Genomic DNA, 57,671 nt, shown 5'->3' with positions numbered 1-57,671 from the left:
GCCTCACTGCCCAGCAACACCAGCGACGCGCCGTCGGTCAGCGGCGTCGAATTGCCGGCCGTCAGTGTGCCCTTGTCGCTTTTTTCAAATGCCGGCTTCAACGCGGCGAGTTTTTCCAACGTCAGGTCCGGGCGCAGGTTGTTGTCGCGGGTCAGGCCCAGGAAGGGCGTCATCAGGTCGTTCTGCCAGCCTTCGGCGTAGGACGCGGCCAGGTTCTGATGGCTTTGCAGCGCCAGTTGATCCTGCTCGGCGCGGGGAATGTTCCAGGTCTGCGCCATCAACTCGCAATGCTGGCCCATGGATAAACCGGTGCGCGGTTCGCCGTTGCGCGGCAACTCGGGGATCAGGTGTCCGGGACGCAATTGCAGGAAGGCCTTGAGTTTGTCGCCGGTGGTCTTCGCGCGATTGGCTTGCAGCAGAATCTGCCGCAGCCCTTCGCTGACGCTGATCGGCGCGTCCGACGTGGTGTCGACGCCCCCCGCGATGCCGCACTCGATCTGCCCCAGCGCAATCTTGTTCGCCACCAGCAACGCCGCTTCCAGCCCCGTGCCGCAAGCCTGCTGAATGTCGTAGGCCGGGGTGGTTGGCGACAGCCGCGAGCCGAGCACGCATTCGCGGGTCAGGTTTAGGTCCCGCGAGAGCTTGAGCACCGCCCCCGCCGCCACTTCGCCGATGCGCAGGCCGTGCAGGTTGTAGCGTTCGATCAACCCTTCAAGCGCCGCCGTCAGCATGGCCTGATTGCTCGCGGTGGCATACGGCCCGTTGGAACGGGCGAAAGGAATGCGGTTACCGCCAATGATCGCGACGCGGCGCAGCTGAGTCATGAAAAGCTCCTTCTAAAATTCAAATGTGCAAACACTGTCCTGTGGGAGCGAGCCTGCTCGCGATTGCGGTGTATCAGCCGGCAAAAACTTTGAATGTACCGGCCTCATCGCGAGCAGGCTCGCTCCCACAAGTACTGCATTCCCCTTCAAGTTCTCCACTCCATAACAGTCCTGCCAACCAACAAAAACCACGGAGTCAAACTAATCTGCTGTGATCAAGCGTAGGCCGTATCTCGTGAGTCGAACGACTGATGACAATTCGTGGTCCACACGTGAACCCCAGCCAAGGTTGCGTGAGAACGTAGCGAGCGAAGGGAAGACAAGGCAAAAACAGGCGAGGAACGGCTGGGGTCGCACCCGATTTTACGGGCTGTAAATGAGCATTATCCGCTGCGCGCCCCCTTCGGGCCGTCCTTCGGACGTTCTTACTTCGCTCGTCAGAGCCTGTTTTTAACGCAGGATTACCAAGTGCAGTCGTTCTCACACAACCTTGCCGGAGCGCGTTCCATGTCAGATCGTTATATCGACTTCGCCAATTCGTCCCTCGGCCACCGTTTGGTCGGTGCCCTTGGCTTGCCATCGCCGGTTCGTCTGGAGCGCTGGCAGGCCGGTCGGCTGCGGCCCGTCGACGGCGCGCTGCTGATCGGCGGTGGGCCGCTGAAGCAGCACGTCAGTGCGTTCGCCCACAAACTCACCGAGCAAATTTACAGCTACGGCGCCGAACCGCTGGTGGCCCAGGCGTGGATTCCCGGCCACGGTCCGACACTCAAGGCCGTGGTGTTCGATGCCAGCGACCTGATGCAGACCGAGCAGCTCAAACAGTTGCGCGAGTTCTTCCAGCCGTTGCTGAGAAACCTCGATCACAGCGCCCATGTGGTGATTCTCGCACGGGCACCTGAAACGCTGAGCGACCCGTTTGCCGCCAGTGCCCAACGCGCCCTGGAGGGCTTCAGTCGTTCGCTGGCCAAGGAGCTGCGCAGCGGCGGCACCTTGCAGTTGCTGTATGTCGGTGCGGGTGCTGAAGAACAGCTTGAAGGCGCACTGAGGTTTTTCCTCTCGCCCAAAAGTGCCTACGTCTCGGGCCAGGTGGTGCGCCTGAACGCCTGCGCCACACAGGTCCAGGACTGGACACGCCCGCTGGCCGGACGCAAAGCACTGGTCACCGGCGCGGCGCGCGGTATCGGCGCATCGATTGCCGAAACCCTGGCCCGCGATGGCGCCGAGGTGATTCTGCTGGATGTGCCACCGGCCAAGACCGACCTCGATGCCCTCGCCGCGCGCCTGGGTGGGCACAGCATCACCCTGGACATCTGCGCCGAAGACGCCGCCACGCAGTTGATCGAACAACTGCCCGATGGCCTCGACATCCTGGTCCACAACGCGGGCATCACCCGTGACAAAACCCTGGCCAACATGACGCCGGAATTCTGGGACGCCGTGCTCGCGGTGAACCTCAACGCGCCACAAGTGCTGACCAAGGCACTGCTCGACGCTGGCACCTTGCACGACAACGGCCGGGTGATTCTGCTGGCGTCCATCAGCGGCATTGCCGGCAATCGCGGGCAAACCAATTACGCCGCCAGCAAGGCCGGGCTGATCGGCCTGGCCCAAGCCTGGGCGCCGCTGCTGGGCGAACGCGGGATCAGCATCAACGCCGTGGCACCGGGTTTTATCGAAACCCAAATGACCGCACACATTCCGTTTGCCCTGCGCGAGGCCGGGCGGCGCATGAGTTCATTGGGCCAAGGCGGACTGCCGCAGGACGTCGCCGAAGCGGTGGCCTGGCTCGCCCAACCCGGCAGCGGCGCGGTCAGCGGGCAAGCACTGCGGGTGTGTGGGCAAAGCGTATTGGGGGCCTGAACATGACGACGCACTGGCATTCACTAAGCACGGCACCGTCCCTGCCTGCGTTGTACTGGCGGGCGGCGACACGTCGCACCCTCACCGGCACGTCCCTGCCCGACGACGGCTTGCGCTGCTGGGTCGATGTCGAGGCCAAGCGCCTGGCGGCGTATCGCAAGGTCTGCGGTTTCACCGAAAACGGCTTGCTGCCACCGACCTATCCCCATGTGCTGGCGTTCGCCTTGCAGATGCAACTGCTTACCGCCAAGGCGTTTCCCTTTCCGCTGCTGGGGCTGGTTCACCTGGCCAATCGCATCCGCATTCTGCGGCCCTTGGGCGGCGTCGGCCGGGTGCAAGCAAGTGTAAGGGTGCAGAACCTGCAACCCCACGCCAAGGGCGTGGTGTTTGAGTTGGTTACCTGCATTGAGGATGCGCTGGGGCCGCTCTGGGAAGCCGAAAGCCAGATGCTCTGCAAAGGCGTGAAGCTTGCCGGGGAGCCGGTTGAGCCGTCGTCCGGTTCGGTGCCGAACATGAGCGACGTCACCCGCTGGTGGGCGCCCAGCGAGATTGGGCGGCGCTATGCCAGGGTTTCCGGCGACTACAACCCGATCCACCTGAGTGCCCTCAGCGCCAGGCTCTTCGGGTTTCCCCAGGCCATCGCCCATGGCTTGTGGATCAAGGCCCGGACCCTTGCCGCGTTGAGCGGGCATCTGCCGACAGCCAATATCGAGATTGCCGTGGAGTTCAAGAAACCGGTGCGCTTGCCCAGCGAGGTGAGGTTGCTGGCCAGTGCCGCAGGTTCAAGCGGCGACCTGCAACTGGTGGGTGCCAGGGACCTGGAACACATGGTCGGCCATTGGCGACCGCTCGCCTGAACCCTGTCAGCCGCGACGGATCAGAAATACACCGCCCAGAATCAGCACCAGCCCGGCAATCTTGCCGGCGCTGATCGGCGCCTCGCGAAAACCTGCCCAGCCAAAATGGTCCAGCGCCAGGGCCATGCCCAGTTGCCCGGCCAGAACCAGCGCCATGAACAACATCGCACCGATGCGTGGACCGGCAAACGCGGCGGTGGTGATGAAGAACGCGCCGAGCAGGCCACCGCTCCAATGCCACCAGGTCAGGCTTTTCAGCGCCGCCAATGAAGGGCTTTCACGCTGGATCATCACCAGCAGCAACAGCGCCATCGTCCCGACAAAAAACGAAATCAAGGCTGCGGCCAGAACGCTGGACACCTGCTTGGCCAATTGGCCATTGATACCGGCTTGCAGCGGTAAAAACGCGCCCGCAACAAAGGGCAGGCAAAGCAACCACCAGACGGGGGCAGGCATGCTGTTCTCCAACGAGTAAAAAGGGGCGCGCAGTATACGCCAGCGCCGCTGAAACCTGCGGTAATAAAATAAGTAGTGCGCGTATCAACCGGTCGCCCGGCCGCGTTAATACGGGTTAATTGTGTATATATAACTTAAGTTTTTTCGTTGTGCCTCATACGCCCATCTATTCAACAGCCATTGATTAATAAGGATTAAATCAGGCCACCCCACCCAACCTTACATCTTTTGCATTAGTCGTCAGGCATAAAAACCCGCAACTTATATAAGGGGTTAATACCAAGTTGAGAATGGCGTGAAACAACCTCTGAGATTGAGATGCAAGCAACGGACGAGGCATTGCCAACAACAGAACTGGCAAGCCATCGAAGACAACGATCGTTGTAGTAACGGTGCAAGGAGTCTCACTCATGAAAACTCAACACGCAGTGTTCAAGGCAAGTACCGCAATGGCTCTGATCCTGAGTCTCAGCCTGGCCGGTTGCAGCAGCGGCGGTGGCGGTCATCACAGCAGTTCCGGTAGTTCATCGCCCGACAGCACCACCGGTACCGGTTCCAGCGGTTCGGGCAGTGGCAGTTCGGGAAGCGGCGGCAGTGGATCTGGCAGTACCACAGGCACTGATGGCGGTACGGCCGGCACGGGGGGAAGCGGGGGCACTGGCGGCACGGGCACCACCAATCCAACCAATCCAACCAATCCAACCAATCCAACAGACCCGACTGATCCCACCAACCCGACCGTCACCCCGCTGGTCACCGGCAACGTGGTGTCGGACCTGGGCAACACCGTGAGCGGCGTCGGTGACGGCGTCAGCAATGTCGGCGGCTCGCTGTCCACCGTTCCAGTGGTGGGCGGGGTCGTACAAAGCGCCGTGAACACCACTGGCAATGTGGTGGACACCGTCGGCGATGGCCTGACCAATGGCCTGGGCAAACTCGGCTCGGACCCGCAAGCCGTGAGCAAAACCACAGCGATTGTCGGCAACGTGGTCTCGGACGTTGGCGATGGCGTTTCCGATGTCAGCGGCAAACTGGCAAGTGCCACGCAAAGCATTCCCCTGGTCGGCGGCATCGTCACCAGGGTAGCGCCTGTGCTCGATGGCGTCGGCAACAAAGTCACCATGCTCGGTGACACCCTGAGCATCACTACCAGCAGCGGTCCGTTGGGTTCGCTGAGCAATGGCGTGGGTAACAACGTATTGGTTCCAGTGGTCACGCTGGCCGAAGGCCTGAGCGCAAAAGTCGGCAGCGCCACTGGCCTGGGCAATCCGCTTGCCGGTGCTGTCAACGGCGTTGGCAGTGTTGTGGGAGGCCTGGGCAGCAAAGTGGCGGCGGCTGGCAATGGCAACGCCGTCACCAATACCCTAGGTGGCGCGTTGGTCAACGTGGGCACCACCGCTGGCACCAGTGGCGGCCTCGCGACCTCGGGGTCGGGAGCGGGAGCGGGCGGCGGACTGGGTGGCCTGGGCGGTACCGGCCTGCTGCAAACCGTGGGCGGGGCGGTGGTCAATGTCGCCAGCGGCCTGAATACCGGCAGCACCAGTGGCGTGATCGGCTCCGGCGCAGTAACGGGTGGTTCGGGGGGCAACCTGATTGCAACGGTCGGCGGGGCTCTCGGCGGTTCGAGCGCTCCCAACCTCGGGCCAACCGCCGCGTTGGCCGGTGTATCGAACACCGTCGGTGCCGCACTCAACCCTGTCACCAGCGGTGTCGCGAGCCTGACCCAACAAGTCAGTGGTGCTACCGGCCTGAGTGGTCCGGTCGGTGGCCTGGTGGGGCAAGTCGGTGCGGCCGTCAGCGGTGTCGGCGCCAATGTTTCGGCGGCCGCCCCCAACCCGGTGGTCGCGGCGCTCGGCAACACCGTTACCACGACGGGCGCCACGGTGGCAGCGGTGGGCAGTCTGGTCACGGGCAACTCCGGTGGCGCAACCGCAGGCCTTGGCGGTTTGACCGGAGCCCTCGGCGGCCTCACCGGTGGACTCAGCGGCAACAAATAATCCCTTTGCACCGGGCCGATTCGACGGCCTTATCTACAGCGCCTACGCTTGGTTGGAGACGGAAAGCTCCTTGGGTCTTCCGTCTTTTTGTTTGATGGAGCATGACGTCAGTTGCCCCCGAATCACGTCCTCAGAACCTGACGGGAACACCTGATCGACGATTCTTTCGCGATGCTACGGTCTGACCATGGAGTGTCCTATGCGCGCTTTGGCTTCCTTGCTGTTCCTCACCCTGTGTTCGCTCGCCCACGCTGACTCCCTTCCCAGTTTCCTCAACAGCAACGAAACCATCCGCAACCTTCCCGCCCCCAACCTGCCCGCCGATGCCTATCGCCCCAGTGCCCCGCAACTGCAAGTGCCGGAACCGGGCGCCGCCCAGGCGCAACCGTTGATGATGAGTACCAAAGTGACTGTCAGGCAGGTGCAGATCGAAGGCGGGACGATCTATCCGCTCAACGAATTGGCACAGAGTTATCAACCCTTGCTCGGTCATGAATCCAGCCTTGCCGAGCTGATCGAAGCCACCCGCGGCATCACCCGTCGTTATCAACAGGACGGCTACCTGCTGTCTTATGCGTTTGTGCCCCTGCAAACGTTCGATAAAGGCCTGGTGCGCGTGGTGCTGGTGGAGGGCTACATCAAGGACTATCAACTGCAGGGCGATGTCGGCCGGGTCAAGGGGCTGCTCGATAAACTGGTGGCCAAACTCCAGGCCGAACGACCGCTGACGCGCAAGACCTTCGAACGCTACACCACACTGATGAGCCGCATCCCCGGCGTGACCCTGCAAGCCCAGGTGCCGCCGCCCGGCACCACTGACGGCGCGGCATACCTGGTCGCCCAGGCCAGCCGCAAACCCTTCACCAGTAGCCTGAGCACCACCGCCGATAACCGCAAAGGGACACAGGCGCTACTCGGCGTCAGCAGCAACTCGCAAACCGCCATGGGCGAACAATTAACACTCAGCGGACTGTTTCCACCGGGCGATGACCACGAGCATTACTACCGCCTGGACTACAACCAGTTCCTCAATGCCGAGGGTACGCAACTGATGCTGTCCGGCTCACGCTACCGCGCCGACCCCGGCACCAACGTGCAATTGGACAACAACCTTGAACTCAAACCGCACCGTGAAAACGACCGTTATTCGATCGGTTTCAACCACCCGTTGATTGCCACGCCCAACGAACTGCTCACGGCCGGTGCGCGGCTGTACGCCGTCAATGACAAGACCCGCTACCAAGTGATCGGCTACCCGCTGAGTATCGAAGAAAAAACCGACATCCGCGCCCTCGCCTTCGAAAGCGACTGGCGCAAAGCGAACGAGCGACAACTGCGCATTCTCAGCGCCGGGGTGTATCAGGGCATCGACGGCATGGGCGCGAACACCAACAATTCCAGGTACGACCTGGACTTTCTGCGCCTGCGGCTGTCGGGCGTACAGAGCGACAAGTTCTTCGATAACTGGCAAGGCGTGCTGTCTGCCGCGCTCTACTGGAGCGACGACACCTTGCCCGACAGTGAGCGTGCGGTGTTCGGCGGACAGAACTTCGGCCGAGGCTACCCCGACGATCAGGCATCCGGCGACAAGGGTTGGGGCGTGGCGTATGAGGTCAACTACAGCTACAACCGCGACGGTAACCGGGTAAAGATCCTGCAACCCTACGTCGTGCTGGACCGCTCAAAAACCTGGTTCAACGCGCTGCCGGTCAAGGGCAGCAACCTGTCGTCCGCCGCCGTCGGCCTGCGCTTTGGTGACGCCAGGTACTACAACGTCGCCCTGGAAGTGGCCAAGGCCATGTCCGATGAAGCGCTCGACACCTACAACCGCCGCCCCCGCTACAGCCTGAGCTTCAGTTATCAGCTTTGAGCACCTGAAGACGTATCCTCAAACTGCCGACGACAGGAATATGGCTTATGAACACGCTCGAAGAGTTCCTGGCCGATCAGAAACCGAAACACCATTGGATGGATGACCTGTAGAAAGGGACCCTGTAGAAAGGGACAATGCGTCGGGTGGATCGAAAGGTCTACCCAAGCTGGTTTTTCTATTTAATTGATCACAGCGGTCTACCGCTGACATGGACGTACACGCAATGCACCCACCTGCCACCAACCCGATTAACGCGGACACCTCCCAACTGGCAGTCTGCTCGGTCCTCGTCGTCATCTTCGGCGTGCTGATCATGGCGCTGCGGCTCGCACAGGGGGAATACCTGATGGCCATTGGCGCGGTCTGGGCCGCTAACGGCCTGACCCTGATTTTCCATGCGCTGTACTGGAGCCGCCATGGTTTGTCCCCAGGGTACAAGGCTGCCGTTGTGGCCCAAGCCGTGCTGACGATCCTCCCGCTGTGTTTCGGAAAGTTCGGGCTGGCCCTGATTTTCCTGATGCTGGGGGGAGAGCTGCGTTTTTGGTAGCACGTCCATACCATGATCAACTCACACGTTTCCCGGCTCGCAAACGGCAAGTATCAACAGCAATGCAATGGGGGCTACCTGCGATAATCAGCCCAGGCTCAATCGAAACGTCTTTGCCGAAAGGGTGCTGGCATGGAACCAACAGCTCCCCTTCGGCCTCCGGTCAGGGTCGTCAGAAGTCGTAACGCACCTTGGCGGTGAAGGTGTCCGAGTTGAAGTCAGTTTTGGTCAGGTAGTTGTAGGAACCACCGACACTCCACGCGCCCACCCGATACGTTGCGCCCAGCCCCAGTTCATAGCTGTCGCGGGCCGGGGTTGCGCCACTGGTGGTGAACGGCGAGCCGCCGAGAACAAAGGTTGACGTGGTGTTGGCCTTGTCGGCGATGAAGTCGTGCCAGGCCATGACCGATGCACTCGGTTCAAGGCTGCCCTGCCCCACCTCGAATGCTGCGGCCAGCCGTGCGCCAATGCCCATTTCGCCCACTTCATAGCGCTGGCTGCCGACGTTCAGCGACACCGAGCTGCCCTTCTCGCGGTAGCCGTCGATCGAGACATTGGCGTAACGCGCACCGATCTGCGGTTCAACCAGCCACTGCCGGTCAAGTGACAGGCGATAGCCCGCCAGGGCATTCACGCCGAACACTTCACTGTCGTAATCGCCCTTGGCGCGCGTGCCTGCAATGTAGCGTCTGGATTCGTTGTCGTTCCAGCCATAGGTCAGCGAGCTGTCGAGGAACCAGTTGTCGTGGGTCCAGTTACCGTAGACCGTCAACGCGTGACCGCTCACATCGGTCTTGCTGCCCGCGTCGGACTTAACGTCGGTGTCGAGGTAGCTGTAGGCAACACCCAGGGTTGTGTCGGCATTCAACTGGCCATCCGCGCCGAGGGCGATCCCGTGGCTGTTGGCGTCGTAGCCGTCGACACCGTGACGCACATCCTGATTGGCATCGCTGCTCAGCGCCTGCAACCACAGACCTTTTTGCGCAAGGGCATCGCCCGAGGCCAAACCGCTACGGGCATTGCTGGCGCGGGCCGTGATCGCGTTCGCGACCAGCATCTGGCTCTGCGTGGCCGCCTGGATAACGCCACGGCTGACATCCGGCCCCAATTGCGCGGCAAGCCTGGCCACCTCTGCATCTGTACCGGCATGGGCGAAAGCCTGGAACACCGGGTCCTGTTCATCCAGCTTGTCCAGCACCGCGTTCGACAACCGAACCACCGCCCCGGCAGCGTCCGGCGAAGCACCGCCATTTTTGGTGTTTTGCTCGATCACCGCATTCGACTTGGCGTTGATCAGCGCTTTCACATCGTTGCCTTCGACCCCGTAACTGCTCACTTCCAGCAACGCGGAGGACGACACGACCGCCAGGTTCTCGCCGCCGACCAACCGCCCGGAACGGATCAAGGTGTATTGATTGCCCCCCGCCTGGGTACGGAAATCACTGGAACGCGCCAACAATTCAAGGTGCCCGCCGGGGCTGATTTCGGTCGTGCCCGTAACAGTCAGCACCGGGCGACCCGGTTGCGTGTCGTTGCCCAGAAACAGCCGCAACCTCGACTCGGCAGACTCCATGTCAAAGTTGCCGATGATCGTGGTGTGCGGGCGCAGTAACGTTAACTGCCGGTCTTCCACGGTGACGTAACCGGCCTTGATGGTCGCGCCATCGTATGCCACGTTGCCGTTGACCTTCATCCCGGTCAGCCCCATCAGATCGCCCTTGATGGCACCGCCCGACCAATAGAAATAGGCTTGCCCATCGTCCACCTGAATGGCCGCCTGGCGGCCTTCAATCGCACCGCTGAAGTGATGGAGCGTCAGCGGCCCCTGACTGGCCGGCTGATTGAGCACATGGATGCCGATGCTGTCCCCGATGATCGTGCCGTCGTTGTAGAGACTGGCCGTGTTCACCCCCACCGGTGGATTGAAAGCAGCACTTTCAAGCCTGAGGCCTTCGGAATTGGCGCCGCTGGCGCGCAGCGTACCCTCATTGAAGATGGGCATGGTCTGAGACGTACGGTTGAGGTACAGCGCCCGGGCATTAGTACCGCTCGCAGTGATGGTGCCCTGATGGGGAATACCGTAGCCCATCGTCGTGTCCACCAATGACACACCGACCGCATTCATGCCGCTGACGGCAATGTCACCCTTGTTGATGAAGTTGCCACGTATCTCACTGCCAGCATGGGAAATGCCCACCGAATCACCGGCATTCGCCAGGCCATTGACCTTGATCGAGCCCTCGTTCACAACGTTGTAGCTGAACTGTGAAGCCCCCGACGGGCCACCGAGAACATTGATGCCCACGCCATGGGTCGCACCGTCGATGGTGATCGAACCTCGGTGAGTAAGGTCATTGCCCGCCGACAGCCCGGCAAATGTCGCGGCACTGGTGAGGGCCTGCGGGTTGCTTTCAACGAGGTTCAAGCTGCCGATGAGATTGATGAGGTCATGGTATTGACCGGTGTCGACCAGAGGGCCGTTGCCCAGGTCGTAATCAAAATTATTGGCACGCAGCGCAGGAGAATGAGCGACGACCGCTGCAACGGACAGTGCCAGCAACGAGCGGCACAGGTTTGACCTGTTCAATTGAGAATCCCTTTCGAAACATTTCAGTGGCGCACATCAGCAGGCGCACACGTTTCGTCCGGGCATCCCTACCGACCCTTCAGCCAGGTGCTGAAGAAAACGCCGGCAAATGTACACGAGCCATCATTTCGACACCATCCAATCGTCAAGCGAACGGCGTCAATTTTCAAATAGCAGGCGCGCAGGGGTTCAGGGGTTGACCAGGTGCATCATGGGTTGTGGAAACAGGTTGTTCAGGGTTTCCAGCAAGCGCACGTGATAAATGGGTTTGCGAAACAGGTCCAGGACCTGCAGCCGGAGCATGTCGCTGACATCTTCCATGTCAGCGTGGCCGGAGGTGACGATCACCGGCAAGTGTTGGCGGGAGGTGTGTTCGCGCAGTCGCTTGATCAGCGACATGCCACTCTCCTCGGGCATGCGCAGGTCAGTGATGACCAGCGCGATGTCCGGGTTGCGTGTGAGGTGGTGCAACGCCAGCTTGACCGACGTGGCGGTAAAACACATGAAGCCTTCACCTTCGAGCAGTTCGGCCAGTTCCAGCAGTGCATCCTCTTCGTCGTCCACCAAAAGCAATTGCTGGCGCGGGAATGAAGAGGCGTTCATAGGCAATACCTGTGGCGTGAAGGAAAGAACCGGGTGGGATCAAGTCTAGCTGCCGCCTGCCGGAGCACCACCCACAACTGACCCGCCCAGCGCCGTGATGACTTTGTTGAACGTCAGCTTGATCGAGTCCCCCATTGGCGTAACGAACGTAATGACCACCAAGGCCACCATCGCAATAATCAGTGCGTATTCAATCGCCGAAGCACCCTCGGTTCTTCTCATGAACAGCTGGAAACGAATGGACAGGTACTGCAGGAAGTGAAGGAACATACGACTTCTCCTTTGCGCCGGGGACGCAGCTGTAACAGAGGCAAAACATGATTCCTCTGTGCCACCAGAGCATTGTCAACAAACCCCGGGACAACAACTGTAAGAACTGATTAATCACAAAGTATTAGTCGCACGGTTGATATCCGTCAGCAGGCGACCTCATGGAGGTGGTCGTTATCGCGCCAGTTTATTTTTTGACGAGTAATGGCGAATCGCCCTACGTGGACTACTTTCAAATAGCGAAATCGTTGCATGTTCATAGCTGCCTGATTGCGAGGCCATCTCGTTGGAATGTACGAGCCGGTCATGCAGCAGGAAAGGGAGAGCCGTCATGAACAGTCGCTTCACCATGGGCCTGGCCGTGCTGCTGCTTGTCGGTGCCCTCATCGCCGGTTATTGGGGGCTGGTGCTCAGCCGTCAACCGCAAGCCGCACTGGTGGCCCCTCCTGCCCAACCCACCGTCGTGGAGAAAACCGTCGCCACGGCAGAGGATCAAACCCGCCAGCCAGTGGTCGTGCTACTCCATGACGTACCGCCCTTCACCCCGCTCACCGCCGCCGACCTGACACTGGAAAAACTCCGTAGCGCACCGGCCGGCAGCCTCGCCAGCCTCGATCAGGCGATTGGCCGCACCCCGTGGCGCCACCTGAACGCCGGCACCTGGCTCAGCGATGACAGCTTTGAGGCGGGCGGGCCGTTGGCGCGGATGATCCACCGCGACGAGCGCGCCCTGGCCGTCGCCGTTGACGAAGTCGTCAGCGCGGGCGGGCAACTGATACCTGGCGACTACGTCGACGTGCTGCTGTTCTTGCGTCAGGACGTCAGCAACCCGCAGCAATCGGCACAAATTGTCGTGCCCGCCCTGCGTATCCTCGGAGTAGGCGAACAACTGGGCCTGACCAACGACGGCAAACCGGCCAGCGCGACGTCAAGCGCCGAAGAAAAACTCAAGCAGGAACAACGCCGCACGGCGGCAAGAACCGTGGTGCTGGCGGTGCCCGAACAACTGCTGAGCCGACTGATGCTGGCGACCCAGGTCGGCACTTTGCGCCTGGCGGTGCGCAGCAATGAAGAGCAGCGCCTGGCCAAATACTGGGCCGGCGAAAGCGACTCCTCCTCCCACCTGAGCGCCGCCGACAGCCGCCTGGCCCAATTCAACCAGTTGGCCCTCGGCAGCGCCCCCAAAGGCTTGGCCAGCAACGGCCCGACGGGGACACGACCCGCAGTGGAAGTCATTCGCGGCAACCAAGCAAGCCAACAAACCCCTTGATTGAGCAAGGATGCAGCCCTATGCACAGTCGTTCGATGCTGCGGTTCAAGCGCACGTTCTGCGTGCTGTTGACGATCGGCTTGCCTGTCGACTTCGCACTGCCCGCCCTGAGTCGCAGGACCCGCGCAGGCGAACAACCGGGTGGCCATCACCACAGCAGGCCAGCGCTATGAGCCAAAACCTGAGCCAGAGCTTTCTTGCGATCACGCGTAACAGCACCGACCTCGAATGGCTGCAAGGTGCCCTCGCGCCTTTGGGACAGGTGGTCGGCGTCGGCGGTGACAGCCTCGACGAGTTGCTCGCGCTGGTCGACGTGACCTTCGCCAGCCTGGTGTTTGTCGGCCTCGACCGCGACCACGTGGTGACCCAGAGCGCCCTGATCGAAGGCGCGCTGGAAGCCAAGCCGATGCTTGCCATCGTTGCCCTCGGGGACGGCATGGACAATCAACTGGTACTCAATGCGATGCGGGCCGGGGCACGGGATTTCGTCGCGTATGGCTCACGCGCAAGCGAAGTCGCCGGGCTCGTCCGGCGCTTGAGCAAACGCCTGCCACCGGTGGCGTCGAACGCCCAACTGGGTGGCCTGACCGTGCTCTACGGCGTGCAGAGCAACGCCGATGGCGCGTTACTGGCCAGCCACCTGGCCATGGTGGTGCAAAAAAGCGGTCAGCAAACCCTGCTGCTGGACCTGGGGCTGCCCCGGGGTGACAGCCTGGCGCTGCTGGGGCTGGACAGTTCGTTTCATTTCGGCGACGCCTTGCGTCACCTGCGCCGGCTCGACACCACGCTGATCGACAGTGCCTTCACCGGCACCGAGACCGGTTTGCGCATCCTCGCCTACGCCAGCGCCGACGAACCCCTCGAGCGCACCAGCGCCGCTGAGCTGTACATGCTGCTCAGCGCCTTGCGCCAACACTTCCAGCACATCGTGGTGAACGTCACCGGGCAGCCCGACAGCGAGGCCTTGCGCACCTTTGTCAGCCATTGCGACAAGCTGCTGTGGTACACCGACCAGAGCGTGCTCGACTGCCGACGCAACCTTGCCGTGTTGGGGCTGTGGCGCGAAAAAGGCATGAAACTGGAACACGCCCGACTGCTGGTGGACCGTTACTTGCGCAACGTCGCACCCGACTCGCAGACCCTGGGCAAAAGCTTTGGCCTGGAAGTCATCGCGGTCCTGGCCTACAGCCCTGAACTGCGGCTGAACGCAAAAAACCAGGGCGTCAGCCTGTTCGAACTGGCCCCGCGCGAGGCCCTGAGCCAAAACCTGCGCACCCTCGGCGAACGGCTGGCCAAACGCTCCGAAGGACTGGTCAAACCAAGGTCCGGCTGGCTCAACCGCCTGAGGGGCAGTCAATGAACGGTGAAAAACTCTTCGGCGCACACAACCGCACGCCCACCGGCAACTCCGATCACGAGGGCCTGAAACTGGTGCTGCATCGCTACATCATCGATGCCATCGAGGAGTCCGGAAAAAACCTGCTGGAAGGCTCCCGTCCCTTGCTGTCGCAGTTCGTCACCGACAAGGTTGCCGAGTACGTCGCCCGTCTGCACCTGGCCGTTTCCCGCTATGAAATGGAGCGCCTGGGCGAGGAAATCGTCGATGAACTCACCGGTTTCGGGCCACTGGAGGTGCTGCTGCGCGACCCGACCGTCACCGAAATCCTGGTCAATGGCCCACACCGGGTGTTTGTCGAACGCGACGGTGTTCTTCACCAAAGCGACCTGCGGTTCATCGATTCCCACCACGTAGAACGGGTCATGCAGCGCATTCTGGCGCCGCTGGGGCGGCGCCTCGATGAGTCATCGCCGATGGTCGACGCGCGGATGCCCGACGGCAGTCGGGTCAACGCAATCATTCCGCCGATAGCCCTGGACGGACCTTGCCTGTCGATTCGTAAATTTCGCAAGGACATGCTCAAAAGCAGCGACCTGATGGCCATGCAAACCATCGATCAGGCGATCTTCGACTTCATTCAGGACGCCGTCGGCAAGCGCTGCAACATCCTGATCAGCGGCGGCACCGGCACCGGTAAAACCACGTTGCTGAATATTCTCAGCCAGTTGATCGACCCGCACCAACGGCTGGTAACCATCGAGGACGTCGCGGAACTGCAACTCGGTCACCCTCACGTCGTGCGCCTGGAAACCCGTCCGCCGAACGCCGAGGGCCACGGCGAAGTGAAAGCCAGCGACCTGATCCGCAACGCCCTGCGCATGCGTCCCGACCGAATCATCCTGGGCGAGATCCGTGGCGTCGAAGTGCTCGACGTGCTGACCGCGATGAACACCGGCCACGACGGTTCCATGAGCACCGTGCACGCCAACAATGCCCAGGATGCGCTGTTGCGCCTGGAAACCCTGGTCGGCCTGACCGGGCGCACCATCGCCGAACGAACCTTGCGACAGATGATCTGCGCCGCACTGGACGTCGTGATCCAGCTGACACGCCTGCCCGATGGCCGACGCTGCGTCAGCGAGGTGGTGGAAGTGGTCGGTGTGCGCGATGACGTGTACATCACCAACACCCTGTTCCTGTTCGACCGACGGACCGGTTTCGGCTTTCTGCGCGAGGCGGTCAACCCCGCAGGCGACAAGTTGCGCCGAACCGCCAGCCCGACTTTTACCTGACCCTTTGAGGCCCGTGCCATGACCGGTCCGCTAGTGCTCGGCCTGATTTGCCTGACCTTGCTAGGGCTGTCGGTGCGGCTGTTCTACCAGAGCCTGCGCAAGACCGGCACCGAGCGGGTACTCCGCCGCCTGACCCAGGGCCAACCGCAACTGACCGCAGGGAAACCCGCCTGGGCCGGGCTGGAGCGCGCCTTCCTGCGCGCCGGCCTCGGGCGCCCCACCGAACGGCTGGGCCTGTGGCTGACACTTTGGGCCCTCGCGATACTGCTGGGGTTTGCGATAGCAGGCTGGGGCGGCTTGTTGAGCCTGTTGCTGATTCCGCCGCTGGTGCTGCGGTTGGTGGTGGCCGGGCTGTATCGACGACGGCTGGGGCGGATGATTCAACAACTGCCGCAATTGCTCGATCACACGGTGCGCAGCCTCAAGTCGGGACGCACCCTGGCTGACGCGGTGATGGGCGGCATCGAGGCCAGCGCCGATCCACTGAAAGCCGCCATGGGCCGGGTCCAGCGCAACGTGCAACTGGGGGTGAACCTGCCCGAGGCGGTCCACGACCTCGCCGAGTTGTATGAGAAAGACGAATTGCGACTGTTCGCCTTGGGCCTCAAGGTCAACCATCGTTATGGCGGCAATGCCAGCGAGTTGCTGGAGAACCTGATCAAGCTGATTCGCGAACGCGAACAGGGCGCCCGCCAACTCAGCGCCATGACCGGTGAAACCCGAATGACCGCCGCAGTACTGGCGCTGCTGCCGGTGTTGATGGCCGCCTGGTTCATGCTCACCAACCCTCATTACCTGATGAGCATGTGGAACGATCACAGCGGCCGGCAGATGCTGATCGCCGCCGTGTGCTTGCAGGTGTCCGGCTGCCTGGCGCTGTGGCGCATGTTGCGGAGTATTTGAGATGGCCCTGATGCTCAGCGCCCTGATGTTTCTCGGTGCCCTGCTGCTGGTGCTCGGCAGCCTGTTGCAACAACGGCGCCGCGAGCGGCAGATCGCACAGCGGTTGCAGGGGCAACTGACCCGCGACAACACACTCGGCAGTTGGCTGCGGGTGGTAGGCGACAGCAAAGTCGGTCGCCGCTCGGTCAGCCTGGACGCCGAAACCCAAGTCTTGCTCAACCGCCTCGGCTGGCGGCGGGCCAACCAGCGGTCACTGTTCGCAGCCTTCCAGATCGGCCTGCCGATGCTTGCCTTGGCGGTAGCCCTGGTGGTGCAGGCGTTGTTTTTCCCTCACATCCACAATCACTGGATTGGGCCGACACTCATCGCGTGCCTGGGTTACCTGCTGCCCAAGCGCTTGCTGGCAATCGCGGCAAAACGACGCCAGCGGCAGATCGCAACGGAAATTTCGACGTTCATCCCCCTGCTGCGCATTCTTTTCGAGTCTGGCATGGCAGTGGAGCAATCGCTGCGAGTGCTGAGCACCGAAGCCCGGCAATTACTGCCTGGGTTGACCCACGAACTGCGCGTGATATTGACCCGCGTCGACTCGGGCCTTGAGCTTGGCCAGGAGTTAAACACGGCGGCGCAGTGGCTGGAAGTCGATGAGTTCAGTGAGACGTGCGTGATCCTTCAGCAACTGATCCAGCAAGGGGGCGGTGCGATGAAATCACTGCTGGCCCTCAAACAGCTGCTCGACGATCGGCGCCTGACACGCTTGCAGGAATACATCTCGAAAATGTCTGCCAAGATGTCCGTGGTGATGATGCTGTTCCTGTTTCCAGCCTTGTTGATCGTACTGGCCGGTCCGGGTTTTACCGCGATTGCACGGGCGTTTGCGTCCTGAACCCGGAGGAACGACAGGAAAGAAAGTGGAAGAGCCACTCACCCTGCCGGGCCACCCTCGCGGCCCCGACAAGGCCGGGGTTAATGGGCCGTGACCCGCTGATGCGATCCGGAATTGCCCGGTGACAACGCCAGCGCCAGTTGCGTGCGGTTGTGCATGTGGGTCAGTCGCAACACCTGGGAAACGTAGAGTTTAACGGTGTTCTCGGTGATGCCCAGTTCACAGGCGATCTGGTAGTTCGTCTGGCCTTTGCCAACCAGCCTTGCAACATCGAGCTGGCGCGGCGAGAGCGCGTCGAAGATGGCCGGGACCTGCGCACGGTCGCCCTCTCTGGCGCCCTCTTCGGCCGAGGATTGAGCCGAGGGCGGGTTGCGGCGAACCTTGTCGAGGTCCTGATACAGGTCGTCGATGGAGTCGGAAAGAAATTGCAGCTTCTGGTTCAAGTGCCCCAGTTGCAGGCTTTTCTGGCGCTCCTGCAAGGCGACTTCCTGACGTTGCAGGCCTGCGAGCAGTTCATCGAGGTCAATCGGCTTCTGGTAGTAATCGGCGATCCCGGCGCGCAGGGCCTTGATCACGTCCTGCTTGTCAGCCCGCCCGGTGAGCATGATGGCCTCGAACGCCCGTTGCTTGCCGGACAGCCGTTGCAACTCCTGAACCAGTTGAATGCCGTCATAGTCCGGCATGTGCAGGTCGCACAACACCAGGCCGATATCGAGGTCCTCGCAAAAGCGCTCGATGGCGTGTTTGCCGGACTCACAGGGAACGCAACGGTAACCGCTGCTTTCGAGAAATTCGCACAGCTCTTCAACGATCAACGGCTGATCGTCGACCACGAGCACTTTTATCGCCGATGTAAGCTTGCTCACGCGCTACTCCATGCCCAAGTCCAAGACTGACCACCCCGGTACCGACAGCAATGGGCTGTGACGATACTGAGTTGAAAGTAGACTACTTTGCGACTATTCACATCGAGATAGAGGCATTATGCGACTAGTGGATCCAAAGTAACGACGCCAACAGGCCGAGCCACACAAACGGGGCGAACGGTGCTTTTTTTGACCGCTCGGGCGCCAGGTACTGCAGCCGCTGCCGAAGCCCTTGACTCATTGATGGCCACAGCTTGGGCCCGATCACCAGCCAGACGAGGCTGGCGACTCCCGCCCCGATAAAACAGCCCAGCACCGTCAAGGAATCGCTGGCCAGACCGATCGTTGCCATCAGCTTCACGTCAGCGGCGCCCAGGCGCCCCAAGGCATAACCGGGCACGGTGAACGCCAGCGCCAGCAAAAACGCCCAGCCGCCCTGTGCCGCACTCGCACCGAGCCAGGTACTGCCCGTCCAGAGCAGGTACACCAGCGCCAACGCACCGCCCCCCAGCGTCAGGCCATTGGCGATATGGCGCTGCTGTGCATCCTGTGCCGCGCACAGCGCCAACCAGATCAACAGAACAAGACTGTGCATGGGCTAAAAGGCGTCCGTTTTGGCTGAATGATTCTATGCTGATAGCACACAGTGAGAGTCAGGGTAGCCGCACTCATGAAAGCAGGCCTGCGCAGAAAACAAAAAGGTGCCGCGGCGATTGAGTTCGCACTGGTGTTCGTGATTTTTTTTGCGGTGTTTTACGGCCTCGTCAGCTATAGCCTGCCGCTGTTGCTGATGCAGTCGTTCAACGAGTCGACCGCCGAAGCCGTGCGTCGCAGCGTGGCAGTGGACCCGACCACCACGGGCTACAAAAGCACAATCGAAACCCTTTCCATCACCGTGCTCAAACAGCAACTTTCATGGATCCCCACCGCCCTGCAATTCAATGCCGACACCGATGCCACGGCGCTCTACGCCAACGGCGTGCTGTCCGTCACCATCAACTACCCGTCCAGCAAGCTCTATCAGGTCCTGCCACGGCTGGTGCTGCCCGGTATCGGCGCGGTGCCCAATCTGCCAACACTCCTGACAGCCAAGTCGAGCCTGCAGTTTTGAGCAGTGGCGATAATCTCTTCGCGCGCTTGCTCAAACGCCAAGCGTTACCCGCCCTCGATACCGCACCTGTGCCGAGCGCGCCAGGCGTTGGCCTGCATCTGTTGCTGGACCCCGAAGGCCGGATTTTGCAGATGAGTGGCCCGCTGCGCCATCAACTGGCCCTGGCCACTGCGCCAGATCGCTCACCCTTGCTGCGCGATTGCCTGATGCCCCACAGCGCCCTGACGGTGGAAGGCCCGCCCGCCGATTGGCAGGGGAACACCCTGGACCTGGACTTCCTGACAGTGAACGGCACGGTCCTGCACGTGCGCGGCTGGGTCCAGCCCTTGGCCGATGACTGGAGCCTCTCGCTGCTGGACATCGGTGATTTGCTTCACGAACGCCAGCAGTCACGCCATCGCGAGCAATGCCAGGTGTTGGCCGGGCACATCAGCGAGCAATTGTGCATGTGCGGCCTGCCGCGCCTGGGGGACGTTCTGCGGGATCAACTGCAAGCGGTAGCGCAACGCTGGCAGATTCCCTGCGTGGCCATCGCCCTGCCCGACGACCAGCAGGAAGGCTGGCAGATTCACCGCCAGTTCAGCACCTTTCCCGTCCCGACGCTGTGGCACGACGGACAACGGCTGGGCAATGGCCTGAGCAGCCTGGACTCCACCACGGTGCTGCACCTGAGCGTGAATCAGGGGATGAGCGAACACGCGCCCGTGCACTCTCTGTTCGGTAACACCGATGGCCTGGCCGTGCCCTATCGCGATAGCCACGGCGTCGCAGCCTGGTTGCTCTGCGGCTTTTATCCCGCGCCACCGCTCACACCGGACCTGAGCGACCGGGACTGGCAGCACCTGAGCGCGGCACTCGCCGCACCATTACTCAACCGCCTGCGCGAACAGTTGCACGATCAACAACTGGAACGTCTTGAAGCCTTGCAGGTTCTGCTCGGCACCGGTTGGTGGGAAGTGTTCGGCACCCGCGCTCAGGTGCAACTGGCCCCGTGCCTGGCCCTGGCCCTGCAACTGCCCACCCGCCCGTTGCCGCTGGACAGCTGGCTCGCGTGCATCCATCCAGCCGACCGCGAAGAGCTCGGCAGCCGCTTGCAGGCGCTGGATGAACAGGGCAAGGCGTTGCTGGTTTGTGTGCGCCTGCATCAGAGCGATGCAGCGCAGAGCCCGGTCTGGTATCGCCTGCAAGGCCAGGCGCTGGGGGTGGGTGAGCACCGTCGCCTGGTGGGCTTCATGCTCGACATCAGCGACATCAAGAACCAGCAACAGCAAGCCGCCGCCGCTCATGCGCGGCTGGACAACCTGATCGCCAGTTCGCCGGCGGTGATCTACGTTCAGCGCTATGTCGAAGGCGCGTTGCAACCAACCTTTTTCAGCGACAGCCTGCTGCCGCTGCTCGGCTGGAGCCTTGCCGATTGCGCTGACGGCGCATTGATCGAGCGTGTCCACCCCGAGGACCGGGACCACTATTTCGAGCGTACCCGGCAACTGCTGCGCGAGGGCGCGACACGGGCCCGTTATCGGCTGCGCGACAGCCGCGGCGATTACCACTGGCTGCTCGATGAAGCCAAACTGCTGCGCGACGACCTCGGTTTGCCGGTAGAAGCGGTCGGCCTATGGCTCGACGTCACCGAGGCGACCCTGGCCACCGAGCAGGTCAAACAGAGTGAAGAGCGCTACCGGATCCTGGTGGAAGACTCGCCGGCAATGATCTGCCGCTATCGCCCGGACCTGACCCTGACCTTTGGCAACCGGCCACTGGCGACATATCTGGAGTGCCTGCCCGAACAATTACCGGGGGTGAACCTGGGCAGTTGGCTGTCCGGGGAACAGCGTGAAACCTTTGTCCAGCGCCTCGCCCGACTGACGCCGGAACACCCCGTGAGCACCGCGGAAATCAACCTGAAATTGCCCGGACGCGAACACGCCTGGTGGGTATGGTCCGATCGCGGTGTGTTCGATGAACACGGCCAATTGCTGGAAGTGCAGGCCGTGGGCCGCGACAACACGCAAGTCCGGCGCTCCCAGCAGCAGCTCACGCAAAGCGCAAAAATGGCCACCCTCGGCGAAATGGCCACCGGCCTGGCTCACGAAATCAATCAACCGCTGAACGTGATGCGCATGGCCATCGTCAATGTGCTCAAGCGCTTGAGCAATGGCGATGTGCAGATCGACTACCTGCAAGACAAACTCAACCGAATCGACGCGCAGGTCCAGCGGGCAGCGAGGGTGGTGGACCATATGCGGGTGTTCGGCCGCCGCTCGGAAATCGAGCAGCAGCCCTTCAACCCGGCACAAGCGGTGGAAGGCACATTGGCGCTGCTGGCCGAAGGCATGCGCGGCAAAGGGCTCGAGTTGCGGGTCAGTGAATTCGGCTTCGAGGTCAATGTGCGCGGGCATGTCGATCAGCTTGAGCAAGTATTGATCAACCTGATCGTCAACGCCCGCGATGCCCTGTTGAGCAAGCGCGAAGCGCAGCGGGACTTTGAGCCCTGGATCTCGGTCCATGCCGAGCGCGATCAACACTCGGTACGGCTGTGGGTCGAAGACAATGGCGGCGGCATCGACCCGCGTCTGCTGGAGCGGATTTTCGAGCCCTTCTTCACCACCAAACCGGTAGGTGTCGGCACGGGCCTGGGGTTGTCGGTGAGTTACGGCATCGTGGAAAACATGGGCGGCCATCTGAGCGTCATCAACACGGTGGAAGGTGCCCAGTTCTGCATTGAGTTGCCGATTGCCCTGGACGACTAAATCACCAGGTAGGCTTTGCCTTTCTGTCCGCAAGTGAGGTTAAACCCCACGTCCACTTTGTTGACGTCGATCCCCAGGTTGAACAACAAGGCATTGACCAGCGGATCAACCAGCGGCGCCAGCAAACCGCTGATGGCCGACGTCAAGAGCCCCACGACCTGATTCAGCGTCGTGACCAGGGTATTGAGCAACACCCCCAGCAGGCTGCCGGTGAGGGTCGGCGAATGGGAAATCAGTGTGATACCGCCCAAAGTCCCGTTCAGACTGTTCACCACACCCGACACCGACACCGTGTGTAACGGCAGCGGTGGTACGTTGATTTCCTGCGGGTTGACGTAGGTGTAATTGGGCTCGAGGGTCCTGGCAATCGTACTGTTGACCTGAGCCTCCAACCCGCCACCCGCGAACGGGGTCCGCGGACCGCAACTGCCAAAATGGCAGGTTTTCGAACCGACATCGACCAGGGTCAAGGGTGAAAAATCGCCACCCGATGCCAACCAGGACGCGGCATTGACCTGCCCGACACCGACGCGAGCAGCGCTCACCTCGGTGGTAGCGGTCAGGCTTTTGCTCGTGGGGCTGACGCAGGTGTAATCGGTGACATAACTGCTGCCAATTCCCGCCTCAAGGCCAACATCGAGGTTGACTCCGTTGGGCGTGATCTCCAGATCGGTCTGGGTGCAGGTGCCCAGCAAACAGCCCGGTGCCAGCAAGGTGTTGATCGCCAGGACGACCGTGCTCAACAACGTATTGACCAGTTGCAACACCGCGTTGATCAGGGACAAGTCAACGGTTGCCAGGATTCGGACCTGGGCGGTGCGCACATAAATCCTGTTCACCCCCAGCGGCGCAGCCTTGGCCAGTTCAGGGTCGCCTACCGCCGAGAACTGCGGTGGCTGAATCACTTTGATCCGGGTGGTCACGCCCGCCAGGCCCAATACGCTCACCGGCACCGTCGCGCTCACGCCGCTGTTCTTGTTCGCCAACTGGACAAACGCCTGAACCAGCTGGAACAACTGCACCGTGGCATCCAGGCCGGCCGTCTGCGTACCGGTTTGCAGTTCAAGCACATCCCCCAGTTTGATGGGCCTGGCATTGGCCGCGCCCAGTTGCAGGTCACCCAATGCCGTGATCACCGTGGCCGTGGCGCCGTTGAGGTTGGCGACGGTCACGGCGGCTTTCAGGAATTGGGTCACGGTGCCTTGCTGATTCAGCAACGCGGTGTAATCGCCCGCCGTCACCCCCAACTGGATGGCCAACTGGTCCATGTACTTGAGCAAATTGACGTCGGTTTTGACCAGCCCATCCCAGCCCGCAGCCGTCAGGTTGACGTTGCCGCCGAGCAGGCCCGAAAACAGCGGATTCAAGATACTTGAACGGGCGGTGTCGACACTCGCCAGCGTACTGCGAATACTCAATTGCGCCAGTGTCGCCTTGGGTTCGGCGGCAACGGCGGTGGCCGTCAGTTGAGTGTTGAGGTTCAGCGGCCCGCCGGAAAACAGCGCGGCAATTCCGGCCGCAATGCTGGTGGACACCGTATGGGTGCCGATCACCCGAATCGCCGTCGACTTGCTGGCATCGACGATGAATGCCCGAATGCCGCCGACACCGGTTTGCACGGTGCCGCAGGTGGTGGCGAGTGTCCGGCCGGGGCCGACGATGAAACCGTTGCGGGTCGCACTCTGCGTGACATACGTGGCGGCGCTCAGGCCCGGCAGGCAATTGCCGTCGCGGCTGATCGCTTCCAGGGCCGCCGTATCGACCACCCGCTGTAACGAACGGCGCTCCAGGTACAACCGACCGGTGTCGACCACCACCAGCACGAACAACAGCGCCACGCCCATGGTCAACGCCGCGATCAGGCCAATGGCGCCACGTTGCCCGTTCGGGCCGCGAAAATGAGCGGGCATGGCGCACTCCTTTGCCGGCACAAGGCCGGACGCTGCCTCCGTCGATGCTCAGCAGTGTAGTCAAGGCCCGGGGAGATTGCTGGCAAGTTGCCACACATCCTGAAACGAAGATCGCCCCCATAATGGAGGCGATCAGTGCGAGGTTACCGAGGCGGGTAGTTGGCCAGTATCCGCCCTACCGTTTCGCGGATCGCGGCACTGCGATCCGCCGGTTTCGGCGTACTGCTGAGCATTTGCTCATCGCTGCCGCGCCACACCAGTTTGCCGTCCTTGCCATCGAGCAGGTCGATCTGCAGGGTCGCCACTTTATAGGTGACGTTGCGGGTTTCGTTGTACATCGGCCCGCCCCAGTAACCGTTCCATGGGTTGCCCCAGCCACCGCCATAATTGGTGGTCACTTGTTGCTGACGGTCTTCGACGATCAGGTAAGCCTGCACATTGACGTCAGCCCGGGCACCGGCCGCTGCCGGGCGCAGACCGCGTTGATCCAGTTGATCGGCTACGGCCTGGCGGATGCGTTGTTCGGTAAGGTCGCTCTTGATGCGCGGATCGTCCGGGCGATACTGCAACGCGGGCGTTTTCCAGCTCCAGCTGCGATAGGCCGAGAAGTCGCGACTGGCGTCGAAGTCGTGATTGACCTGATTGCTTTGGCAAGCGCTGAGCAGCACGGCGAAAGCCAGTAAAGCGAAACGGCGGACCATGATTTTTCTCCGATTGAAGACATCTGCCCCAGGGGTGTTGCTAACTAGGAGGATACGCCGACATGGCCTTTTCCACAGCCTCACGCAAGGCATCGGCGCGCTCGATCTGCGAGCCCTGGCTGCTGGTCTCGGCGCTGGCGCTCCAGACCGGTTGACCGCTGGCGCCGTCGAACAGGTTGATCCGGACCACCACCACGTCAACCTCATAGGTGCGCACAATCGGCACACTGCCGTACATGCCGTAACCGTTGCCATATCGGTTGTAGCCGCCGTACCCACCATAACCGTAGTCGTCCTGGACCTGACGCAGGCGTTTTTCCAGATGCAGGTCGGCACTGACCCAAAGGTCTGCCGGGCGGTTGTCATAGCGTGGTCGCAACCCCTGTTGATCCAGGGCGCTACCGACCGCTTCGGCAATCTGCGAGGAATCCGCCCAGGCCGAACCCGCAGGCAAGCGCCCATTGAGCCAGGCCCAATTGCGATAGCGCCCATAATCGCGTGGCGGTGCCGGGTAGGCGCTGCGATCAAACGTGCTGGCCGCCTGCGCCGGGGCTGGCGGCAAGGGGTTGGACGTGGCGACATACGGATTGCTGCCTTCACAGGCAACCAGCCCCAGGCACAGCACGATCAATCCGAATCGAGGGTTCATACGGTCTCCACGGCTGCCGGCTTAAACCGGACGGCAGATCCAGTGCAAATAACGTCCAAGCCCGGCAAAGCTTGGATGACGACGATGGGCCAGCTCCATTTCCAGCAAGTCCAGCAGCTCGGCGCGGGCCTGGAACTCCACAGGCATGTAATCGTGGAACACCCGCACGCCGCTCTGGGTTTCGACCTGCCACAGGCCGTCCAGTTGTGCCGCCAGCTCGCGCGGGTCCAATGGCATTTGCGGGGTCAGGCTCTGCTTCTCGCCGGCCATGTCGTTCTTGCGCATCTTGCGGAAATGGCCTTTGAGCAAGTTGCGATAAATCAGTGCATCGCGGTTGTAGAACGCCAGCGACAACCAGCCTTCTTTTGTCGTCAGTTGGTGCAGCACCGGCAGAATCGCGTGAGGTTCGGCCAGCCATTCCAGCACCGCATGGCACAACACCAGGTCATACGGTTCGGTGAGCTGACCGAGCAAGTCCTGCCACGGCGCCTGGATGAAGGTCGCCGCTTGCCCTGCGTCGGCAAAGCGCTGGCGAGCGCCTTCGAGCATGGGTTCGGCCGGCTCGGCCAAGGTCACGTGATGCCCGCGTTCGGCCAGCCACAACGACATATGGCCAAGGCCCGCGCCGATGTCCAGCACCCGCAGCGGGCGGTCCGGCAGGGTTTCCGCCAGGTCGGCCTGAAGCACTGCGAGGCGAATCGCGCCCTTGGCGCCACCGTAGATTTTTTCGGCGAAACGGGTCGCCAACTGATCGAAATGACGGTCGCTCATCAGCTGAACCGCCGTTCGCTGTCTGCGAGTTTGCTGCGCACCACCTGTTCCATGTCCAACCCCAACTCGCTGCACAGCAGCAGTAGATAGAGCACGATGTCGCCGACTTCCTGCCCGGCGTGGGCCAGTGTTTGCGCCGGTAGCTGGCGCGACTGGTCTTCGCTGAGCCATTGGAAGATTTCCACCAGCTCGGCCATTTCCACACTGGCGGCCATGGCCAGGTTTTTCGGGCTGTGAAATTGCCGCCAGTCGTTGCGGTCGCGGATGCAGTGTAGGCGTTCGGTCAGTTCAACAAGGTTCATCGGGCTCTCCTGAAGGCCTATAGCTTCGGGGGCTTGGGCGATGAAGGCAAGAGGCAGCTGCCGCATCCCGATGTACTGGCGAGGTGGCAAACCACTATGCTTGCAGGGAACTCCCCGGCACCGGTCGTGCCCAAGGCTTGCGCTGGCAACCCCGCTCTCTTTTTGATCAGGACGTACACATGCAGGTAGAAAGCTTTTTCGAATGGCTCGGCCAGGCGCTGGGCTCGGTTATCCGGTTCATCGTCGATGGCCTCAGTGGCCTGTTCAACATGCTGACCCACGCGGGCAGCAACTTTATCGACGGGCTTTCGCGAGCGCTGGGCATGGACGCCTCACTCATCAGCATCCTCACGCTGATCATCGGCTTGATGCTGTTGTACTCGGCGATCCGCGCCTTCATGCGCACCTCGATCATCATGGGGATCATCTGGCTGGTCCTCGGGTTGTGGCTGCTGAGCTGGATCATCCACTGATCAAACGCCGCAACTGTACCGCTGCCAAACGCCAGCCTGACGCTACAATGCCGGCTCAACAAGGAGCCCGCATGCCCACCCTGATCACCGACTGGCGCGACCGCCCGACCCATCGCCGTGTCTGGGCGCTCGCCGCGCCAATGATTCTGTCGAACATTTCCGTGCCGCTGGTGGCGCTGGTCGACAGCACGGTGATCGGCCACCTGCCCCACGCCCACCAACTCGGCGCCGTCGCGGTAGGTGCCAGCCTGTACACGTTTTTGGCCTGGGCCATGGGTTTCCTGCGCATGGGCTCCACCGGTTTTGCCGCACAGGCTGCCGGGCGCGGAGATGGTGCGGCGTTGCGCCAGATTCTGTTGCAAGGCTTGCTGCTGGCCATGGGGCTGTCACTGGTGTTGGGGCTGCTGGGCGTTCCGCTGAGCGGGGTGGCACTGCACTTCATGCAACCGTCGGCAGAACTCGATCAACTGACCCGCGATTTTTTCCACACCCGCCTGTTTGGCTTGCCCGCCGCCCTCGCAAGCTATGCCTTGGTCGGCTGGTTCCTGGGCACGCAAAATGCCCGCGCGCCGCTGGCAATTTTGCTGACCACCAACCTGGTGAACATCGCACTGAACCTGTGGTTCGTCCTCGGATTGGAGTGGGGTGTGGTCGGTGCGGCCCGGGCCTCGGTGATCGCCGAATGGACCGGTGCCCTGGTCGGCCTGGCCATGACCAGCAAGGCACTGCGCGCGTATCCGGGACACATTGCCTGGGCCGCACTGACCGTTTGGCAGAGCTGGCGACCGCTGCTGGCGGTAAACCGCGACATCTTCATTCGCAGCCTGGCGCTGCAGTCGGTGTTTTTCCTGATCACCGTGCAGGGCGCCCGGCTGGGCGACGCCACCGTCGCCGCCAATGCATTGCTGCTCAATGGCCTGTTACTGACCGCTCACGCCCTCGATGGCCTGGCCCATGCCGTTGAAGCGTTATGCGGCCACGCCATCGGCGCCCGTGACCGGCAGGCCTTGCGCCGTTCGCTGGTGGTCGCCTGCGGCTGGTCGCTGATCGCCAGCCTGGGGTTTGCGTTGCTGTTTCTCTTCGCCGGTCATCTGTTCATCGAGATGCAGACCAACATCCAGAGCGTGCGCGACACGGCGTTCACCTACCTGCCCTACCTTGCCGCCTTGCCGCTGATTGCCGTGTGGAGCTACCTGCTCGACGGTTTGTTCATCGGCGCCACCCGTGCCCGGGAAATGCGCAATGGCATGCTGCTGACGGTGCTGTTGCTGCTGCCGTTCGGCTGGGCACTGCAAGGTTATGGCAACCATGGCCTGTGGCTGACCTTTCTGCTGTTCATGTTGTTGCGCAGCCTGACCCTCGCCGCCTTCGCCTGGCACCTGCGCCGGCAGGACGCCTGGTTCAGCGGCCACGCTCACTGACCCGGCACCCCGGTTTCATGCCGCTCAGGAAGGGTCGTTCTGCCAGCGAATACGCAAGTTATCCAGACGTTCCTGCTGGGTGTGTCCCGGCAGATCGAGCGGCACCGTCGCCGACGGGTAGTGCAAACGTAGCCGTAACCAGCCATCAAGTACGGGGTTATCACTCAACCCCCACTCAAGCCCTTCCTGGAGGTGGCGCCAGATCAGGTCATAGTCACGGCCGGTCGAGCGGCTCCAGTGCCAGGCATGTCGCTCCAGCAGGCAGGTTTGCAATCGGGCCTGCTGACCGACACTCAGGTTGTCTTCGATGGCCAGGCCTCTGACCGCCAACCGTGGATTGACCAAATGCAGCCACCCCAGGCTGCCTGCGGCCTGATCGGCCCAAGTGCCCCCGTACCAGTGAAGTTGATCGATCGGCCCCAACCAGCGGCTCAACTCACCGGCATCGTCTACATCAAAAAAGTAGCTGGCGGTCTGCGGGTTGTAGTAACTCAGCAAGCCTTTGTAATGCAGGCCGAAGGTGACCGTCAGCATCCGCTGCAAATGCGCCAGCAACTGTGGCATGGGTGCCGGGCTGGCCAACAGCAAACCCGGCCAGGCCTGGGGCTCGCGCCGACACGCAGCACCCAACGCCGAGCGCGAACTCAACTCGACCAACAACGGGCCACTGCGGCGAATGGCATGCAGCTCAGTACCCTCGAACACCGAAAAACGCGGCACTTCGGCAAACTGCTGCTGCAAGTTCAGCGCCGATTGCGGCGATCCCGGGACATCAAGCAACAGCCACTGCGGCGTAGGCTCTGGGGTCAGGACAGCGCTCATCGTGCGGCACTTCGGCTGGACCGCGCCAACAAACGGCAGGCGCAGACCGAAGCAGTGCAATGTTCGAAACTGCCGCCCTCTGGCAACAGGCACAACAGCACCAACGGATGGCTGGCCTGAACCAACCCGCGCAATCCTTCATGATCGGCCCCCGTGTCGATACCGCTTGAACCGGCAGGCACAGGCTCTTGAGCGGCAAGGCTGATGTGAGCACTGGACAACTCGAGCCCGTTGTCGCTGAACCTGATCGTGCTGTCACCGACCGTAAACAACAACTCGCTGTCTGCATCGAAGGTCAGCTCCAGGCCACTCGACAATTGCAGCCTGGGCAGGTCATCCGTCAACAACGCCTGGCTGATCGACGCCTGCAACAGTGGCGCGGTGGCTACTGCTGCGTCCTGAAAGGCGCAGTAAATAAAGGGCCGGTCTGGATCATCCTCGGCATAGCCGACCAGCATGGCATCACCCTTGTTCAGCTCAGCCCCCCAATGGGCCGGGGCAGGCAACCAGCAGTGACTGGGCCTGGCGCCCTCGCCCTGGTACACCCAATCAAACTGCACAGCCACTCGCCCCGGCTCATCACCGTCGGCATCGACTCGCCATGCCCGCTGCACGCCGCTCATCCGGGGCTTCACCGGCGGCCCGTTGACGACGAACGGCACGGTCACGGGGATGGCCTGAAACCGGTTGCGATACTCAAGCGCTTGCGGCTGGCCACCTTGATGATCGACCCGGGTCAGCAACCACAGGCGGTTAAAGTCAGCCAGGGGATGACCCGCCAGCGGCAACACCAGGCCACTGTGCAGGCCCGGCAAGTCACTCTCGCCCTCGGCCTGCGGCCCTCCCTCATCAGTCTTCGCCTGCACCTTCAACTGCCTGATCGCCCCGTGTTTGCCTTCACCGCGAAAGACCGTGCAGGCACCCCGGCGAAAACCCTGCCGGTGGTCTGCGAACACCACTCGGTGCCCGGCCTTGCGGTGCTGGAAGTGAAAATGGATGTGTTCCTCGGCACACAGGCGCTGAAGAAATTGCAGGTCCGATTCGCGGTACTGGCTGCACACCTCACGCACCGGGTATTCGCCCTGCAACTCAAAGCGGCACTCGCCTTCACGGATACCGTGTTCATCCAGCACCTGCCTGAGAATCTCGGGCACGGGTAGCCCGGTAAAAATCCGCTGGCTGAAGCGCAGCGCCAGGCAGGCGAGCCTGGGCCCAAGACGCACCCGGCAGTGGCTGGGTGACACACCCTGTTCGCGTTGAACAAGCTCATGAATCTGCCCATGAACGCCGCCGCGCCCACTGGAGAACTGCAAGTAGGCCGAGCGATACAGCAGGCCGGCCAGATCCAGGTCCGGGTCATTGACCAACAGCTCCAGATCAAAGGCAAACGGCTCGCTGATCGACTCGTGACCGGTAAACGCTAAAACATCAAGGGGATGGGACTGGCCCGCTATGTCCAGACGAAATGACGGCTCGCTGGCTGGATCGAACATCGGCGTTTCTCTACAGGAGGGGCGGCCGGGGATTCTCGCTGAGAGACATGGCCGAGTAGAGTGCTGAAGTACAACTTAGGAAATGACCTACGCGAAATAAAGACCGCCTCTCTTTGATAGAAAGAGAGTGCAAATAATCATCAAACAAAAAAAGAAAAACCGTACCGGGTCCTCAGAAATGTCCGCGCTTAGCGGAACATTTTCTGACAACCCGATCACAGCAGCCCGTTACCTCAAGAAGACAGGTAAGACGAGCGGGTCAACCCCAGGCGCAGCGCATCGAGGTACTGGGTACGCTCGGCAGGACTGATTCTGGCGCTGGCGACCTTGTCGCGGTAATGCGTCATCAGCTCTTCCGGCGACAAGTGCACGTAACGCAGCATGTCTTCGATGGTGTCGTGGGTTTCGATACCGGCGTGATAAACACTGCCATCGGCATTCTGGTAGATGTTCACCGAGTCGGTGTCACCGAACAGGTTGTGCATGTCACCCAGGATTTCCTGGTAAGCGCCCACCAGGAAAATCCCCAGCAGGTAGTCTTCGCCATCGTTCAAGCCGTGGACCGGCAGGCTGGTTTCGATGCTCTGCTCATCGACGTACTGCTTGATCTTGCCGTCGGAGTCGCAGGTCAGGTCTTGCAGCACCGCACGGCGCAGCGGCTCTTCATCGAGACGGTGCAGCGGCAGGATCGGCAGCACCTGGCCGATGGCCCAGGTATCCGGCAGGCTCTGGAACACCGAGAAGTTGCAGATGTACTTGTCGGCCAGCTTGTCGTTGAGTTCGTCGAGCACCTGACGGTGGGAACGCTGACGGGCTTTCAACGAGTTGTGCAGGCGACGGCACACCGCGAAATAGCACTGCTCGGCCAGGGCTTTTTCAGCCAGGGTCAGCTTGCCATCGGCGTACTGGCTGGCTACGTCGCTCATGTAGTGCGTGGCGCGCCAGTAGGTTTCGGTGACCATTTCAATGTCGGTCGGGCCTAGCAGGTCAACCAGCCATTGCACGGTTTCCGGCAGGTTTTCCTTGTTCTCGATCACCGGCACGTCGTCGTTGTGTTTCTCGACGTCGGTCACCTGCACCACCAGCATCGCGTGGTGAGCGGTCAGCGAGCGGCCGCTTTCAGAAAAGATGTTCGGGTGCGGCAGGCTCTGCGCATCGCAGAATTCCTTGAGCATGCCGACCACGACACCGGCGTAATCGTCCATGTCGTAGTTGATCGAACTGGCGTTACGCGAGTGCGTACCGTCGTAGTCGACGCCCAGGCCACCGCCCACGTCGATGTGATCCACCGGCAAGCCGAGGTTACGCAGTTCGCCGTAGTAACGAATCGCTTCCTTGAAGCCGTGCTGGTAGTCCGCCAGGTTGGCGATCTGCGAGCCCATGTGGAAGTGCAGCAGACGGATACCCTGATCCAGGCCGGCAGCGCGGAAACGCTCGACCACCGACAGCAATTGGGCAGCCGACAGACCGAACTTGGATTTCTCGCCGCCGGTGTCGGCCCACTTGCTCGATGCCAGGGACGACAAACGAACCCGCAGGCCAACCTGAGGCTTGACCTTCAGCGAGGCCGCTTCTTCGATCACCAGGCTGACTTCGGATTCTTTCTCGATCACGATGAACACGTTGTGACCCAGTTTCTGGCCCATCAGCGCCAGGCGGATGAACTCACGGTCCTTGTAACCGTTACAGACGATGGTCCCGCCCTTCGGAGCCAGGGCCAACACCGCCAGCAGCTCAGGCTTGGAGCCGGCTTCCAGACCAATGGAAACGTCCTGGGTGGCGATGATGTTCTCGATCACCGCTTCTTGCTGGTTAACCTTGATCGGGTACAGCGCGGTGTACTTGCTCTGGTATTCCAGGCGCTCGATGTTCGCGTCGAACGCACCGGTCAACTGGCGGACGCGGTCCTGCAGGATGTCCGGGAAGCGCACCAGCAAAGGCAAGGACAGGCCACTTTTACGCAACTGCGCGACTTGATCGAACAGATCGATAGGCGAACTGCTCGGGCCGTTCGGACGAACTTCGACGCGACCGGCGTCACTGATCGCGAAATACCCGGCCCCCCAATGGCGAATCCCGTAAACACTGCGGCTGTCCGCAACTGTCCATTGGCTGCCATCGTCTTTGCGTGTGCGTCGTACGGACATCGAAGTCCCCTATAAATGAAGTCAAAGAACGCCACCCTGTCAGAGGCTGGCGCAGTCTAAAGAATGAAAATGACGATTAGCCTGCAACGGAGAGATAGACCTCGGTTGCAGCCTTGAGTTTAGAAACCGGTCAGAACAGGCTCTGTGAAAACCATTGAGACGACGTTAAACCTGAATCGGATCAGGACTGCATCAAGTCGGGGTGGTTTTCACAGAGACGGCTAGCCGCCGGATTTCTTCGCTTTGAAACCGTGCTTGATCAGCTCGCCCAAGAGTAGCTCGACATGATCGCCCTGGATTTCGATGACCCCGTCCTTCAACGCGCCACCTGTGCCACAGCGTTTCTTCAACGTCGTGGCCAGATCCTTGAGCGCCTCGATGGCCAGCGGCACGCCGCTGATGGTGGTCACCGTCTTGCCGCCACGGCCCTTGCTTTCGCGGCGCACGCGAGCGATGCCGTCGCCGGCAGGGATAACGGTTTGTGTGCAGATGCAGGCATCCACCGGCTGGCGACAGTCCGGGCAATGGCGACCTGCGTCGGTGGAAAATACCAGGCCGCCCAGGGCGGCGAAGGATGCGGCTTTTTTGGCCACCGGCAATCCTCTTCGGAGGACAAAGACTGGTCGATGCACTTTGGCAAGTGCTGTCGACCGCGAAGCCCCACTCAGGCAGGGGCAGCGCTACTGAGCCACGCAATGGCAGCTCAGCTTTAAAAGGTCGCGCAGTGTAACGGCAAAAAGCGCACTTGCTAAGAGCCAATCGGCGCCAATTTATAGATCTTTTACAACACCTGCCTCACGCGCCCGCAGATAGCGTTTCAAGGCAGCCAGAGAGTCCGGGCAATAAGGCTTTTGCGTGATTTCCTGCATCACCTGCGCAATGGGAATAAAGCGCGCTTCGAGGACTTCTTCCGGTTGCAGCACCAGCGGCCCGTCCCAGACGGCCGAGAACGCCGAGCACCAGAGGCGATTACCGGTGTCTTCGAAGAAAAAATGGTCATGGGCGGTCAACTCCACGCCACTCACGCCCAGTTCTTCGGCTAGCTCACGGGCCGCCGACTCGGCGTAGGTCTCGGTGGCCAGCACCATGCCGCCTGCCGCCACGTCCCAGAAGCCCGGGTAAATGGCTTTGCTCAAGGTTCGGCGGTGCACACACAGCTCACCGGCCGAGTTGAACAGCATGATGTAGGTGCCACGGCCGATCAGCCCACGCTCACGCAATTCGGAGCGCACCAGGGCGCCGAGCAGGTGATCCTGCTCGTCGACCCAGGCGATCTGTTCGGCATCGGAGGCTGCGCGGTGCGCAGCCTCGTTGGGGTTGGTGAGCATGGCTCAGCCCTGATTGAGCAGTTGACGCAGGTCGATCACCGCCGCGTTGGCCCGCGAAATGTAGTTGGCCATGACCAGCGAGTGGTTCGCCAACACACCGAAGCCGCTGCCGTTGAGGATCATCGGGCTCCAGACCGGTTCTTGCGATGCTTCCAGCTCACGAATGATCTGACGCACGCTGACCGTGGCGTTCTTCTTGGCCAGTACATCGGCAAAATCGACTTCGATGGCGCGCAGCAAATGCGAGAGAGCCCAGGCCTGACCACGTGCTTCATAGAAGACGTTGTCGATCTGCATCCAAGGGGTTTCCACCACCTCTTCATCCACCTGTGGCACCTGGCCCGGCATCATGACTTCGGTTTTCAGCGCGGTATTGAGCTTGACCCGGCCCACACTGGCCGACAGCCGTTGCGACAGCGAACCCAGGCGGGTGCCCACATCGCCCAGCCAGTTGTTCAGGTTGTCGGCGCGGGCGTAGAACAGTGCGCTTTTCTGGTTAGGATCGGACAACCGCGCCTGATAACGGCTCAGGGAGTTGATGCCTTCCTGATACTCGGACTCGCTGGACGGCAGCACCCAGCTCTTGTTGTCGAAGTTGAAACGCGGCTCGGCCTTGGCCAGGTCGGCGTCTTCGGCAGACTGCGACTGCGAGCGGGCAAAGTCTTTACGCAGCGCACGGCTCAAGTCGCGAACCTGCACCAGCACGCCGTATTCCCAGCTCGGCATGTTGTCCATCCACAGGCCCGGCGGGAAACGGTCGTTGGAAATGTAGCCGCCTGGCTTGGTCAGCAACGTACCGGCGACGGTCTTGAGGGTTTCCACGGTGGTATAGCCCACCACCATCTGCTTGCCTTCTTTCTCGGCCGCCAGTTGGGCATTCTGCTGGACCGGGAACAGCGCCGGCTCCTCGCTCCAGTACCAGCCCAGGGCGCCAGTCACCAGCAAGTACAAACCGAGCAACGTGGCCAGCGCACGGCTGAACAGCACGCCGCGAAAATAGCTGCGAGTTGCCGACTTAGGTTCAGCGGCACGTTCAGGCGCGCTGCCTGTGCGGTTCTTCCAGTCCAGCATGGCTCTATCCTTTTAACACTTGAGTTCATCGGTTCGACCATCACCCTACTCCATCGTGCCAGCGCTTGAGCGGATTAAATCATCCGGCAAACACAGCACCGCCCAATGGCCATGGATCGAGTCGCCACTATAAATGAAGCACAGATCAGAACCTAAGCGACCCGTGGGTCAGGAACTGAATCACCTCGCGTTGCAGATTATTGATGTACGACACTCATGCAACCGAAAAGAGGTGCTAGCATAGAGCCACCAGTCGATCTCAGCATGCACCCTAACTAGTAGTCAGGATATGACCGAGCCAGAAGACCCCAGCCGTGAGCGCCTCAAGCACCACTTTGCCCAGCGGGTAATTCATCAGGCACGTCAGATTCTTGAGATATGGCAGCGCCTGCAACGCAGCGAATGGTCGGGCACCGACCTGTCGGAGCTCAGTGAGGCCAACCTGCGCCTGCTGCGCTTCGCCGAACGTTTCGAACAACCCGAACATACCCAACTGGCCCGCAGCATCAGCCATTCGCTGGAAGCTGTGGACGCCAATCGCGGGCGCTTGAGCAGCGGTTTGATCACTGACCTCAATCGCCTGATGCAACGCCTGTCGCGCACCGGCCTGCGGCATGGCGATCAACTCGAACAAACCTTCCTGCCGCCGCTGCGCAAACCCATCTACGTGATGCTGCAAGATCACGATCGCGCCGAGCGGCTGGCCAAGCAACTCGAATTTTTCGGCCTCAGCGCCCAGGCACTGGACAGCGTGGCGGCGTTCCGCTCCTCGATGGTCGAGCGGTTGCCGGCCGCGATTGTCATGGACGTTGATTTCAGTGGCGCCGGCATCGGCCTGAAACTGGCCGCCGAAGCCCAGGAGGGGCTGGAGCAACGCTTGCCCCTGCTGTTTTTCAGCCTGCTGGAAACCGACACACCGACCCGCCTCGCCGCCGTGCGTGCCGGAGGCCAGGAATTTCTGACCGGCACCCTCGAAGCGTCGAGCCTGCTGGAAAAAATCGAAGTCCTGACCTGCGTCGCCCAGTACGAACCTTACAAAGTGCTGATCATCGATGACTCCCGCGCCCAGGCCCTGCACACCGAGCGCCTCCTCAACAGCGCCGGCATCGTCACCCGCACACTGATCGAGCCGATCCAGGCGATGGCCGAACTGGCGGACTTCCAGCCCGACCTGATCATCCTCGACATGTACATGCCGGCCTGCACCGGCACGGAACTGGCCAAGGTGATTCGCCACAACGACCGTTACGTCAGCGTGCCGATCATTTACCTGTCGGCCGAAGACGACCTGGACAAGCAACTCGACGCCATGAGCGAGGGCGGCGACGACTTCCTGACCAAGCCGATCAAGCCGCGCCACCTCATCACCACCGTGCGCAATCGCGCCGCCCGTGCGCGCAACCTCAAGGCGCGGATGGTCCGCGACAGCCTGACCGGCCTCTACAACCACACCCACATCCTGCAATTGCTCGAAGACTGCAGTTTCCGCGCTCGCCGCGAGAACAAGCCGCTGAGCTTTGCGATGCTCGACATCGACCACTTCAAACGGGTCAACGACAGCCACGGCCACCCCATGGGCGACCGGGTGATCAAGAGCCTGGCATTGTTCCTCAAACAACGCTTGCGCAAGACCGACTTCATTGGCCGTTACGGCGGCGAAGAGTTCGCCATCGTCATGCCCGACACCGATATCGAATCGGCCTATAAAGTGCTGGATGAAATCCGCCAGCGCTTCGCCGAGATTCACTATCCAGCACAACCCCATGACCTCTGGTGCACCTTCAGCGCCGGGGTCGTGGAGCTGACCGAAGGCTGCGACAGCCTGATGATGGCCAGCCAGGCCGACGAGGCGCTGTACCGCGCCAAGGACGCCGGGCGTAACCGGGTGCAGGCGGCGCGGCAATCAAGTCAAAGTGCCACTTTTTCATCAGATAGCACCGATTCGGTCATAACGCTGTAACAGAAACGCAATAACTTCAGGCGCTTACCATTTTTGTCGTTGGTAGAACCGCGATGCGCCTGAAGCTGCTGACCAATCTCAACACCCTCCTGCTGGTCGCCGTGTGCGTGGCCCTCGGCGCCACACTGTGGTGGTCGCAAACAGCCCTGGAGCGTCCCTACCTGCTGATGGAACGCTACCTGGGCTTGTCGCAGCAATTCCAGAATCAGGTCGCACGCAATATCGAGGATTACCTGGCCAGCGGCGACGCTTTGCGCCTGAGCGGCGCCAGCCAGGCCATCGACACCCTGAACAGCGAACTCGCGGCCCTGCCGGAGGACCTCGCCCAAAGCGTGCGACCCAGCCTTGCCAGCCTCGATGAATTCAGCAAAACCGACCTGCTGGCCGCCGGCAAACTCGCGGGCGACCCACAAGCCTTGCTGTTGCAGGCCGAACGCGAATTGGGCGCCAGCCTGGAACAACTGAGCCAATACGCCACGGGTTCCGCCACGGGTTCCGCCGCGTATTTGCCGCCACTGCTGGCGGCTTCGCAACACCTGGGCAAACTCTCGCTGGCCCGGGACAAACTGGTCAGCAGTGGTCGCAGCGAACTGGCGGCCGATGTCGAACGCGAAGTCGCCAACATCCGCGCCCAGGCTGAGCGGATCGAGGCCTTGCCGTTGCTTGGCGTGGCGGCCAGCAACGAGTCGAACACCGACGACTTTGCCTCAATGATGGGCCTGGAAAACACCGAAAAAGCCACCGCCGAAGACGCCGGCATTGGCCTCAAACGGGAACTCAACAGCCTGCTGACGCGCTACCCGGCCGAGCTGAGCCGCACCCGCGAGCAAATCCGCAAACGCGCCGACTTGAGTGCCGCCACTCACCTGAAAATTGCCAGCGTGCAGCAAGCCATCGCAGGCCTTGAACCCACGGTACGCGCGCAACATGGGCAGATTCAGGGCGAAGTGCGGCTCATGCAAGGCGTGATGATCGGCCTGATCCTGCTGATCGCCCTGCTCATCGACACCTTGCAGCGACGTTTGGCCCGGACCCTGACCAACCTGGCGCCAGCGCTCTCGACCTGGGCCGAGGGTGACTTCAGCCGGGACATTCAATTGGGCGCAACCAACCGCGAACTGCATGATATAGAAGCGTCGCTCAACCGCCTGCGCGCCTACCTGGTGGACCTGGTCGGGACCATTCGCCTGAACGCCGAGCAAGTCGCCGGCAGCAGCCGGACCCTGGCTGAACTGAGCAATGACCTGCACAGCGGTGCCGAGCATCAGGCCGGTGACACGGCGCTGATTCGCGACTCCCTCGGCGAACTGGAGGCGACGATTCAACAAGTGGCCGGTGACGCCAGCCAGGCCGCCGATGCCAGCCGCCACGCCGGGCTCGCGGTAGAGCACGGGCAGAAAGTGATCGGTTTAAGCCTCAACGGCCTGCATGCACTGGTCGAAGAAGTGCAAGGCAACGCGCAGATGATCGAACACCTGGCCGAGGAGTCCGCGACCATCGGCGGGGTACTGACGGTGATCCGCTCGATTGCTGATCAAACCAATTTGCTGGCACTGAACGCCGCCATCGAAGCCGCCCGGGCCGGTGAAATGGGCCGGGGATTTGCGGTGGTGGCCGAAGAAGTTCGCTCACTGGCACAACGCACCGCTGGCGCGACCGCCGAGATCCAGACGCTGATCGCCGGCCTGCAAACCGCCGCCCGGCAATCGGTGGAAGGTATGCGCGCCCAAGTCGACCATGCCGAAGCCACCGCCAATCAGGCTCAGGCGGCCGACGGCGCGCTGGATAAAATTGTCGGGGCGATCCAGACCATTGCCGACACCGCCGTGCGCATCGCCGATGTCACCGCCCAGCAGAGCGGCGCGGTCAGCGAGATTCGCGATCACAGCGAACGGATTCACCAATGGGGTGGGGATAACTTGCTGCGCATTGGCGAGGGACGCGAGCAAGGCGAAAATTTGTTGGTACTGGGCGGGCGACTGCACACCGCCGTTCAAGCCTTCCGCGTCTGACACAAACCCTGAGCGAGGCTGATCTCTGTGGCTAGGGAGCCTGCTCCCTAGCCACAGAGATCGACCGGCCACAGATGCAAATCTGTCCGCTATCATGCGTGCACTTTCGATACGCGAGATTCTCATGCGCCGCTTGCTCTGCCTGATGCTGTTTATCCTCGCCCTGCCGGTGAATGCCGCGGGGCTGCTGGACAGTCGCCCAAGCTCGACGCTGGGCTCGATCAACAACAGCGCCGATTTCCTGCCGGTGCGCGAAGCCTTCCAGCTGAGCCTGGTAGAAAGCACCCCGCAATCGATCAAGCTGCGTTTCGTCGCCTCCGAGGGTTATTACCTCTACCGGCACCGTTTCCAGTTCCGCAGCGACCCCGCCGACATCAGCCTGGGTACCGCGCAGTTGCCTTCAGGCGAGAAAAAACACGACGAGTTCTTCGGGGATGTCGAGGTCTACCACGGCATTCTCGATGTGGAACTGCCGCGCACCGATCCGCGCGGCTTCACCCTCGCCGTCACCTATCAAGGTTGCGCCGACAAGGGCCTGTGCTATCCGCCCGAAACCGAACGCCTGCGCATTGACGGCGTCACTGCGACCGCCACTGTGACGCCCGCCACGGCCGCAACCGCAGCCGCGCCAGCTGGCTGGAGCTGGCGCGAACTGGCCCTGTTCTTCCTCGCAGGCGTAGGCCTGACCTTCACGCCTTGCGTGCTGCCCATGCTGCCGATTCTTTCCGGGGTGGTCCTGCGCGGGCAGGTCGGTGGCGTGCGCGGCTTTAATCTGTCGCTGGCTTACGTACTGCCGATGGCCGCCTGCTTCGCCTTGCTCGGTGCGCTGATGGGGATGTTCGGTGCCCAGTTGAATCTTCAGGCGCGCCTGCAATCGGCGTGGGTGCTGGTGCCGTTCGCGCTGTTTTTTGCAGTGTTTGCGTTGGCAATGTTCGGGGTCTTCGAACTCAAATTGCCGCACGCCGTCAGCAGCCGGCTGGACCGCATCGCCCACCGCACCGAAGGGGGCTCGTTGTGGGGCGCGGCGGTGCTCGGAGTGGTCTCCAGCTTGCTGGTTTCTCCCTGTGTTTCGGCACCGTTGGCCGGTGCGTTGCTGTATATCAGCGCCAGCGGCGATGCGCTGGGCGGCGGTCTTAAACTGTTCATGCTCGGCCTTGGGATGGGCGCCCCGCTGTTGCTGGTTGCGACCGGCGGTGCAGCCTGGCTGCCGAAAAGCGGCCCGTGGCTGATCTACGTGAAGAATGCTATCGGCGTGTTGCTCCTGGGTCTGGCGGTCGGTTTGCTGAGCCGGGTGTTGCCGGGGCAATTGACCTTACTGCTGATCGGCTTGCTGGCGGCCGGGGTCGGCTTGTTTCTTGGCGCGCTGGAGTTCGTCTACAAACCGCCACGCAAACGCCTGGGCCAACTGCTCGGGATGTTCCTGGTGTTTTACGCACTGGCCTGCTGGTACGGGGCTTTCAGTGGCCAGAGCGACCCGTTCAGCCCGATTGGTCAACCCCAAGCCGTCAGCACCGCAGGCAAACCTCAGGCGCAAAGCACTGGTGACTGGCAAACCATCACCACCCCGACCGAACTGGACCACGTGCTGGCCGAGGCCAAGTCCGCCAACACGCCACTGCTGCTCGACTGGTACGCCGACTGGTGCATCAGCTGCAAAGTGATCGAACGCGAGGTGCTTCATGAGGCCAACGTCGTCGAACGCCTCAAGGGCTACCGGCTGATTCGTTTCGACATCACCGCCAGCAATGCCGAACAACGCGCTCTGCTCGACCGCTACAAACTGTTCGGGCCACCGGCACTGATGTTTTTCGGCAAGGACGGCGTCGAGCAGGCCGATGTGCGGGTGATCGGCGAGATCAATGCAAAAGACTTCGCCGAACGTGTTGCGCAAGCACGCGACCAAAGCGAATGACCGGTTTTAATCAGTTGGCCACATAATTCGCGCAATCATCGGTCATCGTGCGGGCTATTGCAGAGAACTGGACAGTCACAAAGGCTTTGCGGCATAGTCGCCGGGTTCTGACAACTGCACACAGATAACAAGGAACAGCAGATGGCGACCCTACTAGTTCTGCACGGCCCCAACCTGAACCTGCTCGGCACCCGCGAACCGGGCGTCTACGGAGCGGTGACCCTGGCCCAGATCAATCAGGACCTGGAACAGCGTGCCCGCGCGGCAGGCCACCATTTGCTGTACCTGCAAAGCAACGCCGAGTACGAATTGATCGACCGCATTCACGCCGCTCGCGGCGAAGGTGTCGACTTCATTTTGATCAATCCAGCAGCTTTTACACATACAAGTGTCGCATTACGTGACGCGCTGCTGGCGGTGAGCATCCCATTCATCGAAGTGCATTTGTCTAACGTTCACAAACGCGAACCTTTCCGCCATCACTCTTACTTCTCCGATGTTGCGGTAGGAGTGATCTGCGGCCTTGGCGCCAGCGGTTATCGACTGGCCCTGGAGGCCGCACTAGAGCAGCTTGAAAGACAGGCAACGGCTTGAACAACAAGCGTAAACGCCCCTGACCGACCCTTGGGAGTTGATGATTCATGGATATCCGTAAAGTTAAGAAACTGATCGAACTGCTGGAAGAGTCCGGCATCGACGAGCTCGAGATCAAGGAAGGCGAAGAGTCCGTACGTATCAGCCGCCACAGCAAGACTCCTGCTCAGCAGTACTACGCACCTGCACCCATGGCGGCTCCGGTTGCCGCGCCTGCCGCCGCACCGGCTGCTGCCGCTGCACCTGCCGCGCCGGCCGCACCTGTGCTGAACGGCACCGTTGCTCGCTCGCCAATGGTTGGCACCTTCTATCGCAAATCCTCGCCGACTTCGCCGTCCTTCGTTGAAGTGGGTCAGAGCGTGAAGAAAGGCGACACCCTGTGCATCGTCGAAGCCATGAAGATGATGAACCACATCGAAGCTGAAACCAGCGGTGTGATCGAATCCATCCTCGTCGAAGACGGCCAGCCGGTTGAGTACGACCAACCGCTGTTCACCATCGTTTGAACCGCGGAGAGACTTTGATGACTGCGAAGTTGGAAAAAGTTCTGATCGCCAACCGCGGTGAGATTGCCCTGCGGATCCTGCGTGCCTGTAAAGAGATGGGCATCAAGACTGTCGCCGTTTACTCCAAGGCCGACAAAGAGCTGATGCACCTGGGCCTGGCAGACGAATCCGTCTGCATTGGTCCGGCATCGGCCGCGCATTCTTACCTGCACATTCCGGCGATCATCGCCGCGGCTGAAGTGACCGGCGCTACCGCCATTCACCCAGGCTACGGTTTCCTCGCGGAAAACGCCGACTTCGCCGAACAGGTCGAAAACTCCGGCTTCGCGTTCATCGGTCCGAAAGCCGACACCATTCGCCTGATGGGCGACAAGGTATCGGCCAAGCACGCCATGATCGCTGCCGGTGTTCCAACCGTTCCGGGTTCCGACGGCCCTCTGCCTGAAGACGAAGAAACCGCTCTGCGCATCGGTCGCGAAGTCGGTTACCCGGTGATCATCAAAGCCGCTGGCGGCGGTGGTGGTCGCGGCATGCGCGTTGTGCACAAAGAAGAAGACCTGATCTCCTCGGCGAAACTGACCCGCTCCGAAGCAGGCGCGGCGTTCGGCAACTCGATGGTCTATCTGGAAAAATTCCTGACCAACCCACGTCACGTGGAAGTTCAGGTACTTTCCGATGGCCAGGGCCATGCCATCCACCTGGGTGACCGCGATTGCTCGCTGCAACGCCGCCACCAGAAAGTTCTCGAAGAAGCGCCGGCACCGGGCATCGACGAGAAGGCTCGCCAGGAAGTCTTCGCTCGCTGCGTCAAGGCGTGCATCGACATCGGCTACCGTGGCGCGGGTACTTTCGAGTTCCTGTACGAGAACGGCGCGTTCTATTTCATCGAAATGAACACCCGCGTTCAGGTTGAGCACCCGGTATCGGAAATGGTCACCGGCATCGACATCGTCAAGGAGATGCTCAGCATCGCCGCAGGCAACAAGCTGTCGTTCACCCAGGATGACGTCGTCATCCGCGGTCACGCGCTGGAATGCCGGATCAACGCCGAAGACCCGAAAACCTTCATGCCAAGCCCAGGCACGGTCAAGCATTTCCACGCCCCAGGCGGCAACGGCGTTCGCGTCGACTCGCACCTGTACAGTGGCTATGCCGTTCCGCCGAACTACGATTCGCTGATCGGCAAGCTGATCACGTACGGCGCAACCCGTGAAGAAGCCATGGCGCGCATGCGCAATGCGCTGGACGAAATCGTTGTCGACGGGATCAAGACCAACATCCCGCTGCACCGCGACCTGACCCGCGATGAAGGCTTCTGCAAAGGTGGAGTCAACATCCACTACCTGGAACACAAGCTGGCCGGCCAACACTGATCAGCCACGTGTCACCCCCGAAAAGGCCGCACACTGCGGCCTTTTCTCATTCTGCAGGGATGCAAATGCCATGACCTTGAAAACCCGTTGCCAGTCCATTGGCAGTGCCTTCGGCGAAGCCATGACCTGCCTGGCCCTGGCGCTACGCTCCAGCCTGCGCCCCGGCATCCTGTTTCGCTCGAGCTTGCTGTGTCTGCTGGCCTTCGGCCTGTGGACCTGGCTGTTCTATAACCACTTCGCACTGATCAGCACCGTCTCCGGCTACCTCTCATTGTTTATCGTCGGCGGCGGCGCGGTACTGGGCTTTATCCCCAGTGGGGGCGGCCTGGGTGTGGGAGCAGGTGCAAGCGTCGGGGCAGGCGCCGGTTTTACCGGGATGGCCAGCGTTGCCGGTGTCCTGGGCATGCTGGTGATCTATGCCGCCATACTGACGCTGGCAGTGATTGCCCTGTTGTATCTCAGCCTGATCGTGCTCAGCATCCGCCTGGCCTTGCGCTGGGTATTGATGGGCAGCCTGCGCGAGCGCGCCCTTCGCCAGTACCCACACCTGACACAGCGAACTCGCGGAGCTTCGGAACTGCTCAGCGGCGCCCGCTACTTCGTCGCGCCCTGGCTGGGCCTTGGCATCGGCCCGCTGCTGTGCCTGCTGGTTCCAGTGATCAACGGTGCACTGTTGATCGTGCTGCTGGCCTACCTGAACGTACGCTTCCTCACCGCCCCCGCGCTCTCGGGCATCGCCAGCGGCAGCGAACAACTGCAAGCCGTTCGGCAGCAACGCGGCGCCATGATCTTCTTCGGCCTGCTAATCTTTCTCATCGCACTGGTACCGGTACTCAACCTGCTGGTCCCTGCGCTGCTGGGTGCTGGCTCGTGCCATCTGGCCTATCGCGGGATGGAACGCGCACCAAGCCCGGCTGGCGCGGCCTGCGCACCTCAAGTAAGCTTGCCGCCCCTGTAAAGGTCCATTTTTTTAGCGTCTTCGAGGTTCCGCCATGCCCTGGTTACAAGTCCGTCTCGCCATCACTCCGCAACAGGCCGAGACCTACGAAGACGCGCTGCTGGAAGTCGGCGCCGTTTCGGTGACCTTCATGGACGCTGAAGATCAACCGATCTTCGAGCCGGAACTCAACACCACCCCGCTGTGGTCGCACACTCACTTGCTGGCACTGTTCGAAGGCGGCACCGAGCCCGCCCCGGTCCTGGCTCACCTTGAGTTGCTGACCGGCAGCCCGCTGCCTGAGCATCACAGCGAAATCATCGAAGACCAGGACTGGGAGCGCAGCTGGATGGACGGCTTCCAACCCATGCGTTTCGGTCAGCGTCTGTGGATCGTCCCGAGCTGGCACGCCGCTCCGGAACCGGACGCCGTGAACCTGCTGCTCGATCCGGGCCTGGCTTTCGGCACCGGCACTCACCCGACCACCGCCCTGTGCCTGGAATGGCTCGACGGCCAGGACCTGAAAGACTGCAACGTACTGGACTTCGGCTGCGGCTCGGGGATCCTCGCAATCGCTGCCCTGCTGCTGGGCGCCAAGCAAGCCGTCGGCACCGATATTGACGTGCAGGCACTGGAAGCATCCCGCGACAACGCCGGGCGCAACCACATTGCCGACGCTCTGTTCCCACTGTATCTGCCGGAAGACTTGCCCCAGGTTCAGGCTGACGTACTGGTCGCCAACATCCTCGCCGGGCCGCTGGTTTCCCTGGCTCCGCGACTGTCCAGCCTGGTCAAGGCCGGCGGTCGCCTGGCGCTGTCAGGCATCCTCGCCGAGCAAGGCGAAGAAGTCGCTGCCGCTTACGCCCAAGACTTCGACCTGGACCCGATCGCCAATCGCGATGGCTGGGTGCGCATCACTGGTCGTCGGCGCTAAAATGAGCGCCTGCATTCTCCGGATGGCCGCATGACCGACAGCTTCGTCACCCAGTGCCCGCATTGCCAAACCAGCTTTCGCGTCAGCCATGCTCAGTTGAGCGTGGCCCGCGGAGTGGTTCGCTGCGGCTCGTGCCTGCAAGTGTTCAACGCCGCACGACAGTTGCTCGAGCAGCGGGCCGCGCAGCAAGCGGCTGCGCGGCCCGCGCCGGCTGCAGTCGAACCGCCGGCGCAACGCGCAATCAGCCAGAAGCAGTGGTCAGCCGCCGAACTTGACCTGGACGCCCTCGACCTCGACGAAGAACTCGCCAAGCTCGAACAACGGGAAATCCAGCCCACCAAGGAATTCGGCCAGGAACGCAGGCCCAAGGAAGACGCTCTCAGCGCCCGTCGCGACAGCGATGACCACGAGGAACAACCGTGGTCCGACAGCCTGTTCAGCGAATCGGCAGCCGAACGCGCCCAGAGCGGCGAAATTCACCAGGCACCCCTGACAAAACCTGCGCAATCGGTAGAGGCACCGCTCAAACCGGCTCGCACCGAACCGTCTCTGTCGCTCGCCCCCGTCGACCTCGATGACGAGCCCGAGACACCGCAGCGGCTGCGGGACAACACACCCGATCATCCAGAGGTTCACGAACGCCTCTCGGCCACCGACGACACCGACGAAGACCTGCACGAAACGCCCGAACCGACTCGCAAAAAGCGCGAACGCAACGAGCCGGCCATGCACGAAGAAGTCTTGCAGGACCTGGTCGACGACCCGCTGCACCTTGATTGGCAGCGCCGTCGCTCGCCCTGGGGTCGACGGTTCTTCTGGGCGCTGCTGATTCTGCTCGGCGCGGGCGCGCTGGCCGGCCAGTACATCGCTTACCACTTTGAGGAGCTGGCCCGTCAGGACCAGTACCGTCCATGGTTCCAGCAGTTGTGCCCGGAAATCGGCTGCACGGTGCCGTCCAAAGTCGACATCGCCCGTATCAAGAGCAGCAACCTGGTGGTGCGCAGCCATCCGGACTTCAGTGGCGCACTGGTGGTCGACGCCATCATCTACAACCGGGCGCCGTTCTCCCAGCCGTTCCCGCTGCTGGAGCTGCGATTTGCCGACCTCAACGGTCACCTGATCGCCAGTCGGCGCTTCAAACCGGGCGAATACCTCAATGGAGACCTGGAGGGCCTGGCGGAAATGCCGTCGCAAACGCCAATCCACATCGCTCTGGACATTCTCGACCCCGGCCCGAAAGCGGTGAATTACAGCCTCAGTTTTCACTCCCCCGAGTAAACGGCAACACAGCGCCAGCAGCGCCCCCGATTTGACGGCGGTTTTCTGACTGCGCCCCGGCAAAGCAAACGACTGGCATTAACGGGACAACTGTTCAGATTTTATCCAATTCAGCCTTTATCCAGTCATCGAGAGCGGGTATCATGCCAACCCTTTTTCGAACTCCCATGATCCGACCCCACAACAGGGAAGTCCTATGTCGGCGGTACGCATCGGCCCATACACATTGCACAACGGCTTGATTCTCGCCCCGATGGCGGGCGTCACCGACCAGCCCTTTCGTCAGCTTTGCAAGCGACTGGGTGCAGGGCTTGTAGTCTCGGAAATGGTCACCAGCGACATGAGTTTGTGGAACACCCGCAAATCGCGTCTGCGCATGATCCACGAAGGTGATCCCGAGCCACGCTCGGTCCAGATCGCCGGTGGTGATGCGCAGATGTTGGCGGAAGCGGCCCGGGCCAACGTCGAGCTGGGCGCACAGATTATTGATATCAACATGGGCTGCCCGGCAAAAAAAGTCTGCAACAAAGCCGCCGGTTCTGCTTTGCTCAAAGATGAAGACCTGGTGACCGAGATCCTGCACGCCGTCGTGGCGGCGGTTGATGTACCGGTGACCCTGAAGATCCGCACCGGCTGGGACCGGGCGAACAAGAACGGCCTTACGGTGGCGAAAATCGCCGAACAGGCAGGCATCACAGCGCTGGCAGTCCACGGACGAACCCGCGCCGATCTGTACACCGGCGTTGCCGAGTACGACACCATTGCCGCGATCAAGCAGGCGGTGTCGATTCCGGTCTTCGCCAATGGCGACATCGACTCGCCCGAGAAGGCCCGGTACGTGCTGGACGCGACCGGTGCCGATGGCTTGTTGATTGGCCGGGCTGCCCAGGGGCGGCCATGGATTTTTCGTGAGATCGACCATTTCCTGCGTACCGGCGAGAAGCTGCCGGCACCGGAGCTGATCGAGGTGGAACGTATTCTGCTTGAGCATCTGGCCGCGCTGCATGCCTTCTATGGGGATGTCATGGGCGTACGCATTGCTCGCAAGCATGTGGGCTGGTATCTCGCAACCCTGCCGGGCGCCAGGGAGTTTCGCGCCCACTTCAATCGTTTGGATGGTACGGAAACACAATGCGCCAACGTCCGGGAGTTCTTCGCCGAACGTTACAAGAGCCTGACAGGGGACGAAGAAGGGGTGGCCGCATGACGATGATGACCGAGACTTTAGTGAGTGGAACAACACCCGTGAGCGACAACGTGAATTTGAAACAGCACCTCAATACACCCAGCGAAGAAGGCCAGACCCTTCGCGGGAGTGTCGAGAAGGCGCTGCACAATTATTTCGCCCACCTTGAGGGCGCTGCCGTCACGGATGTGTACAACCTGGTGCTCTCCGAAGTCGAGGCTCCCCTGCTCGAAAGCGTGATGAACTACGTCAAGGGCAATCAGACCAAGGCCAGCGAGCTGCTGGGGCTGAACCGCGGCACCTTGCGCAAGAAACTCAAGCAGTACGATTTGCTGTAAGCATTCAATCAAACCAGAAAGGCGCCCGCGTAAAACCGGTCGCCTTTTTTGCTGACTTCCTTTGCTTTTGATGGAAATTGAGATGACCGACCAGACTACCCGCCTGCCGATCCGCCGCGCCTTGATCAGCGTTTCCGACAAGACCGGGATCCTCGAATTCGCCAGGGAGCTGGAAGCCCTGGGCGTCGAGATCCTCTCCACCGGCGGAACGTTCAAGCTGCTGCAGGACAACGGCGTGGCCGCTGTGGAAGTCGCGGATTACACCGGTTTCGCAGAGATGATGGACGGTCGGGTCAAGACCCTGCACCCGAAAATCCACGGCGGGATCCTCGGTCGTCGCGGTATCGACGACGCCATCATGAATGAGCACGGCATCAAGCCGATCGACCTGGTGGCCGTTAACCTCTATCCGTTCGAAGCCACCATCAACAAGCCTGGCTGCGACCTGCCGACCGCTATCGAAAACATCGATATCGGCGGCCCGACCATGGTTCGCTCGGCAGCAAAAAACCACAAAGACGTGGCCATCGTGGTGAACGCCAGCGACTACGCCAACGTCCTGGAAAGCCTCAAGGCCGGCGGCCTGACGTACGCTCAGCGCTTCGACCTGATGCTCAAGGCGTTCGAACACACCGCGGCCTACGACGGCATGATCGCCAACTACATGGGCACCGTGAACCAGGCGGCCGACACCCTCTCGACGTCCGGCCGCAGCGAATTCCCGCGCACCTTCAACAGCCAGTTCATCAAGGCCCAGGAAATGCGCTACGGCGAGAACCCGCACCAGAGCGCGGCGTTCTACGTGGAAGCCAAACCCGCCGAAGTCGGCATCGCCACCGCAACCCAACTGCAAGGCAAAGAGCTGTCGTACAACAACGTGGCCGACACCGACGCTGCGCTGGAATGCGTGAAGAGCTTCGTCAAACCGGCCTGCGTGATCGTCAAGCACGCCAACCCGTGCGGCGTTGCCGTGAGCCCGGACGCTGAAGGTGGCATCCGCCAGGCGTACGAGCTGGCCTACGCCACCGACACCGAGTCGGCCTTCGGCGGCATCATCGCGTTCAACCGCGAGCTGGATGCCGAGACCGCCAAAGCCATCGTCGAGCGTCAGTTCGTCGAAGTCATCATCGCCCCAAGCGTCAGCATCGAGGCCCGCGCCATTGTTGCCGCCAAAGCCAACGTGCGCCTGCTGGCCTGCGGCGAGTGGTCGGCAGACCGCGCCCCGGCCTGGGACTACAAGCGCGTCAACGGTGGTTTGCTGGTTCAGAGCCGTGACATCGGCATGATCGGCAGCGCCGACCTGAAAGTCGTGACCAAGCGCGCGCCGACCGAGCAGGAAATCAACGACCTGATCTTCGCCTGGAAAGTCGCCAAGTACGTCAAATCCAACGCCATCGTCTACGCCAAGAACCGCCAGACCATCGGTGTCGGCGCTGGCCAGATGAGCCGCGTGAACTCTGCGCGCATCGCTGCGATCAAAGCTGAACACGCCGGCCTGCAAGTGCAGGGCGCGGTCATGGCCTCGGACGCGTTCTTCCCGTTCCGTGACGGCATCGACAACGCTGCCAAGGTCGGCATCACTGCGGTGATCCAGCCGGGCGGCTCGATGCGTGACAACGAAGTGATCGCGGCAGCTGATGAAGCGGGTATCGCGATGGTCTTTACGGGCATGCGCCACTTCCGTCACTGATACGACGATCAAATGTGGGAGCGGGCTTGCTCGCGAATGCAATCTGTCAGCGACATTGATGCTGACTGACACACCGCCTTCGCGAGCAAGCCCGCTCCCACAGAAAAGCAGCTTCAGCGCTGCATCCAGAATTAGCGTCATCCGAGGTTTTTGAAATGAATGTTTTGATCATTGGCAGCGGCGGTCGTGAACACGCCCTGGCGTGGAAAGTCGCTCAGGACCCACGGGTCGAGAAAGTTTTCGTTGCCCCGGGCAACGCCGGCACCGCCATTGAAGCCAAATGCGAGAACGTCGCCATCGACGTACTGGCCCTTGAGCAGCTTGCAGACTTTGCGCAAAAGAACGTCTCCCTGACCATCGTGGGCCCTGAAGTACCGCTGGTAGCGGGCGTGGTCGACCTGTTCCGCTCGCGTGGCCTGGACTGCTTCGGCCCAACCGCCGGTGCCGCCCAACTGGAAGGTTCCAAGGCCTTCACCAAGGACTTCCTGGCACGCCACAAGATCCCGACAGCCGACTACCAGAACTTCACCGAGATCGAGCCAGCCCTGGCTTATCTGCGTGAAAAAGGTGCGCCGATCGTGATCAAGGCCGACGGCCTGGCCGCTGGTAAAGGCGTGATCGTTGCCATGACCCTGACCGAAGCCGAAGACGCCGTACGCGACATGCTCGCCGGCAACGCCTTCGGTGATGCCGGTTCGCGCGTGGTCATCGAAGAATTCCTCGATGGCGAAGAAGCCAGCTTCATCGTCATGGTCGACGGCAAGAACGTATTGCCAATGGCCACCAGCCAGGACCACAAACGTGTGGGCGACGCCGACACGGGCCCGAACACCGGCGGCATGGGGGCTTACTCCCCGGCCCCGGTGGTGACCAGCGAAGTGCACCAGCGCGTCATGGACCTGGTCATCTGGCCGACCGTGCGCGGCATGGCCGAAGAAGGCAACGTCTACACCGGCTTCCTGTACGCCGGCCTGATGATCGACAAGGCCGGGAACCCGAAAGTCATCGAGTTCAACTGCCGCTTCGGAGATCCGGAGACCCAACCGGTAATGCTGCGCCTGCAGTCGAGCCTGGTGTTGCTGGTCGAAGCCGCGCTGGCACAGGCGCTGGACAAGATCGAAGCACAATGGGACCCACGCCCGAGCGTCGGCATCGTGCTGGCCGCTGGCGGCTACCCGGGTGACTACGCCAAGGGTGTCGTCATTGAAGGCCTGGAGGCCGCCGCCGCCCTGGAAGGGAAAGTCTTCCACGCCGGCACCGCCCTCAAGGATGGCAAGGTCGTGACCGCCGGGGGCCGCGTGCTCTGCGCCACCGCCATGGGTACCAGCGTCGACGCCGCCCAGCAACAGGCTTACAAACTGGCAGCCAGGATTGACTGGGACGGCTGCTTCTACCGCAAGGACATTGGCTATCGCGCCATTGCTCGCGAGCGTGGCGAAAATCAGGAATAAGCTATCCATTCGGCTAGGCAGGGGCTTGCGGCCCTTGCCGTACTATTCCGGTGCCGCGCATAGTTGTAATCTGGCATCAACCTACGAAGGGATTTCGCCGTGCGCTGGCTCAGGATTGCCATAGGTCTCACCGTCAGCCTGCTGACCCTGCTCTGCATGCTTCCGGCTAACGCCGCGCAAGGCAGTGGCTGGGCGGTTTTGCTCGACGAACAGGGCGACCTGCAACTGGGCGATATCCGCTCTGCCCGCTACACCAACCAATTCAGCCCGACCGACCTCGACCAGCTCACTGCGGCCGAGCCGGACGGCGCCCTGTGGCTGCGTTTCAAGCTCAACCCCGGCAAGCACGAACAACTGCTGCGCATCTTCGCGCCCGATCTGGCGCGCCTGAACCTGTACGTGCTCGATGGCGACAAACTCATCGACCAGTTGAGCTCCGGCACCGACCACCCGATGGCCGAACGGCCGCTGCCCAGCAGCGACTTCATGCTGCCACTGCCCCAAAGCGATAAAACCCTCGACGTGTATGTACGGCTGGTTTCCGATCACCAGTTGCGGCCTTACATCACCCTGCAATCTGCTGTCGTGGGCGCCGCCGACCAGAAGCAAACGCTGATCTACGGTTTGCTGTTCGGCTGCATGCTGATGCTGATCCTGCACAACCTGACCCGATATGCCTACACCCGCTCGCGGAGCAGCCTGTGGCTGTCGGCCTGCGAAGGCCTGCTGACGCTCAGCCTGTTGCTGTTGCTCAACCTGGCCGGACCATGGCTGCCGGACTGGCACGCCCTGCAAACCCCGGGCGCTTATCTGTTCCTTCTGCTGACCGCGCCTTGCGGCCTGATGTTCGCCTATCGCTTCTTCACCCCGCTCGGGCCTCATCCGCTGAACAAGCTGTTGTTGGGCAACATCGTGCTTGCCACTTTGTGCGGCCTGTTGCTGCTGTTCGTCAACACGCTGCCGCTGAACGTCATTACCTACAGCCTGATCGCCATCTCCGGCCTGAGCATGATGTTCGTCGGCATCTACCACTGGCAGAAAGGTTACCGGCCAGCCCGGTGGTTCGTGGCGGGCATGGTGGTATTCAACATCGGCGCGCTGATCATCCTGCCCGCGATGCTGGGGCTGACACTGGCCGCCCCCCAAGGATTGATCATCACTTTGATGCTGACCATGTGCATCAGTGGCCTGCTGATGGGCATCGCCCTGGGCGAGCGTCAGCGCAGCATCACCGAAGACCGTTTCAGCGTCAGCCGCGACCTGGCCGCAAGCAATGCCGAAATCAACGCCAAGGCCGAGTTCCTGGCAAAAATCAGCCATGAAATCCGCACCCCGATGAACGGTGTGCTGGGCATGACCGAACTGCTGCTCGGCACGCCGCTGTCGGTCAAGCAACGCGATTATGTGCAAACGATCCACAGTGCCGGTAACGAACTGCTCACCCTGATCAACGAGATCCTCGACATCTCCAAGCTCGAGTCCGGGCAGATCGAACTCGATGACGTGCAATTCGACCTCAATGCCCTGATCGAAGACTGCCTCAGCATCTTCCGTGCAAAGGCCGAGCAGCAGAACGTCGAACTGATCAGCTTCATTCAGCCACAAGTTCCGCGAGTCATCAGCGGGGACCCGACACGCCTGCGCCAGGCGCTGCTGAGCCTGCTGGAAAACGCCCTGAAGAAGACCGACGAAGGCGAGATCCTGATCGTCGTCGCCCTCGATGAGCGCAGTGCCAAACCCCGTTTGCGTATTGCGGTGCAAGACAGCGGCCTGCCGATGGAAGCCGACGAGCGCGAGGCCTTGCTGCATGCCGAACTGCACAGCAAGAACTTCCTCTCGGCCACACGCCTGGGTGGCAACCTGGGGCTGGTGATTGCCCGCCAACTGATCCTGCTGATGCACGGCGAATTCGGCGTCAAGAGTGGCAGCAACCAGGGCAGCACGCTGTGGCTGACCCTGCCCCTGGACCCCGAGCGCCTCGAACACCCGACATCCGACCTCGATGGCCCGCTGCAAGGTGCAAGGGTCCTGGTGGTCGACGACAACGATACCTGCCGCAAAGTCCTGGTGCAGCAATGCACGGCCTGGGGCCTGAATGTGAGTGCCGTACCGTCAGGCAAAGAGGCGCTGGCCCTGTTGCGGACCAAGGCGCACTTGCGCGACTACTTCGACGTGGTCCTGCTTGACCAGAACATGCCCGGGATGACCGGCATGCAACTGGCCGCCAAGATCAAGGAAGACCCGAGCCTGAACCACGACATCCTGCTGATCATGCTCACCGGCATCAGCAACGCGCCGAGCAAGATCATCGCGCGTAACTGCGGGATCAAGCGCATCCTGGCCAAACCGGTGGCCGGCTATACCCTCAAGACCACCCTCGCGGACGAACTGAACCAGCGCAGTAAAGGCCTTGCCGTCTCCTCTCAACTGCCACCTGGTACCCCGCTCCCCGTCAAGGTGCCAAGCGACTTCCGGATTCTGGTGGCCGAAGACAACAGCATCTCGACCAAAGTCATTCGCGGCATGCTCGGCAAGCTCAACCTGCAACCGGACACCGCGAGCAACGGCGAAGAAGCGCTGCGCGCCATGAAAGCCCAGCGTTACGACCTGGTATTGATGGACTGCGAAATGCCGATTCTCGACGGTTTCTCTGCAACACAGCAGCTACGCGCCTGGGAAGTCGGGAACCAACGGATTCGCACGCCAGTGGTGGCATTGACTGCCCACATCCTTGCCGAGCACAAGGAGCGAGCCCGTCAGGCGGGGATGGACGGTCACATGGCCAAACCGGTCGAACTCTCGCAATTGCGCGAGCTGATCGAGCATTGGGTTGCCCAGCGCGATCAACAGAATCGGGTGACGGCTCACACTAACTGAGCCGACAGGCTACGCACCGCCTGATAGACTCCCGTCGACTTCCTCCGCCAGTGAGCTTGCGCCATGCTCCACGTGTTGTTCAGCGTTTACTTGAAGATGCTGGTGCTCTATAGCCCGTTCTTCGTGCTCTCCTGCTTCATCAGCCTGACCCGTGGCTACTCAAGCAAAGAGCGGCGACGCCTGGCCTGGAAAGTCGCCCTCGCCACCCTGGTTTCCAGCGTTCTGTTGTACCTGTTCGGGCGGGTGATATTCAGTGTGTTCGGCATTACGGTGGATGCCTTCCGCATTGGCGCCGGCAGCGTGCTGTTCATCTCGGCATTGGGCATGGCTCAGGGCAAATCCGCGGTGCAGACCGACAATGTGCAACAGGACGTGACTATCGTCCCGCTGACCATTCCGCTCACGGTCGGCCCCGGCACCATCGGGGCCTTGCTGGTGATGGGCGTCAGCCAGCCACACTGGGACGACAAACTCACTGCCATCCTCAGTATTGCCATGGCCAGCCTGACCGTCGGCGTGGTGCTGTATCTGTCCAACCGCATCGAACGGATCCTCGGCGATCAGGGCCTGCAGATCGTCAGCCGGTTGATGGGGTTGTTTGTGTGTGCGCTGGCAGCGCAGATTATCTTTACCGGGGTGAAGGGCTATCTGGTGCCCTGAATGCACAAGACCGAAGGATTTAAAGCCCTCGGCCCTGGTTTTCGCTATTCAATTGACAAGACTCCGATCTCAACGCATTGAGTGCCCCGCTGCCCCCCTAGCCACTGCACAGTATCTTCCCTGTAGTCGTTAAATTCATCGTGATTAAAACGAGCCAGGAAAAACCGGCTGCTTACAGCGCCGTCGACTTGATTCCGCGCGACCTCATTATCAAAGAAATGTTTGCCGACCATTACGCGAGTATCAAAAGACACGGACGTCATACTCAAAAATCCGTTCGCCTCCACAATGCCTCCCATCACTCTTACCCGCGTCATCTCTGCACCGCCGCCCAATAGGCTGTGTTCGCGAAAGACTTGCGCCACGTCCGAATCGGGAGGCAACGCCACTACTTTATCCAGTGCGGCCGAGAGCACTGCCACCTGATCGTCCGAGTAACTACGGTTAGCGGATGCGGCAAGTGCATCTCTCACTGAAGATTTCGCTTCATCAGACGTCGAAAATTGCTCATCTGTTTCTTTCTGGGCATAAAAAGCCCAACCACAAGCAGATAAGGTGCTCGTAAAAATATCAAACCACTGCGCATCATTAAAACCGCTAGGAAAATCTTCGTCAGCAGCAAGTTGAGCAAATAAAATAGTGTCAAGCGCGTCTTGTTGCCTGGCAGGCGACAAAGCCTGTGAGACAGCCAAAACGCTGCCGGCGCTTATATAAACAGAATACTCCATATCCGCACTCCAAAAAGAGGCCAGCGATATTGCATCACCGGCCTTATTTACTTATTTGGCTGCGTTCTTGCGCCGCTGAAACCTATTGCTAAGTGCCGCCTTGAAATGCCTCCCAAGGTACTCTTCCAGCTCACCCTTTAACTCCGCATAATTAAGTGGATTGAAGGTAATAAAAGAACTGCCGCGAAAAATATCGAGACCAGATGTTTTCCAGTTGAAAAAGACAGGTGCGGTTTCTTTGTTGCCTCCGACGCTATCAATCGACACTAACGAAGTCAGAATAATACCGTTTGCCAGTTGATCGCATGGCATTACCGCGAGCCTGACACCTTTGCTCTTGGTAACTTCACGATTATACAAATTTATCGCTTCAGGCTTCGCCTTCAGGGCAGCCAATGTCGAGTCGGCAATCGCACTGAGCACCGCTGCACCAGGAATCGCCGCTTTTGCGGCATCAATACCGGCCTTAACGATATCGGTAACGATGTTATCCATTGTCAACTGATGAGAGTTCTTCCGATAGGCGGTATAACCGGCGTCTGCGACAAAACAACCTGCCTCATCCATGCACTGCAGGAAGGCGAGATACCACGCTTCAGGGTCATCACCTGGAACTTCGTAGCTCGCCTCCAGCTTCGAAAACTTAATGAGATTTTCGATAATCGCCATATTCTCAAGCGAAATGTTAGCGCCATAGCCCACGAGCGTATTGCCCAACACCACTGCATCCAATTCTTTGGTTGGGCTAGAGGTGTCTGTTGCCGCAAATGCCCTTACACGAGAAACAGCAGGCTGTAATGATTGACGCTTGCTGATTCGCGCTTTCACCAAAGCAACACTTTTTTTCATACCAGCAGCACTTTCCACAACATCCATATTCAACGCTCCTTTTGTTAATTCACTTGCACCCTTCATTGGGCACACACCGAATCTAACGCATAGCATTTCAGCAAACAATTCCTATTGAATACATCATATGTACAACAACCTCAACCCACCCAACAGACCAAAAAATCAAAACACATAAAGAACAAATCTCACAACAGCACTTCATTCAACTCACGTGCCTACCACTGTAATCTTTACGGGCCACACATACATACCACAACACTCTTGAAAAAATAACTTACCCACCTTAATCAGGAATAACTCATGAACCATGGGACATCGCACGGACTGGTGACGAGCCACAATCTTATTTCATGTATCGACGAACTATCCCTGCAAGACTTTGATGATTTGACGAACTGCACACGGATCGCAACAAGGTCAGCCGACCTCGTTCACAATCGCTTTGCCAATTCACAACACTGGCTGGACGAATATGTTCGCACGCTGATGTTTCTTGGTTGGTCGCTTCATGAAGGGGCCATCACGACACGCACACGCTCTGATATTTCGGGGAGCATTGCCGATTTCCTGGTGCGGAGCGCGCAATCCATGAGCGACCCTCGACAAGGGAACGCCATGATTGACACCCTTGATGCCTTAAAACCCGATCAGCCCGCTGTGCTTTCACTGGATAAAGAAAGTCTTAAAGGACGTCGCTTCCAAGTGGCTCCCTCCCGTTACGACCCAAGTGGAAACCTTCACATGGCAGTCTTTAATCTAGAGCTGGTGGCCGATGCCGAAAAGCATAGCTTTTTGTTTTGGCCCTGGGAGAAACAATCAGCAAAGCTTATTCAGCAGAGTGCCTTTCTTATATTAGACAGAGACGTACTCGACACGAAAAGGGAGCTCATGGCGACTAAACTCCGTGAACAGATCATGAAACGATTTGTCTTGAGGAAGAGAAATACATAAACGCCACGATAGATGAGCAGCCAGAAGACCTTATTACTCAAATCAGCCAGTGC

The 57,671-nt window shown here is 61.0% G+C and carries 51 protein-coding genes (1 of these 51 running past the window's edge); 31 read left to right on the top strand and 20 right to left on the bottom strand.

The annotated features are described in order from the left end of the window. Positions 1–824: the 5' portion of an acetyl-CoA C-acetyltransferase gene (locus AC1Z1G_RS03590; protein WP_483624939.1), read on the bottom strand. The gene continues 454 nt to the left of window position 1, outside the view; the window shows 824 of its 1,278 coding nt (coding positions 1–824); its start codon is at positions 822–824; its stop codon lies beyond the left edge, outside the window. 507 nt (positions 825–1,331) lie between these two features. Between AC1Z1G_RS03590 and AC1Z1G_RS03585 the strand changes: the two genes are divergently transcribed. Continuing rightward, positions 1,332–2,684 carry a 3-oxoacyl-ACP reductase gene (locus tag AC1Z1G_RS03585; RefSeq protein WP_483624937.1) on the top strand — a complete coding sequence of 451 codons (1,353 nt, stop codon included), beginning with the start codon at positions 1,332–1,334 and terminating at the stop codon, positions 2,682–2,684. A 2-nt stretch (positions 2,685–2,686) separates the two neighbouring features. Then, entirely contained in the window at positions 2,687–3,541 is an 855-nt protein-coding gene (locus AC1Z1G_RS03580; protein ID WP_483624935.1) for a MaoC family dehydratase, read from the top strand. A 6-nt stretch (positions 3,542–3,547) separates the two neighbouring features. Here AC1Z1G_RS03580 and AC1Z1G_RS03575 read toward each other — a convergent pair whose 3' ends face one another. Beyond that, on the bottom strand, positions 3,548–3,997 hold the full coding sequence (locus AC1Z1G_RS03575; RefSeq protein WP_347903839.1) for a DMT family transporter: 450 nt from the start codon (positions 3,995–3,997) through the stop codon (positions 3,548–3,550). Positions 3,998–4,407: 410 nt separating this feature from the next. On the opposite strand from AC1Z1G_RS03575, the gene AC1Z1G_RS03570 reads away from it, so the two are divergent. The 3 genes from AC1Z1G_RS03570 to AC1Z1G_RS03560 all read left to right on the top strand — a co-directional run bounded on the left by AC1Z1G_RS03570 (position 4,408) and on the right by AC1Z1G_RS03560 (position 8,414). Next, complete coding sequence (locus tag AC1Z1G_RS03570) at positions 4,408–5,994, top strand: collagen-like triple helix repeat-containing protein (RefSeq protein WP_483624933.1); 1,587 nt, start codon at positions 4,408–4,410, stop codon at positions 5,992–5,994. Between the two features lie 199 nt (positions 5,995–6,193). After that, positions 6,194–7,864, top strand: coding sequence for a ShlB/FhaC/HecB family hemolysin secretion/activation protein (locus AC1Z1G_RS03565; RefSeq protein ID WP_483624931.1), 1,671 nt, complete (start codon positions 6,194–6,196; stop codon positions 7,862–7,864). 226 nt (positions 7,865–8,090) lie between these two features. Next, complete coding sequence (locus tag AC1Z1G_RS03560; RefSeq protein WP_483624929.1) at positions 8,091–8,414, top strand: hypothetical protein; 324 nt, start codon at positions 8,091–8,093, stop codon at positions 8,412–8,414. Positions 8,415–8,586: 172 nt separating this feature from the next. Here the strand turns inward: AC1Z1G_RS03560 and AC1Z1G_RS03555 are convergent, their stop codons facing one another. From AC1Z1G_RS03555 to AC1Z1G_RS03545, 3 genes are all read right to left on the bottom strand, one after another. Then, on the bottom strand, positions 8,587–11,001 hold the full coding sequence (locus AC1Z1G_RS03555) for an autotransporter family protein (protein ID WP_483624927.1): 2,415 nt from the start codon (positions 10,999–11,001) through the stop codon (positions 8,587–8,589). Between the two features lie 189 nt (positions 11,002–11,190). Beyond that, on the bottom strand, positions 11,191–11,604 hold the full coding sequence (locus tag AC1Z1G_RS03550; RefSeq protein ID WP_483624925.1) for a response regulator: 414 nt from the start codon (positions 11,602–11,604) through the stop codon (positions 11,191–11,193). A 45-nt stretch (positions 11,605–11,649) separates the two neighbouring features. After that, positions 11,650–11,874, bottom strand: a complete 225-nt coding sequence (locus tag AC1Z1G_RS03545) for a Flp family type IVb pilin (RefSeq protein WP_483624923.1) — start codon at positions 11,872–11,874, stop codon at positions 11,650–11,652. Between the two features lie 331 nt (positions 11,875–12,205). Here AC1Z1G_RS03545 and cpaB point away from each other — a divergent pair, with 331 nt between their 5' ends. Genes cpaB through AC1Z1G_RS03515 form a run of 6 tightly spaced genes read left to right on the top strand, consistent with a single transcriptional unit; the run spans position 12,206 to position 17,564 of the window. Further along, positions 12,206–13,144 (top strand): Flp pilus assembly protein CpaB, encoded by a 939-nt coding sequence (cpaB, locus tag AC1Z1G_RS03540; protein WP_483624921.1) that lies wholly within the window; start codon positions 12,206–12,208, stop codon positions 13,142–13,144. Positions 13,145–13,164: 20 nt separating this feature from the next. Continuing rightward, positions 13,165–13,317 carry a hypothetical protein gene (locus AC1Z1G_RS03535; protein WP_483624919.1) on the top strand — a complete coding sequence of 51 codons (153 nt, stop codon included), beginning with the start codon at positions 13,165–13,167 and terminating at the stop codon, positions 13,315–13,317. Continuing rightward, on the top strand, positions 13,314–14,504 hold the full coding sequence (locus AC1Z1G_RS03530) for a CpaE/TadZ family protein (RefSeq protein ID WP_483624917.1): 1,191 nt from the start codon (positions 13,314–13,316) through the stop codon (positions 14,502–14,504). The genes AC1Z1G_RS03535 and AC1Z1G_RS03530 overlap by 4 nt, the downstream gene beginning before the upstream one ends. Continuing rightward, positions 14,501–15,775, top strand: a complete 1,275-nt coding sequence (locus AC1Z1G_RS03525; protein WP_483624916.1) for a TadA family conjugal transfer-associated ATPase — start codon at positions 14,501–14,503, stop codon at positions 15,773–15,775. Before AC1Z1G_RS03530 ends, AC1Z1G_RS03525 begins: the two co-directional genes overlap by 4 nt. An 18-nt stretch (positions 15,776–15,793) precedes the next feature. Beyond that, positions 15,794–16,678 (top strand): type II secretion system F family protein, encoded by an 885-nt coding sequence (locus AC1Z1G_RS03520; RefSeq protein ID WP_483624915.1) that lies wholly within the window; start codon positions 15,794–15,796, stop codon positions 16,676–16,678. Position 16,679: 1 nt separating this feature from the next. After that, positions 16,680–17,564, top strand: a complete 885-nt coding sequence (locus AC1Z1G_RS03515) for a type II secretion system F family protein (RefSeq protein ID WP_483624913.1) — start codon at positions 16,680–16,682, stop codon at positions 17,562–17,564. Between the two features lie 80 nt (positions 17,565–17,644). Here AC1Z1G_RS03515 and AC1Z1G_RS03510 read toward each other — a convergent pair whose 3' ends face one another. Together AC1Z1G_RS03510 and AC1Z1G_RS03505 are read right to left on the bottom strand one after the other, a co-directional pair. Further along, positions 17,645–18,430: a response regulator transcription factor gene (locus tag AC1Z1G_RS03510; protein WP_483624911.1), complete on the bottom strand. Its 786-nt coding sequence runs from the start codon at positions 18,428–18,430 to the stop codon at positions 17,645–17,647. A 124-nt stretch (positions 18,431–18,554) separates the two neighbouring features. Beyond that, positions 18,555–19,025: a prepilin peptidase gene (locus AC1Z1G_RS03505; RefSeq protein WP_483624909.1), complete on the bottom strand. Its 471-nt coding sequence runs from the start codon at positions 19,023–19,025 to the stop codon at positions 18,555–18,557. Between the two features lie 75 nt (positions 19,026–19,100). On the opposite strand from AC1Z1G_RS03505, the gene AC1Z1G_RS03500 reads away from it, so the two are divergent. Further along, positions 19,101–19,541, top strand: coding sequence for a TadE/TadG family type IV pilus assembly protein (locus AC1Z1G_RS03500; protein WP_483624907.1), 441 nt, complete (start codon positions 19,101–19,103; stop codon positions 19,539–19,541). Beyond that, positions 19,538–22,291, top strand: coding sequence for a PAS domain-containing sensor histidine kinase (locus AC1Z1G_RS03495; protein WP_483624905.1), 2,754 nt, complete (start codon positions 19,538–19,540; stop codon positions 22,289–22,291). The genes AC1Z1G_RS03500 and AC1Z1G_RS03495 overlap by 4 nt, the downstream gene beginning before the upstream one ends. Here AC1Z1G_RS03495 and AC1Z1G_RS03490 read toward each other — a convergent pair. The 5 genes from AC1Z1G_RS03490 to AC1Z1G_RS03470 form a co-directional block, all read right to left on the bottom strand. Further along, on the bottom strand, positions 22,288–24,201 hold the full coding sequence (locus AC1Z1G_RS03490; protein ID WP_483624903.1) for a pilus assembly protein TadG-related protein: 1,914 nt from the start codon (positions 24,199–24,201) through the stop codon (positions 22,288–22,290). The genes AC1Z1G_RS03495 and AC1Z1G_RS03490 overlap by 4 nt on opposite strands. A gap of 143 nt (positions 24,202–24,344) precedes the next feature. Beyond that, on the bottom strand, positions 24,345–24,902 hold the full coding sequence (locus AC1Z1G_RS03485; protein WP_483624901.1) for a DUF4136 domain-containing protein: 558 nt from the start codon (positions 24,900–24,902) through the stop codon (positions 24,345–24,347). 40 nt (positions 24,903–24,942) lie between these two features. Beyond that, positions 24,943–25,551 carry a DUF4136 domain-containing protein gene (locus AC1Z1G_RS03480; protein ID WP_483624899.1) on the bottom strand — a complete coding sequence of 203 codons (609 nt, stop codon included), beginning with the start codon at positions 25,549–25,551 and terminating at the stop codon, positions 24,943–24,945. A gap of 21 nt (positions 25,552–25,572) precedes the next feature. Continuing rightward, entirely contained in the window at positions 25,573–26,322 is a 750-nt protein-coding gene (locus tag AC1Z1G_RS03475) for a methyltransferase (protein ID WP_483624898.1), read from the bottom strand. Further along, a complete protein-coding gene (locus AC1Z1G_RS03470) occupies positions 26,322–26,624 on the bottom strand; it encodes a MazG-like family protein (RefSeq protein ID WP_483624896.1) in 303 nt (100 codons plus the stop codon). The genes AC1Z1G_RS03475 and AC1Z1G_RS03470 overlap by 1 nt, the downstream gene beginning before the upstream one ends. A gap of 179 nt (positions 26,625–26,803) precedes the next feature. Between AC1Z1G_RS03470 and AC1Z1G_RS03465 the strand changes: the two genes are divergently transcribed. Together AC1Z1G_RS03465 and AC1Z1G_RS03460 are read left to right on the top strand one after the other, a co-directional pair. After that, a complete protein-coding gene (locus AC1Z1G_RS03465; RefSeq protein WP_483624894.1) occupies positions 26,804–27,097 on the top strand; it encodes a hypothetical protein in 294 nt (97 codons plus the stop codon). 71 nt (positions 27,098–27,168) lie between these two features. Beyond that, a complete protein-coding gene (locus AC1Z1G_RS03460) occupies positions 27,169–28,518 on the top strand; it encodes an MATE family efflux transporter (protein ID WP_483624892.1) in 1,350 nt (449 codons plus the stop codon). Between the two features lie 24 nt (positions 28,519–28,542). Here AC1Z1G_RS03460 and AC1Z1G_RS03455 read toward each other — a convergent pair whose 3' ends face one another. The 6 genes from AC1Z1G_RS03455 to AC1Z1G_RS03430 form a co-directional block, all read right to left on the bottom strand. Continuing rightward, positions 28,543–29,340, bottom strand: coding sequence for a DUF4123 domain-containing protein (locus tag AC1Z1G_RS03455; RefSeq protein ID WP_483624890.1), 798 nt, complete (start codon positions 29,338–29,340; stop codon positions 28,543–28,545). Then, the gene (locus AC1Z1G_RS03450; protein WP_483624888.1) at positions 29,337–30,833 is read right to left on the bottom strand and encodes a type VI secretion system Vgr family protein; all 1,497 of its coding nucleotides are present in this window, start codon (positions 30,831–30,833) and stop codon (positions 29,337–29,339) included. Before AC1Z1G_RS03450 ends, AC1Z1G_RS03455 begins: the two co-directional genes overlap by 4 nt. A 233-nt stretch (positions 30,834–31,066) precedes the next feature. After that, a complete protein-coding gene (gene speA, locus AC1Z1G_RS03445; RefSeq protein ID WP_483624886.1) occupies positions 31,067–32,980 on the bottom strand; it encodes an arginine decarboxylase in 1,914 nt (637 codons plus the stop codon). A gap of 221 nt (positions 32,981–33,201) precedes the next feature. After that, positions 33,202–33,573, bottom strand: a complete 372-nt coding sequence (locus tag AC1Z1G_RS03440; protein ID WP_483624884.1) for a translation initiation factor Sui1 — start codon at positions 33,571–33,573, stop codon at positions 33,202–33,204. 177 nt (positions 33,574–33,750) lie between these two features. Next, positions 33,751–34,308, bottom strand: coding sequence for an NUDIX hydrolase (locus AC1Z1G_RS03435; RefSeq protein WP_483624882.1), 558 nt, complete (start codon positions 34,306–34,308; stop codon positions 33,751–33,753). Positions 34,309–34,311: 3 nt separating this feature from the next. Beyond that, complete coding sequence (locus AC1Z1G_RS03430; RefSeq protein WP_347903799.1) at positions 34,312–35,379, bottom strand: DUF2333 family protein; 1,068 nt, start codon at positions 35,377–35,379, stop codon at positions 34,312–34,314. Between the two features lie 289 nt (positions 35,380–35,668). Here AC1Z1G_RS03430 and gcbA point away from each other — a divergent pair, with 289 nt between their 5' ends. From gcbA to AC1Z1G_RS03355, 15 genes are all read left to right on the top strand, one after another. Next, the gene (gene gcbA / locus AC1Z1G_RS03425) at positions 35,669–37,339 is read left to right on the top strand and encodes a diguanylate cyclase GcbA (protein ID WP_483624881.1); all 1,671 of its coding nucleotides are present in this window, start codon (positions 35,669–35,671) and stop codon (positions 37,337–37,339) included. 53 nt (positions 37,340–37,392) lie between these two features. Next, positions 37,393–39,351: a methyl-accepting chemotaxis protein gene (locus AC1Z1G_RS03420; RefSeq protein WP_483624880.1), complete on the top strand. Its 1,959-nt coding sequence runs from the start codon at positions 37,393–37,395 to the stop codon at positions 39,349–39,351. 124 nt (positions 39,352–39,475) lie between these two features. Continuing rightward, a complete protein-coding gene (locus tag AC1Z1G_RS03415) occupies positions 39,476–41,263 on the top strand; it encodes a protein-disulfide reductase DsbD (protein WP_483624878.1) in 1,788 nt (595 codons plus the stop codon). Positions 41,264–41,404: 141 nt separating this feature from the next. Continuing rightward, positions 41,405–41,857, top strand: coding sequence for a type II 3-dehydroquinate dehydratase (gene aroQ, locus AC1Z1G_RS03410; protein WP_063323112.1), 453 nt, complete (start codon positions 41,405–41,407; stop codon positions 41,855–41,857). A gap of 47 nt (positions 41,858–41,904) precedes the next feature. Continuing rightward, a complete protein-coding gene (gene accB, locus AC1Z1G_RS03405; RefSeq protein WP_483624876.1) occupies positions 41,905–42,363 on the top strand; it encodes an acetyl-CoA carboxylase biotin carboxyl carrier protein in 459 nt (152 codons plus the stop codon). A gap of 17 nt (positions 42,364–42,380) precedes the next feature. Next, positions 42,381–43,736: an acetyl-CoA carboxylase biotin carboxylase subunit gene (gene accC, locus AC1Z1G_RS03400; RefSeq protein WP_347903792.1), complete on the top strand. Its 1,356-nt coding sequence runs from the start codon at positions 42,381–42,383 to the stop codon at positions 43,734–43,736. 70 nt (positions 43,737–43,806) lie between these two features. Continuing rightward, positions 43,807–44,694 carry an EI24 domain-containing protein gene (locus AC1Z1G_RS03395; RefSeq protein WP_483624874.1) on the top strand — a complete coding sequence of 296 codons (888 nt, stop codon included), beginning with the start codon at positions 43,807–43,809 and terminating at the stop codon, positions 44,692–44,694. Positions 44,695–44,728: 34 nt separating this feature from the next. Next, positions 44,729–45,607 carry a 50S ribosomal protein L11 methyltransferase gene (prmA, locus tag AC1Z1G_RS03390; RefSeq protein ID WP_483624872.1) on the top strand — a complete coding sequence of 293 codons (879 nt, stop codon included), beginning with the start codon at positions 44,729–44,731 and terminating at the stop codon, positions 45,605–45,607. A 30-nt stretch (positions 45,608–45,637) separates the two neighbouring features. After that, entirely contained in the window at positions 45,638–46,885 is a 1,248-nt protein-coding gene (locus tag AC1Z1G_RS03385) for a DUF3426 domain-containing protein (RefSeq protein ID WP_483624870.1), read from the top strand. A 196-nt stretch (positions 46,886–47,081) separates the two neighbouring features. Beyond that, entirely contained in the window at positions 47,082–48,092 is a 1,011-nt protein-coding gene (gene dusB / locus AC1Z1G_RS03380) for a tRNA dihydrouridine synthase DusB (RefSeq protein WP_347903787.1), read from the top strand. Continuing rightward, the gene (gene fis / locus AC1Z1G_RS03375) at positions 48,089–48,409 is read left to right on the top strand and encodes a DNA-binding transcriptional regulator Fis (protein ID WP_003186237.1); all 321 of its coding nucleotides are present in this window, start codon (positions 48,089–48,091) and stop codon (positions 48,407–48,409) included. Before dusB ends, fis begins: the two co-directional genes overlap by 4 nt. 82 nt (positions 48,410–48,491) lie before the next feature. Continuing rightward, positions 48,492–50,099, top strand: coding sequence for a bifunctional phosphoribosylaminoimidazolecarboxamide formyltransferase/IMP cyclohydrolase (gene purH, locus AC1Z1G_RS03370; RefSeq protein ID WP_483624867.1), 1,608 nt, complete (start codon positions 48,492–48,494; stop codon positions 50,097–50,099). Positions 50,100–50,254: 155 nt separating this feature from the next. Beyond that, complete coding sequence (gene purD, locus AC1Z1G_RS03365) at positions 50,255–51,550, top strand: phosphoribosylamine--glycine ligase (RefSeq protein ID WP_483624865.1); 1,296 nt, start codon at positions 50,255–50,257, stop codon at positions 51,548–51,550. A 99-nt stretch (positions 51,551–51,649) separates the two neighbouring features. After that, positions 51,650–54,427 (top strand): hybrid sensor histidine kinase/response regulator, encoded by a 2,778-nt coding sequence (locus tag AC1Z1G_RS03360; RefSeq protein WP_483624863.1) that lies wholly within the window; start codon positions 51,650–51,652, stop codon positions 54,425–54,427. A gap of 63 nt (positions 54,428–54,490) precedes the next feature. After that, positions 54,491–55,087: a MarC family protein gene (locus tag AC1Z1G_RS03355; RefSeq protein ID WP_483624862.1), complete on the top strand. Its 597-nt coding sequence runs from the start codon at positions 54,491–54,493 to the stop codon at positions 55,085–55,087. A gap of 44 nt (positions 55,088–55,131) precedes the next feature. On the opposite strand, the gene AC1Z1G_RS03350 is transcribed toward AC1Z1G_RS03355, so the two are convergent. Both AC1Z1G_RS03350 and AC1Z1G_RS03345 read right to left on the bottom strand, forming a co-directional pair. Then, positions 55,132–55,815 (bottom strand): hypothetical protein, encoded by a 684-nt coding sequence (locus AC1Z1G_RS03350; RefSeq protein WP_483624860.1) that lies wholly within the window; start codon positions 55,813–55,815, stop codon positions 55,132–55,134. Positions 55,816–55,866: 51 nt separating this feature from the next. After that, positions 55,867–56,691, bottom strand: a complete 825-nt coding sequence (locus tag AC1Z1G_RS03345; RefSeq protein WP_483624859.1) for a hypothetical protein — start codon at positions 56,689–56,691, stop codon at positions 55,867–55,869. A 276-nt stretch (positions 56,692–56,967) separates the two neighbouring features. Between AC1Z1G_RS03345 and AC1Z1G_RS03340 the strand changes: the two genes are divergently transcribed. Continuing rightward, complete coding sequence (locus AC1Z1G_RS03340) at positions 56,968–57,618, top strand: hypothetical protein (protein ID WP_483624858.1); 651 nt, start codon at positions 56,968–56,970, stop codon at positions 57,616–57,618. The last annotated feature ends 53 nt before the right edge of the window (positions 57,619–57,671 follow it).

Source organism: Pseudomonas sp. JL27(2026) (assembly GCF_056933555.1).
Note: the sequence above shows the minus strand (reverse complement) of the source record. Positions and strands in the feature narration are given on the sequence as shown.

Bases quoted from the DNA above. Each gene is read 5' to 3' on its own strand.
- AC1Z1G_RS03585 (WP_483624937.1), top strand. From the start codon at position 1,332: ATGTCAGATCGTTATATCGACTTCGCCAATTCGTCCCTCGGCCACCGT.
- AC1Z1G_RS03580 (WP_483624935.1), top strand. From the start codon at position 2,687: ATGACGACGCACTGGCATTCACTAAGCACGGCACCGTCCCTGCCTGCG.
- AC1Z1G_RS03575 (WP_347903839.1), bottom strand. From the start codon at position 3,997: ATGCCTGCCCCCGTCTGGTGGTTGCTTTGCCTGCCCTTTGTTGCGGGC.
- AC1Z1G_RS03570 (WP_483624933.1), top strand. From the start codon at position 4,408: ATGAAAACTCAACACGCAGTGTTCAAGGCAAGTACCGCAATGGCTCTG.
- AC1Z1G_RS03565 (WP_483624931.1), top strand. From the start codon at position 6,194: ATGCGCGCTTTGGCTTCCTTGCTGTTCCTCACCCTGTGTTCGCTCGCC.
- AC1Z1G_RS03560 (WP_483624929.1), top strand. From the start codon at position 8,091: ATGCACCCACCTGCCACCAACCCGATTAACGCGGACACCTCCCAACTG.
- AC1Z1G_RS03550 (WP_483624925.1), bottom strand. From the start codon at position 11,604: ATGAACGCCTCTTCATTCCCGCGCCAGCAATTGCTTTTGGTGGACGAC.
- AC1Z1G_RS03545 (WP_483624923.1), bottom strand. From the start codon at position 11,874: ATGTTCCTTCACTTCCTGCAGTACCTGTCCATTCGTTTCCAGCTGTTC.
- cpaB (WP_483624921.1), top strand. From the start codon at position 12,206: ATGAACAGTCGCTTCACCATGGGCCTGGCCGTGCTGCTGCTTGTCGGT.
- AC1Z1G_RS03535 (WP_483624919.1), top strand. From the start codon at position 13,165: ATGCACAGTCGTTCGATGCTGCGGTTCAAGCGCACGTTCTGCGTGCTG.
- AC1Z1G_RS03530 (WP_483624917.1), top strand. From the start codon at position 13,314: ATGAGCCAAAACCTGAGCCAGAGCTTTCTTGCGATCACGCGTAACAGC.
- AC1Z1G_RS03525 (WP_483624916.1), top strand. From the start codon at position 14,501: ATGAACGGTGAAAAACTCTTCGGCGCACACAACCGCACGCCCACCGGC.
- AC1Z1G_RS03520 (WP_483624915.1), top strand. From the start codon at position 15,794: ATGACCGGTCCGCTAGTGCTCGGCCTGATTTGCCTGACCTTGCTAGGG.
- AC1Z1G_RS03515 (WP_483624913.1), top strand. From the start codon at position 16,680: ATGGCCCTGATGCTCAGCGCCCTGATGTTTCTCGGTGCCCTGCTGCTG.
- AC1Z1G_RS03505 (WP_483624909.1), bottom strand. From the start codon at position 19,025: ATGCACAGTCTTGTTCTGTTGATCTGGTTGGCGCTGTGCGCGGCACAG.
- AC1Z1G_RS03500 (WP_483624907.1), top strand. From the start codon at position 19,101: ATGAAAGCAGGCCTGCGCAGAAAACAAAAAGGTGCCGCGGCGATTGAG.
- AC1Z1G_RS03490 (WP_483624903.1), bottom strand. From the start codon at position 24,201: ATGCCCGCTCATTTTCGCGGCCCGAACGGGCAACGTGGCGCCATTGGC.
- AC1Z1G_RS03485 (WP_483624901.1), bottom strand. From the start codon at position 24,902: ATGGTCCGCCGTTTCGCTTTACTGGCTTTCGCCGTGCTGCTCAGCGCT.
- AC1Z1G_RS03480 (WP_483624899.1), bottom strand. From the start codon at position 25,551: ATGAACCCTCGATTCGGATTGATCGTGCTGTGCCTGGGGCTGGTTGCC.
- AC1Z1G_RS03475 (WP_483624898.1), bottom strand. From the start codon at position 26,322: ATGAGCGACCGTCATTTCGATCAGTTGGCGACCCGTTTCGCCGAAAAA.
- AC1Z1G_RS03470 (WP_483624896.1), bottom strand. From the start codon at position 26,624: ATGAACCTTGTTGAACTGACCGAACGCCTACACTGCATCCGCGACCGC.
- AC1Z1G_RS03465 (WP_483624894.1), top strand. From the start codon at position 26,804: ATGCAGGTAGAAAGCTTTTTCGAATGGCTCGGCCAGGCGCTGGGCTCG.
- AC1Z1G_RS03460 (WP_483624892.1), top strand. From the start codon at position 27,169: ATGCCCACCCTGATCACCGACTGGCGCGACCGCCCGACCCATCGCCGT.
- AC1Z1G_RS03455 (WP_483624890.1), bottom strand. From the start codon at position 29,340: ATGAGCGCTGTCCTGACCCCAGAGCCTACGCCGCAGTGGCTGTTGCTT.
- AC1Z1G_RS03450 (WP_483624888.1), bottom strand. From the start codon at position 30,833: ATGTTCGATCCAGCCAGCGAGCCGTCATTTCGTCTGGACATAGCGGGC.
- speA (WP_483624886.1), bottom strand. From the start codon at position 32,980: ATGTCCGTACGACGCACACGCAAAGACGATGGCAGCCAATGGACAGTT.
- AC1Z1G_RS03435 (WP_483624882.1), bottom strand. From the start codon at position 34,308: ATGCTCACCAACCCCAACGAGGCTGCGCACCGCGCAGCCTCCGATGCC.
- AC1Z1G_RS03430 (WP_347903799.1), bottom strand. From the start codon at position 35,379: ATGCTGGACTGGAAGAACCGCACAGGCAGCGCGCCTGAACGTGCCGCT.
- gcbA (WP_483624881.1), top strand. From the start codon at position 35,669: ATGACCGAGCCAGAAGACCCCAGCCGTGAGCGCCTCAAGCACCACTTT.
- AC1Z1G_RS03420 (WP_483624880.1), top strand. From the start codon at position 37,393: ATGCGCCTGAAGCTGCTGACCAATCTCAACACCCTCCTGCTGGTCGCC.
- AC1Z1G_RS03415 (WP_483624878.1), top strand. From the start codon at position 39,476: ATGCGCCGCTTGCTCTGCCTGATGCTGTTTATCCTCGCCCTGCCGGTG.
- aroQ (WP_063323112.1), top strand. From the start codon at position 41,405: ATGGCGACCCTACTAGTTCTGCACGGCCCCAACCTGAACCTGCTCGGC.
- accB (WP_483624876.1), top strand. From the start codon at position 41,905: ATGGATATCCGTAAAGTTAAGAAACTGATCGAACTGCTGGAAGAGTCC.
- accC (WP_347903792.1), top strand. From the start codon at position 42,381: ATGACTGCGAAGTTGGAAAAAGTTCTGATCGCCAACCGCGGTGAGATT.
- AC1Z1G_RS03395 (WP_483624874.1), top strand. From the start codon at position 43,807: ATGACCTTGAAAACCCGTTGCCAGTCCATTGGCAGTGCCTTCGGCGAA.
- prmA (WP_483624872.1), top strand. From the start codon at position 44,729: ATGCCCTGGTTACAAGTCCGTCTCGCCATCACTCCGCAACAGGCCGAG.
- AC1Z1G_RS03385 (WP_483624870.1), top strand. From the start codon at position 45,638: ATGACCGACAGCTTCGTCACCCAGTGCCCGCATTGCCAAACCAGCTTT.
- dusB (WP_347903787.1), top strand. From the start codon at position 47,082: ATGTCGGCGGTACGCATCGGCCCATACACATTGCACAACGGCTTGATT.
- fis (WP_003186237.1), top strand. From the start codon at position 48,089: ATGACGATGATGACCGAGACTTTAGTGAGTGGAACAACACCCGTGAGC.
- purH (WP_483624867.1), top strand. From the start codon at position 48,492: ATGACCGACCAGACTACCCGCCTGCCGATCCGCCGCGCCTTGATCAGC.
- purD (WP_483624865.1), top strand. From the start codon at position 50,255: ATGAATGTTTTGATCATTGGCAGCGGCGGTCGTGAACACGCCCTGGCG.
- AC1Z1G_RS03355 (WP_483624862.1), top strand. From the start codon at position 54,491: ATGCTCCACGTGTTGTTCAGCGTTTACTTGAAGATGCTGGTGCTCTAT.
- AC1Z1G_RS03350 (WP_483624860.1), bottom strand. From the start codon at position 55,815: ATGGAGTATTCTGTTTATATAAGCGCCGGCAGCGTTTTGGCTGTCTCA.
- AC1Z1G_RS03345 (WP_483624859.1), bottom strand. From the start codon at position 56,691: ATGGATGTTGTGGAAAGTGCTGCTGGTATGAAAAAAAGTGTTGCTTTG.
- AC1Z1G_RS03340 (WP_483624858.1), top strand. From the start codon at position 56,968: ATGAACCATGGGACATCGCACGGACTGGTGACGAGCCACAATCTTATT.